The sequence below is a fragment of the Pseudomonas sp. NPDC086581 genome, from assembly GCF_044746165.1.
GTDB lineage: Bacteria > Pseudomonadota > Gammaproteobacteria > Pseudomonadales > Pseudomonadaceae > Pseudomonas.
In genome coordinates this window covers 1-55,260 of record NZ_JBIVBR010000002.1, presented here as the reverse complement: position 1 = coordinate 55,260, position 55,260 = coordinate 1, and the positions used below count along the sequence as shown (strand labels likewise).

Genomic DNA, 55,260 nt, shown 5'->3' with positions numbered 1-55,260 from the left:
GCGGCCCAGGGTGGTCTTGCCAGAGCCGGACTCGCCGACTATGCCCAAGCACTCGCCCGGACGCAGGCTGAACGAGGCGTCGGCCAAGGCGGTAACGCGGCGCCGGCGCCAGAAACCCTGGCGGCTGTCGTAGTGCTTGTGCAGGCCGCTCACTTCCAGCAAAGGCGCGGCGTCCGCCTCGAAACGGCGCGGGGCGCGTTGGCCGTGATTGAGCGCCGCCAGCAGTTGGCAAGTATAGGGATGTTGCGGGGCATCCAGTACCTGGCGCAGTGGGCCCTGCTCGACGGCGCGGCCCTTCTCCATTACCAGCACGCGGTCGGCGATGGCCTCCACCACAGCGAAGTCGTGGGTGATCAGCAGTACCGCCATGCCCTTCTCGCGACGGATGCGCCGCAACAGGTCAAGCACCTGGGCCTGGGTGCTGACGTCCAGCGCCGAGGTCGGTTCGTCGGCGATCAGCAGCGCCGGCTCCAGCGCCAGGGCGATGGCGATCACCACCCGCTGGCGCTGGCCGCCGGAGAGCTGGAAGGGATAGCTGTGATAGAGGCTTTGCGGCTCCGGCAGGCCGACGTATCCGAGCAGGTCGAGCACCCGCTCGCGGCGCTTCGCCGCTGAGGTCACCCCGTGGGCACGCAGGCTTTCATCGATCTGCCGGCCAATGCTCATAAGCGGGTTGAGCGCACTCATGGGTTCCTGGAAGATCATCGCAATGTCCTTGCCGCGCAGCTCGCGCATGCCCGCTTCACTGCGCCGGGCAAGGTCTTCGCCGCGATAACGGATGCTGCCTTCCACCGGGTTCAGGTGCGCCGGCAGCAGGCGCAGGATGGCGTTGGCGAGCATCGATTTGCCCGAGCCGGATTCGCCGACCACGCAGAGGACTTCACCGGCCCCTAGTTCGACGGACAGGCCGCTCACCGCACTGGTGCGGTCGCCGCCCGGCGGCAGGTCGATGCGCAGGTCACGCACCTCCAGCAGTTTCTCGCTCATGGGCGTCCTCCCTGGTTTCCAGGCGCCTGCACGGCTTCGCGCAGCGCCTCGCCGACACGCTGCACGGACAGCACCGTGAGCAGGATCGCCACGCCCGGCAGCAGGCTCATCGAGGGTGCTTCGCGCAGCAGGTTGCGCGAGGCGTTGATCATGTAGCCCCAGCTCATCGCCTCGGGATCGCCCAGGCCGAGGAAGGCAAGCGCGGCTTCGGTAAGGATCGCGGCGGCGAGGATGAAGGTCAGGCTGACCAGTAGCGGCGACAGCGCATTGGGCAGGATCTGCACGAAGACGATGCGTGCCGGCCGCTGGCCAAGTACCAGCGCGGCCTGGACGAATTCGCGCTGACGCAGGCTCATGAATTCGCTGCGCACCAGCCGCGCCACCGGCGGCCAGGCTACGAGCGCCAGGGCCAGTACCACCGAGCCCACCGAAGGCTCCATCAGCGCCACCAGCACCACCGCCAGAACGAGCTGCGGGATGATCTGGAAGCACTCGGCAATACGCATCAGCAGCTCGTCGATCCAGCCGCCGAAGTAGCCGGCCGTGGCGCCGACCAGCAGGGCCGGCAACAGGGTCGCCAGCGTCGCCAGCAGCCCGACGGTCAGCGAGGTGCGGGCGCCGTAGAGGAGCCCGGTGGCGATGTCGCGGCCAAGCATGTCGGTGCCCAGCCAGTGGCTGGCGTCGCTGAAGGGCGGGATCAGCGGCCGCGCCAGCATTTCCCAAGGAGAGGCCGAGCACAGCCAGGGCGCCAGGATGGCTGCCGCCGCCAGCAGGATCAGAAAACCGGCAGCGAGCAACGCCCCGGGGCGGTTAAACGCGCGGCGCAGGCTCATCGCGCCTCCCCCGCCGCGCCAATGCGCGGGTCCAGCAGGCGGCACAGCAGGTCAGTGAGGAAGTTGAACGCCACCACCAGGCAGGAGATCACCAGGAATACCCCCAGCAGCAACGCATAGTCGCGCTGGCTGAGCGCGTCGTAGAGCAGCCGGCCAATGCCCGGCCAGGCGTAGACTACCTCGATCAGCAGTGCGCCGCTGGCGAGCTGGCCCAGTTGCAGGCCGGCGAAGGTCACCACCGGCACCAGCGCATTACGCAGCACGTGGGCGAGCAGGATGCGCCCTTCGCCCAGCCCCTTGGCGCGGGCCAGGCGCACGTGTTCCTGGGGCAGGATGTCGAGCATGGCGCTGCGGGTCAGGTGCACGTACATCGCCAGCGACAGGAAGCTCAGCGACAGGCATGGCAGCAGCAGGTGGCCGAGGCGATCCGCCCACCAGTCCCAGCCGCTCAGGTCCGCGCCAACGCTCTGCATGCCGAAGGCCGGTAGCCAGCCCAGCTGCACCGAGAACAGCAGCACCAGCAACAGAGCCAGCCAGAACGGCGGCGTGGCGAACAGCACCCAGACGGCGCGGCCAATGAAGCGGTCGAGGCGGCCACTGCCCTGCTGGCTGCGTGCAGCCAACACACCAAGAGCGACGCCCAAGGTCAGTGACACGGCGAAGGCCGACCCCATCAGCAGCAACGTCGCCGGCAGACGCTCGGCGATCAGTTGCCAGACGCTTTCCTGGTTGCGGTAGGAGTAGCCCAGGTCGAGGTGGGCAATCTGCGCAAGGTAGCGCCACAGTTGCACGGGCAGCGGCAGGTCGAGGCCCATCTCGCCGCGCAGCCGGGCGATGTAGTCGGCGTCATCGCTGCCCGCCTCGCCCGCCATCAGCAGCGCGGGGTCGCCCGGTGCAAGGCGCAGCAGCAGGAAGGCGCCGACCAGCACCGCGACTATCAGGGCCAGTGCGCGCCCCAGGCGCGCACTGGCGTACAGCAGCACATTCATTGCTTGGCGGGCTCCAGGTAGACCTCGGCGTAGCTGTCGTTGAGGCTGGTGGCACTGCGGATCAGGTTGTGCACGCGCTGCTGGTAAAGGGTGGGGAAGCGCATCTCGGAGATCGGCGCGATCGGCAGGTCATCGTTGAGCTTGCGCTCCAACTCGCCATACACGGCCTGGCGCTCCGGGCCCTCCGGTGTGTTGGCTACGCGTTGCCAGAGCGCGTCTGCGGCGGCGTCGCTGTAGCCGGTGATATTGGCGAAGGGCGAGGTCTTGAGGATGTAGTCGGTGCGATAGAGGTAGGCGGTGGTCAGATAGGGATCGCCGATCTGGAAGATGAAGTTGTAGGTCAGGTCGAAATCCCAGTCGCTGGCGCGCTGGTACCAGGTGGCGGCGTCCGAGGTCGCCACCTGCACCTTGATGCCCAGCGGCTGCAACGCCTGCTTGGTGTACTCGGCCAGGCGCTCCCAGGCGCCGCCCTTCTCGCCATTGAGCAGACGCACGCGCAGCTTGCTCACGTCCACGCCGGATTCGGCGACCAGCGCCTTGGCCCTGGCCGGGTCATAGCCGTACTGCGGCAACTTCGGGTCATGGAAGGCGCCAAGGAACGGCCCGGTGGCCACGCGGCCGGTGCCGAAGAAGATGTTGTCGACGATGAACTGGCGGTTCAGCGAATAGAGGATCGCCTGGCGCACCCTGGGGTTGTCCAGGCCCGGCTTGCGGGTGTTGATCTGCAGGAAGGCCAGCCCTGGATACAGCTCGTATCCCTTCTCCGACGCCTCGACGCCCGGCAACTGAGAAAGGCGTTTGAGGTCGGCGAAATCGGCATCGCCGCTGCGCAGCACCTGCACCTCCCCGCGCTCGAAGGCAGCCGCGCGGGCTGCGGCGTCGGGAATGACGTGGTAGACGATGCCGTCCAGGTATGGCAGACCCTTGTGCCAGTAATCCGGGTTACGCGTCAGGCGGATGTAAGCGCCGCGTTTCCATTCCTGAAACACGAATGGCCCGGTGCCCACGGGCTTCAGGTTGTAGGGATTGCTGCGGTAGTCGGTACCGGCATACAGGTGTTTGGGCACGATGGGCCGCAGGCCGCTGCCCAGCGCCGAAAGCAGCGGCGAGAAGGGCTTCTTCAGCTGGAACACCACCTGGTCGGCGCCCTTGACCTGCACGCTTTGCACGTACTCTCCGAAGATGCTCGCCATGCGCTTGTCCACTTCCGGGTAGAAGTCCTGGAAGCTGAAGACCACGTCGTCGGCGCTGAAGGGCTGGCCGTCATGCCATTTCACGCCGTGCTGCAGAGCGAAGGTGTAGGTCAGGCCGTCCTGCGACACCGTCCAGCTGCGGGCCAGCACCGGCTGCGGCTTGAGGTCGGTGTCGAAGGTGATCAGCCCTTCGAGGATCTTGCCGCCGACATACTGGGTGGCGACGTGGCTGACCACCGCGTGGGACAGCGATGGCGGCTCGGGCTGCGCCACCAGGTCGAGCTGGCCGCCGCGGGTCGGTTCCGCCACGGCGGCGCCCGCCATGGCCAGCCCGGCCGCCAGCAGGCCGGCGAGCAGCCGGGCGTGTCGAGGACGTCGGGGCGCTAGGCGGAAGGTGGGACTGGACATGGAGGCTCCTGCTGGATCACGCCGCGAATCGGCTTTGCAGGGGCTTGAGCAAGCGCTGTGCCATGGCCCCGCAGCCCCGCCGCTGTGGGGTTCGCGGCGTTCGGGTGCAAGGCCGCTGGTGCAAATCACACAGTGAGGGCGGCGCATTGCCTGAAAAGCAGCACTCCCTCCGTTGCGAGTGTTCATTCGCAGCGGAAGCGCGCGACGCCGGCCCTCCATGACGGAGCTGAAGGAGCGCAGGACGGCGGTTCGCGAGCAAGCTCGCTCCTACGCAGAGCGGGCGCTGCGGCGTATTGCGGCGAACGGGCGCAGGCCTTGGGCAAACCGAGCCTGCGCGACTGGCACAGGCTTTGCGACTAGGCTGAATCTTCTACTTGGAGCAGTAACGCATGAGCCAGGACTATCTCGGCAACCCCATCGACAGCGAGCGCGAAGACACCCGCCAGGCCATCGATGACTTCACCGGCGGCGTGCTCGCCTACCAGACCCGCGCGGAAAACATCCTCGCCGGCGCCGAAGCGGACCCGGCCTCGGTGCTGGCCAACGCCTTCGCCGGCCTGCTGATGATGTTCGCCGAATCGCCGCAGGCGCCCAGCCTGGCCGCGCGTTACCTGCAGCGGGCCTGGGCAGCGGGCCCCGGAATTCCCCGCGCCGAACGCTACACCGCGCTGCTCGCCGCCTGGAGCGCCGACGACCTGCCCGAGGCGTTGCGCCTGAGCGAACTGCTGCTCGATGAGCACCCGCGCGACCTGCTGGCCGCCAAGCTCAACCAGTACTTCGAGTTCAACCGCGGCAACTCGCCGGCCATGCTGCGCATCGCCTTGAAGGCCGTGAAAGGCGCGGAGGAAGTACCCCAGGCATACGGCATGCTGGCCTTCGCCTACGAGCAGTGCCACCTACTGGAGGAAGCCGAAGCGGCAGCGCGCTATGCCCTGCACTTGCTGCCCGGCGAGCCCTGGGCGCAACACGCCCTCGCCCACGTGCTGCTGACACGCGGCCGCATCGAGGAAGGCACCCAGTTCCTCGAAGAAGCCAGCGCCGGCTGGCAGGGGCTCAACTCCTTCATGTACACCCACAACTGGTGGCACCTGGCGCTCTTCCACCTGGCGCGTGGCAATCAGCAGCGCGTGCTGGACATCTACGACCGGCACGTCTGGGGCATCTTTCCCGAGTATTCCCAGGACCAGATCGGCGCCGTCTCGCTACTGGCCCGCCTGGAGTTCGCCGGCATCGACGTCGGCCCGCGCTGGGAGGCGCTCTTGCCCTACCTGCGCGAACGCCGGGCAGATGTCGTGCAGCCGTTCCTCAGCCTGCAGTACCTTTACGGCTTGGCCCGCGCCGGTCAGGAAGAAGCCGGCGAGCTACTGGAGGCGCTGCGACAGCAGGCACGCCAGGCACCGGACTTCAGCCGCGCAGCTTGGGCAGAGGTGACCCTGCCCGCCGCCGAAGGCCTGTATGCCCACGCCCGCGGTGAATACGCGCTGGCGGCGCGACGGCTCGGACAGGCTTTGCCGCGCCTGGGCGAAATCGGCGGCAGCCATGCCCAGCGCGACCTGTTCGCACTGATCGAACTGGATGCGCAACTGCGCGCCGGGGAATGGCTGGCGGCGCAACAGGCGCTGGAACTGCGGCGCCGCTACGACGCCCAGGATGTGCCTGGCAACCGCCATCTCGAGCGGGTCTATAGCGCCCTCGGCCTCCCCCAGGAAGCCGCTCGCGCGGCCCGCCGGGTGGCGCGAACACTGTGCGAGAATCCGTACTTGCCCAGTCACTGAGCGCCCGTGGGCGCGATCACGGGCATTGCCCGTTCCTACCGGGAACGGGCCAGGTACACGCCACGGGCAATGGCCCGCGCCACGCAATCAGCAGCCGCCGAGCCGATGCGCGACAGTTCCACCTGGCGGCGCTGACCCTCCACCAGTTCGACATCACCTGATGCCATGGCGAACAGGCTATCGCCATCGAACGGCAGGTGCGCCGGGCGCACCGCGCGGGCGATGCCATCCTGGGCCATGATCGCCAGGCGCTTGCACTCGGCGGTGGTCAGCCGTGCATTGCACGCCACCACCGCCAGCGTGGTGTTGGCCCCGGCCTGCAGGCGTCCCATGGAATCCAGCCGCGACAGCTCCGGCATCGGCTCGCTGCAATCCATCCGCTGCGCCGGCGCACGCCCGCCGAACTCGCCGCCCTGCTCCCAGGGCCAGGCCCAGAACGTCTCTCCGTCAGGCATGTAGACACTGCCGATGGGATTGGCCACCACCAGCGCGCCAACCACCAGGCCATCGCCCAGGTCCAGCGAGGCCGACCCCAGACCGCCAGGCAGCACGCCGGCCATGGCACCGCGCCCGGCGCCGACCGCGCCGAGGGCGAACTCCACATCCAGGTTGGCCAGCGCTTCACGGCCCAGTTCGCGGTACGGCGGGTCGATTCCCCATACCTTGTCGCCGCCATTGGCGAGGTCGTGCAGCACGGCCGCCGGCACGATGGGAATGGCCGGTGCGCCGGCCTTCAGGTGCAGGCCGATATCGCGTGCGGACAGCTCCGCGCTCACGCCATCCGCCGCGCCCAGGCCGAACACCGAGCCACCGGAAAACACCAGCGCATGCAGCTGCCCCACCATATTCTCCGGCTCCAGCGCGGCAGACTCCCGTCCGCCCGGGCCGCCGCCGCGAATATCAACGCTGGCGGTCCACACGCCTTTCGGGCGCAGCACGGTTACGCCGGTGCGCACGCGCTCATCGGTGGCATGGCCAACCAGCAGGCCGGGGATATCGGTGATCAGGTTGCGCGGGCCGGGTCTGGGCATGCGTCTCTCCAGGCAGATAAGGGAAAGCAGCGCCGGAGCAAGGCCTGTGCCAGCGGACTGCCAGACCTCCGGGACAGCCTGTATGCCTTGTGCTGCAAATGCAGCATCGCGTCATCGTCCAATTCCGCCTCGCCCGTGGCTGGGAGAAAAGCAACAGCCTGGATCGGGGCTGCTGCAAACCCAGCAGGGAATTTTCAGCGCCCCGCGCAAGCCCATGAAAAACAAGGCCTTTGCAGACTGGCACAGCGCTTGCCTTGTCAGCGCCATGAGCTTGAGCCTGCCTTCCGACTGAACGCGACCAGTCCCTCCCAGCAACAAGCCGTTCGCCAACGCGGCCCCGATGCCGTCGACACGATAACCCGCAGCGGCCACCCAGACGGGCGCCAGCCGGGAGCAAACCTTGGAGCGTAACCATGACCGCAGTCACCCGTGCCCGGAGCGCATCGAGCGCCCGCACGCTGTTCACCCACAGCCTTCTGTTCCTCGCCATCGGCCAGGCCCTGCCGGCATTCGCCGCCGATAGCGGCGAGACCGCCGCCGACAATCGCCTGAGCACCGTGGTGGTGGTCGGCAACCGTGGCCAGGCGCGCACCCTGGCCGACAGCCCGGCGCCAGTGGACGTGATTTCCAGCAAGCAGCTGGAGGCCACCGGCCAGGGCGACCTGACCCGCGCCCTGAGCCGCGTGCTGCCCTCGCTGAACCTGCCGGCGTCGTCCGGCTTCGGCTCCACCTCGGTGGTGCGCCCGATCAGCCTGCGCGGCCTCAACGGCGACCAGGTGCTGGTGCTGGTCAACGGCAAGCGCCGGCATAACAGCGCCCTGCTCAACAACGGCACCTACCTGAACTCCGGCTCGCAGCCGGTGGACCTCGACATGATCCCCACCGCCCTGGTGGACCACGTCGAAGTGCTGCGTGACGGCGCCTCCGCGCAGTACGGCTCCGACGCCATCGGCGGGGTGATCAACGTGGTGCTCAAGCAGACCGACCACGGCGGCCGGCTGGCCACCACCTACGGGCAGAACTACGAGAATGGCGATGGCGAGACCGCCCGCCAGAGCGGCAACATCGGCTTCGAACTGGGCAACGAGGGCTTCGTCAATTTCGCCCTGGACTACAAGCACCAGAACGTCTCCGACCGCTCCGACAACGCGCCCTATACCGACTCCGCGGGCAACACCAGCCTGCAGCACACCTACTACGGCACCGGCCTGCCGAAGGTAGAGAACTTCAGCCTGGGCTACAACGCCGAGCTGCCGGTGAACGACGCGCTGACCCTGTATTCCTTCTCCACCTACACCAACCGCGAGTCGTCCAAGCCGCTGGCGTTCCATCAGCCAGCGAGCTTCAACGGCATCCCGACCCCTTACCCCGAGGGCATCGAGGACAACCTGCGGTTCATCGAGAACGACTTCCAGTTCGCCTTCGGCGGCAAGGGCGAGGCGGCCGGCTGGGACTACGACCTGTCCACCACCTACGGCCAGGACCACGCCCGTGCCACGCTGACCGACACCTACAACCTCAGCTACGGCGCGGACTCGCCGACCAACGTCGACACCGGCGTGAAGACCTTCAGTCAGTGGACCAGCAACCTCGACCTGACCCGCGCCTTCGACCTCGGCCTGGCCAAGCCCACGCAGATCTCCTGGGGCCTGGAGCATCGCTACGAGAACTACAAGATCGGCAAGGGCGAGTACGCCTCCTACGGCTACGGCGACTACCAGTACGGCGCCAACGGCGCGCTGATCGCCCCCGGCACCATCTCCGGCGCCGGCACCACGCCGGCTGACGCCGCCTCCAAGGGTCGCACCAGCTACGCCGGATACGGCGAGATCGGCCAGGACTTCACCGACAAATGGCATGTCGACCTCGCCGGGCGCTACGAGCACTACAACGACGGCTCGGGCGTGACCACCAACGGCAAGCTTTCCACGCGCTACCAGCTGACCCCGATCCTGGCTGTGCGCGGTACCGCCAGCACCGGCTTCCGCGCGCCCTCGCTGGCCCAGCAGATCTACAGCTCGACGTCGCAGAGCAGCGTCAACGGCAACCTGATCGACTACCGCAACGTCGCGGTGAATTCCGACGTGGCCAAAGCCCTGGGCGCGTCCACGCTCAAGCCGGAGAAATCCACCAACTACAGCGTCGGTCTGACTCTGCAGCCGACCCCCGCCAGCAGCCTGACCATCGACGCGTACCAGATCAAGATCCGCGACCGCATCGCACAGACCGGCTACCTGGGCGGCACCGACTACATACGCGGAATCCTCGTCGATGCCGGACTCAACCCCAATCAGTCCGTCACCTACTTCACCAACGCCCTGGACACCACCACCCGCGGCGTCGACATCGTCGGTGACTTCCGCCAGGAGCTGGGCGCCTACGGCAGCATCCGCTACAACGCCGGCTTCAACTGGAACACTACCGAGATCGACAAGATCCACGCCTCCTCCGTAGCCCAGTCCGCCCTCGGCCCGGACGGCGGCTACGACCGCCAGCGCCAGGGCAACCTCAAGCACGGCCAGCCCGAATCGCGTCTGCTGCTGGGCGCCGACTGGAGCATCGGCCAGTTCGACGTGAGCCTGAACCTGACCCGCTACGGCGAGTACACCCAGTACGGCACGGCCGAGGTCTACGACCGCACCTTCGACCCGCAGTGGATCACCGACCTCAACGTCGACTACCACCTGACCCGCAACCTGACCCTCACCGCCGGGGCGAACAACCTGTTCAACGTCTACCCCGACCGCACCAACCTGCCCAGCACCTCCGGGGCCTTCCCGTACGGCAACTTCTCGCCCTACGGCACCACCGGCGGCTACTGGTACACGGGCCTGGCCTACAACTTCTGACCTGGCGCAAGCCAGCGGGCGCCCACGCGACGCCCGCCCGAACGGGAGACAAGACATGACCCGCCGCACCGACCAGCTCAAGCTCGGCGCCTTCCTCGCCAACAGCGGCCACCACGTCGCCGCCTGGCGCCACCCCAAGGCCCAGGCCGATGCCAGCCTGGATTTCGACTACTTCAAGCAGATTGCGCAGACCGCCGAGCGCGGCCGCTTCGACGCGCTGTTCGTCGCCGACGTGGTCGCCCTCTGGGGCCATCACCTCGACGCGCTGAGCCGCACCGCGCGCGGCGAGCACTTCGAGCCGCTGACCCTGATGGCCGCGCTGGCCGCCGTCACCAGCCGCATCGGTCTGATCGCCACCGCCACCACCAGCTACAACGAGCCGTACCACATCGCCCGCAAGTTCGCCTCGCTCGACTACCTGTCCAAGGGCCGCGCCGCGTGGAACCTGGTGACCTCGGTGGTCTCCGACGAAGCCTGGAACTTCGGCCGCGAAGCCCACATTGACCACGCTGAACGCTACCGCCGCGCCGAGGAATTCCACGACGTGGTCAAGGGCCTGTGGGACAGCTGGGAAGACGACGCCTTCCTGCGCGACAAGGCCAGTGGACAGTACTTCGACCCGGCCAAGCTGCACGTGCTCGACCACAAGGGCGAGTACTTCTCGGTGCGTGGGCCGCTCAACGTGGCGCGCCCGCCGCAGGGCCACCCGGTGCTGGTGCAGGCCGGCGCCTCGGATGCCGGCAAGGCGCTGGCCGCTCGCGTGGCGGAAGTCATCTTCGCCATGGCCGAAACCATTCCCGCTGCCCAGGCCTTCTACACCGACGTGAAGCAGCGCGCCGCCGCGCTGGGCCGCGACCCGGATGGCATCAAGATCCTTCCGGGCATCACCCCCTTCATCGGCCGTACCCGTGAAGAGGCCCGCGAGCTGTTCGAGGAATTCCAGAGCCTGGTGGACCCGGTGCTCGGCCTGCGCCTGCTGGCCGACACTCTGGGCGAGGACATCGACCTCTCCGCCCATGACCTCGACGGCCCGTTGCCGGAAACCCCGGTCGGCCAGCGTGGTAGCCGCCGCGACAAGGTGCTGGAACTGGCGCGCCATGAAGGCCTGACGATTCGTCAGCTGTACCTGCGCCTGGCCGGTGGAAACCCGGTGATCGGCACCGCCGAAGACATCGCCGACACTTTCGACGCCTGGTTCCAGGCCCGCGCCTGCGATGGCTTCAACGTGTTCTTCCCGTACCTGCCCGGCGGCATCGAGGTGTTCGTCGACGAGGTGGTGCCGCTGCTGCAGGAACGGGGCCTGCTGCGCCGTGAATACGAGGGCGCGACCCTGCGCGAGAACCTCGGCCTGGCGCGCCCGGCCAACCGCATCGCCGGGAGCGCGGCATGAGGCTCGCATCCCTGCTGCTGTCCGCCGGCTTCGCCCTCGCGCAGCCGGCGTTCGCGCTGAACATCCTGCTCAGCAACGATGACGGCTACCGCCTCCCGAACATCCGCGCGCTGTATAGCGCGCTCAAGGCCGAGGGGCACACCGTGCGCATCGCCGCGCCCTACAGCGACCAGAGCGCGCGCGGCGGCGCCTTCTTCTTCGGCCGCGAAACGCAGGTGGGGCGCGACGATGACCCGGCCTATCCGGACAGCTACTACCTGACCACCACCGAAAAGGGCCAGTGCGAAAGCACTAATTGCGCGGGCCAGCAGGTGGACATCCGCATCAGCGGCACGCCGGTAATGGCGGTGCTGCTGGGGCTGGAGAAAGTGTTGCCGCATCCGGACCTGGTCATAGTCGGCCCCAACCACGGCAACAACCTCGGCGCTCTCAACAGCGCCTCGGGAACCTTCAACGCCGCCAGCGTCGCGGTGCTCTCTGGAGTGCCCGCCCTGGCCGTCAGCGCCGACCTGAAGGAACAGGACAGCGCGCGCATCGCCGCCATCGTCACCCGGCTGGTGGACGCGCTGGATAAGCACCGACAAGCCGGCGGTGCGCTGCTACCTAAAGGCGTAGGCCTCAACCTCAACCTGCCGCCGCTGGAAAAACTCCAGGGCGCGCGGCTGACCCGCATCGGCAGCTACGTGCCCTTCCACGCCCTCTACACCGAGGATCTCGGCAAGCTCGACGCGAAGCTGGCCGGCAAGCCGGGCATCGGCTTCGCCTGGTCGCCACCACCGGACGCCAGCAACGCCGAGGACGAAGCGGTGTGGGTCGCCAAGGGCTACCTCACCCTCAGCCCGTTCAACGCCCTGCCCGGCGCGCCAGCCGCGAGCGAAGGCCTCGGCGTCGCGCTGGCGCCATTGCTCGGGCAGATCGACCAGGAGCGCCAACCATGAGTCACCCCACTCGCCACCGCACCTTCCGCCTGGGCTTCCTCAACCGCGTGTACGCCCCGCAGTTCGAGCCGCGCCTGTACCAGCAGACCCTGGAGCTGTTCGAAGCCGCCGAGGAGCTGGGCTTCGACAGCGGCTGGCTGGCCCAGCACCACTTCGCCAGCGAGAACGGCCGCCTGCCCTCGCCGCTGGTGCTGCTCAGCGCGGCAGCCGAGCGCACGCGGCATATCCAGCTGGGCACCGGCATCGTCGTGCTCAACCAGGAGAACGCCCTGCGCCTGGCCGAGGACGCCTCGGTGCTCGACCTGCTCAGCCAGGGCCGCCTGCAACTGGGCCTGGGCGCCGGCTTCGACCCGGACAGCTTCGCCGCCTTCGGCCAGCGCCTGGAGGGCCGCCACACGCAGTACGACCAGCGCCTGGAGCGCTTGCGCCAGGCGCTGGCCGGCGAGCCGCTGAATGCCGAAGGGCGCGTGCTGCGCCCCGCCGCCAATGGCCTTGAACAACGCTTGTGGGAGGCGACGTCCCGCGTCGAACAGGTCGCCACGCGCGGCAACGGACTGATCCTCGCGCCCAACCCCAACGCCGGTGCCGAGCCGCGCTCGCAGGTGATCGAACGCTACCGCCAGGCGTGGAATCCCACCCACGCCGGAGCGCCCCGCGTTGCCCTGGTGCGCGCAGTCTTCCCCGGTGCCGACGCTGCCGCAGCCGGCTCGACCCTGCGCCAGGACATCCTCACCTACGTCGAGCGCCAGCGCCGAATCGGCATCGGCCACGCCGACCCGGCACAGGGCTTCGAAGCGGTGCTCGACGCCCTCGGCGTGCTGCACGGTGACCCGGCGAAGATCGCCGAACAGCTGCGCGCGGATGCACCGCTGGGTGCCAATGACCAGTTGATCGTCCAGGTGCAGACCACTTCGACCGGCTTCGGCGAAGCCTTGCGCCACCTGGAAACCGTCGCCCGCGACATCGCCCCCGCGTTGGGCTGGCAACCGCGCCAGCAGCGTGCCACCGCACAGGAGATCCCGGCATGAGCGCAGTGAAACCGCAGAAGCCGTTCAAGCTCGGCTTCCTCACCCACGCCTTCGGCAGCGACCCACGCCAGGTCTACCGCGACCTGCAGGAGCAGTTCGAGTTCGCCGAGGCGCTGGGCTTCGACGGCGGCTGGATCGCCCAGCACCACCTGAGCGGCGGCTTCGGCCAACTGCCTTCGCCGCTGCTGCTGTTCGCCAACATCGCCGCGCGCACCCGGCGCATCGAACTGGGCACGGCAGTGGTCACCCTGCCGCTGGAAGACTCGCTGCGCCTGGCTGAAGACGCCGCCGTACTCGACGCACTGTCCGCTGGCCGCCTGCAACTGGGCCTGGGCAGCGGGGGCGCCAACCTGGACATGTTCAGCGCCTTCAACCGCGACGCCCAGCGCCGCCAGGAGGACTTCCAGCGGTCCCAGCGCGCCCTGCAGGCCGCCCTGCTCGGCGCGCCGCTGCCGGGTGAGGCGCAACTGCGCCTGCATCCGCCGGCAGCCGGGCTGCGGGAACGGCTCTGGCATTCCCACGGCAGCGCGGCCGGCGCGGTGTACGCCGCCGAACAAGGCAACGGACTGTTGCTGGGCACCGCTACCCACGATCCGCTGACGGTGCAGAAGCCGCTGGCCGACGCCTACCTTAGCGCCTGGCAGGACGAAACCCGGCGGCCGCGTATCGGCGTGGTCCGCGCGGTGTTCCCGGCGCAGGACAAGAACCAGTCCCGCGCGGAGCTCGCACCGGACATCGAACTGCACGTGCCGCGGTTGATCCGCGAGGGACTGATCGACGAGGCCGCCGACCTGGAAAGCCACCTGCGACTGCTCAACGTGCACCACGGCCATCCTGAGGAAGTGATCGCCAGCGTGCGCAACGACCCGTCGCTGCTGCCCTACGCGGATTACTTCATTGCCGTGGTGCAGTCGGAAAGCTCCACCCAGGTCCAGGTACTGCGGCGCCTGGAACAGCTTGCCCGGGACATCGCCCCGGCGCTGGGCTGGACGCCCGCCGGCCAAGCGCTCGCGGTGGCCGGATGAGCCTGCGCTTCGCCTGGAAGCTCTGCGCGAGCGGTGCAAGGGGTGGGCTGGACTGGCAGGCGCAGCCGGCGGAATGGGTGCAGCTGGCCCAGGCCGTGGAATACGCAGGCTTCGACGACCTCTACCTGCCCGGAGGCCCCAGCCAGCCGGATAGCCTGATGGTCGCTGCCGCCCTGTGCGCACATACCCGACTGCTCGGTCTGACCCTGAGCCTGCCGGCGGAAGCCATGCTCCCGGCGGCACTGGCGGCTACCCTGCAAAGCCTGCAATCGCTGTCCGCCGGACGGGTACGCCTGCACCTGCCCGACAGTGATCGCGGCAGCCTGCGCCGGGCCTTCGGCGAAGTGCTCAATCGCGATCAGCGCCACGAACGCATCGACGAGTTCCTCGACATCCTGCAACGCCTGCTGCACGCCCCCGCCACACCGCTGGACCACAACGGCCGCTACTTCCACCTGGAGAACGCCGGCCTGGGCCTGCGCGACCTGCCGCCCGCGCTCCTGCTGCTGGACGAAAGCCTGGGCGCCGAACGCGTCGCCAACCGCGCCGATTTTTGCTTTGTTCCAGCCACCGACGTCGCGCAGCTGGGCCAAACCATCACGCGCCTGAACCGAGCCGCCCAGGCTGCCGGGCGCACGCTGGGCCATGTCGCCAGCTTCGGAATCATCGCCCGCGACAGCGAGGAGGAGGCCTGGGATGAGGCCGCAAGGCAGGCGCAGGCCTTCGCCGCACCGGCCAGGAGCAAGCGCCGCCGCGCCGAGGCGAGCGTGGTCGAGCTGCTCGCCGAACGCGCCGAGCACCCCGCCAGACGCCGCGAGATCCATCCGAACCTGTGGCTGCCCGCCCCCGGCGAGTCGCCCGTGCTGGTGGGCACCTACAACCAGGTCGCCAGCCGCCTGCGTGAGCTGCACGGTGCCGGCCTCGACCAGATAATCCTGCATGCGCCCAACTCGGTGCGCGAGGTCCTGCGCTTCGGCGAACGGGTCCTGCCGCTGCTGCGCCAACAAGCTGAAAAGGACACCCGGATTGGCCGCTGAACCCAAACGCCGACCCCTCGAGATCGACTGGTTCCTGCCCACCAACGGCGACGGCCACCACCTCACCAGCAGCGGCCTGCCCAAGGTCGGGCTGTTCCAGCAGGGCGAGCGCGCGCCGACCCTCGATTACCTGCGCCAGGTTGTGCGCGCGGCCGAGCAGGCGGCGTTCGACGGCATCATGGTGCCCACCGCCAGCGGCTTCGAAGACCCCTGGCTGATCGTCGCGCTGATGGTCCAGGAAGTGCGCCGACTGAAGTTCCTGCTGACCCTGCGCCCAGGTGTCGAACTGCCCGCCTACACCGCGCACAAGGCCGCCACCCTGCAACAGCTCAGCGACAACCGCCTGTTGCTGCACCTGGTCAACGGCTCCAGCCGTTTCGAACAACGCGCCCTGGGCGACTTCCTCGAACACGACGAGCGTTACGCCCGCAGTGCCGAATTTCTCGACGTATTCCGCGCCACCTGGGCCGGGCGCGAGCACCACGGGCGGCACTACCGCACCGGCAGTCCCGTGCCGATTCCCCGGGAGGCGGCGTTGCCGCCGATTTGTTTCGGCGGCGCTTCGGACGTCGCCGAGCGCATCGCCGCCAGTCACGCGCAGACCTACCTGATGTGGGGCGAACCACCGGCGATGATCCGCGAGCGCATTCTGCGCATGCGCGAACTGGCCGCCGCCCACGGCCGCGAGCTGCGCTTCGGCCTGCGCCTGCACGTGTTCGCCGCCGCCGATTCGCGGCAGGCCTGGGCGCACGTTGGGCGCCTGCTGGACGAGATTCCCCGCGACGCCATCGAGCGCGCCCAGCAGCAACTGGCGGCTTACGAATCGGTGGGGCAATCACGTCAGATCAGCCTGACTCAGGGCCGCGCGCATCGCGTGCGCGACCTGGAAGTCTCACCGAATCTGTGGGCAGGCGTCGGCCTCGTGCGCGGCGGCGCTGGCACGGCGCTGGTGGGCAGTTACGCGGAAGTCGCCGAGCGAATCGAGGAGTATCACCAACTGGGCGTGGATACCTTCATTCTCTCCGGCTACCCGCACCTGGAAGAGGCGATCCACCTCGGCGAGGAGCTGCTGCCCCTGCTGCGCCGCGACGCCGCCGCTGCCAAGGCCCGCCAGCGCAGCCGCGACTGATCAGGCCTTGGCGCGGCCCTTGAGCAGGCCGTGGTTGACCAGCAGCGTGCGCATGGCGTTGCGGCTGATGCCCAGCAGCGCCGCGGTGCGCAGCTGGTTGAAGCCGCAGTGGGCGAAGGACTCGCGGACGATCAGGTCCTCGAGATCATGCAGCAGGGTCTCCCCCGGCACTTCGAACAGGCGCTGCAACTGGTCGCGGATGATCTCCTGCGGTAATCCGGTCGGCGCTCCCGCGCCCATGCGCTGACCGGACAGCGCGGCGGAGAACTTCAGGTGCTCGGGTCGCACCGCCTTCTCCCCCGCCACCAGCAGGGCCAGGTGCACGACGTTCTCCAGCTCGCGGATGTTGCCCGGCCAGGCGTAGTCCAGCAGCGCGCTGACGGCAGCCTCGGAGAACATCGGCTCGGCGATCTTCAGGCGCTGGGCGTAGATACGGCGGAAGTGCTCTACCAGCGGCATGATGTCCAGCGGACGCTCGCGCAGCGGTAGCACGCGGGCCTGGGCGACGTTAATACGGTAGAACAGGTCGAGACGGAAATTGCCGGCATCCACTGCCTGCTCCAGGTCGACGTTGGTCGCGGTGACCAGCCGGATGTCCACCTTGATCGGCTTGCGCGAGCCGACGCGGACGATCTCCTGCTCCTGCAAGGCGCGCAGCAGTTTCACCTGCAGCGGCATCGGCAGGTCGCCTATCTCGTCGAGGAACAGGGTGCCGCCGTCGGCCTCCTCGAACCAACCGGCACGGCGTCCGGTCGCGCCGGAGAAGGCCCCGGCCTCGTGGCCGAACAGCTCACTCTCGGCGAGGTTCTCGTTGATTGCGCCGCAGTTCACCGCGACGAACGCACCCTTGCGCCCGCTGGCACTGTGGATGTAGCGCGCCACTAGCTCCTTGCCGGTGCCGGTCTCCCCATTGATCAAGACGGGCACCTCGCTGGGGCCGACGCGGTCGAGGAATTCCAGCAACTGGCGCGAGCGCGGATCGGCGAACACCAGCGCCTTGGCGCGAATGGACAGCGGCTGCTTCTCGCCCTGCGGCAAGGTCAGGACGGGAGTCGCGCCCCAGGGTGATTGGCTCATGGGTCCTGCTTGCAACCTGCCTTAGATGAAGCCGTTACTTTATCCTCTACTTCTTATAACCATAAATATCCAAATCGCATGAGTTCATAACCCGTAACGCCCGTGCCAGAGCGATTCGAGTGAATTTCCCCGTTCTCGCCTCCTGCTGGCTTGACTCCAGCTTGCCGACGGCTCTTTTATTCCATGCGATTATAAAAACCAGTGAAATTCATATTGGTATATACCAAATACTCTCCCCTTCAATACGCTCCATCGCAGTCGCCGGCCGCTGGCCGTATCGGAGAAAGGTTTCATGTTTGCCTTGCGGGTCATGCTCGAATACTTCCATCCCTGGCCCAATTCGGCCGGTTTCTACCTCGCCCGTGAACGCGGCTGGTACCGCGCCGCGGAGCTGGACGTGGAGCTGGTGGTGCACGATCCCTATCACGGCGACACCCTGGAGCACCTGGCGCGCGGTGCCGCCGCGTTCGGCGTGTTCCCCAGCAACCGTCTGCTGGTGCGCCGCGAGCTGGGCCAGCCTCTGATCGGTGTGGCCGCGATCAACCATCGCGGCCTGGAGTCGATCCAGACGCTCACCGACAGCGGCATCCGCCGCCCCCGTGATCTGCAGGGCAAGCGCCTCGCGCTGAACCCGACGCCGCGCGGCCTGGCCATGGTGCACCACCTGGTGTCCCGCGATGGCGGCGATCCGGATGCGGTGGAGCTGGTCGATGCCGGCTTCCGCGAACTGCGCCCGGAAGACCTGGCCGCCGGCCTCGCCGATGCAAGCTTCGGCGGCTACTGGGCCTGGGAAGCGCTGCTGCCCAGCCCCATCGCCGAGGAACGCCGCGTGGTGCTGCCGGTCGACGAGATCGGCGCACCGCCCTACCACAGCTACCTGCTGGGCGCTCGCGAGGACTGGCTCGACGCAAATGCGGACGTGGCGCGGCGTTTTCTCGCCGTCACCGCACGCGGCTTCCTCGCCGCCGCGGCCGAGCCGGAAGCCGCTCTGCCGGTCTACGAGCGCACCATTCCCTACTTTCCCCGCGAGATGCTGGCAGAATCCCTGCGGCGCATCGCGCCCAGCTGGCTGCATCAGGGCTGCTGGGGCGAACAGCGCGAAGAACTGCTGCAGCCCTACGCCCAGTGGCTGCATGAATATGGTGTGCTGCGCGACCCGGAAATCTGGCGCGGCGCCACCAGCAATGCCTGGCAAGTGGAGAACCCAACATGACCAAACGCCTGAGCCACGGCATGGGCCTGGAACCGGTGGAAGCCGACTGGCCGGCGCTGACCGAAGAGGAGGTCGCCGCTCTGCTGGCTGACTTCCCGCAGGGCGCGGAGGCCCGTCTGAGCTGGCACAGCCCCCGGCCATTCTCCGCCGCCGCTCTGGTGGAGAACGCCAGCGGCACGCTGTTCGTCAAGCGCCACCACCCCAGCGTACGCAACGCTGGCTGGCTGGCAGAAGAACACGCCTTCCTCGATCACCTGGCCCGACGAGGTGCACCAGTTGCCCGGGTTCTGCGCGATGACCAGGGCCGCAGCGCCATCGAACGGGACGGCTGGACCTACGAAGTCCACGAGAAGGCTGAAGGCCTGGACCTGTACCGCGACGCGCTATCCTGGACGCCCTTCCAGCACAACGCCCACGCCTTCGCCGCCGGCGCCGCGCTGGCCAAACTGCACCGCGCCGCCGAAGGCTTCGACGCCCCCTCGCGCAGCGCGGGCGTGCTGCTCAGCAACCTGAACCTGTTCGGCGCGGCGGACCCGCTCGCCGCCATCGAGGCGACCTTCCCCCAGGCGCCCGCCCTCGCCGACTATCTGCAGGCGCGCCCGTGGAAGGAAACCCTGAGCGAGCTGCACCTGCCGCTGCAGCGCACGCTGTTGCCCTACCTGCAGCGCCAGCCCGCACTGTGGACCCACAACGACTGGCACGCCTCCAACCTCCTGTGGAGCGAGAGCGGCCCGCGGGCACAGGTGGTCTCGGTGCTGGACTTCGGCCTGAGCGACCGCAGTTTCGCGCTGTTCGACCTGGCCACTGCCATCGAACGCAACCTCGTGCCCTGGCTGGAACTGGACCAGGGCCGCGCCGCCGAGGCCGATCTCGATGCCCTCGACGCACTGCTCGCTGGCTACGCGAGCGTTCGCTCGCTGAGCCGCGACGATCTGCTCGCTCTGGCGGCTCTGCTGCCACTGGTGCATGCGGATTTCGCCTTGTCCGAGGTCATCTATTTCCACGGCATTCTCGGCTCGGCCGAGAGCGCCTCGCTGGCCTACGACAACTACCTGATCGGCCACACCCGCTGGTTCCTCGGCAGCGAAGGCCAGCGCTTGCTGAACCATGTGCGCCAACTGGCGGCGAAGGTGGATTGAGATGAGCGCCCCCCTGATCAGCGCCAATGGGCTCGCCGCCTTGCTGGACGACCCACGCCTGTGCCTGCTCGACGCCAGCGTCGAACTGGCCGCCCCGCAGTTCGACGGCGACTACCGCGTGCAGAGCGGCCACACCGGTTGGCGCGCCGGGCACATTCGCGGCGCGCGGCATGCCGACCTGCTGGGCGATCTGGCGGATGCCAGCGCGCCCTTCAGCTTCGCCCTGCCGAAGGCACAAGCGGCACTGGATGCATTGCAGAAGCTGGGCATCCATGACGATGCGCTGATCGTGATCTACGACCGCAGCGACGGCTTCTGGGCCGCGCGTCTGTGGTGGATGCTGCGCAGCCTGGGCATCGATGCGGCGGTACTCGATGGTGGCCTGCGTGCCTGGATCGCCGCCGGTCATTCACTCGACGAAGGCGCGCCGCCCGCGATCAGCAGCGCGGCTCTGTCGGCCCCGGCGCAGTATCGCGACGGCTTCTGGATCGACCGTCACGACGTCGAGAAGGTCGTGGCCGGCAAAGCGGACGGCACGCTGGTCTGCGCCCTGTCCGCCGCCTTGTTCGACGGCAGCGCCGTCACCCGTTACGCACGTCGCGGGCACATCCCCGGCAGCAGCAACCTGCCGGCGCGCAGCCTGTTTGACGACGACGGCTGCTACCGGCGTGGCGCGGCGCTGGACGAAGCCCTCGCCGGGCTGCGCCAGGCCGAACCGCCCTTGCTGCTGTACTGCGGCGGCGGCATCTCCGCCGCCGCCCTCGCCCTGGCGCTGACAATGGCCGGGGAAACACGGGTCGCGATCTACGACGGCTCGCTGCAGGAGTGGGCCGCAGAGCCTTCGCTGCCATTGACCACCGGAGCAGCTCCGGTCTGACAGCCCGCCCGCGGGCAATCACGTCTTACATCCACGGCCATCCGTTTCGCGCGGGAGGGGCTATGCCCCGCACATTCCCGGCGCACGCCCCGGCAATATTCAGGAGCGTTCCATGCAGTACCTGCCGCGCCAAGCGCGCACGCGATTTCCCCTCAGCCTGTTGACCCTGGCCGTGCTGCTGGCCAGCGGCCCCGGTCACGCCGAGGAAGCCACCACCCTGGATACCGTCACGGTGATCGGCCAGGACACAGGAAGCTACGCCAGCGACCGCGCCTCGGTCGGCGGCTTCGGCGAGGCGCCGCTGCTGGACACGCCCGCCTCCATCTCGGTGTTCAACCAGGCGCTGCTCAAGGATCAGCAGGCGCGCCTGCTCAGCGACGTGCTGAAGAACGACGCCTCCACCGGCGAGGCCTACGCGCCGGTGGGCTACTACGAGAACTTCGAGATCCGCGGCTACTCGCTCAACGCAGCCAGCAGCTACAAGATCAACGGCCGCACCATCACCGGCGAGCAGAACGTGGCGCTGGAGAACAAGGAACAGGTCGAGGTGCTCAAGGGGCTGTCCGGCCTGCAGAGCGGCGTGTCCGAACCCGGCGGGGTGATCAACTACGTCACCAAGCGGCCCCAGGACGTGCGCTCGGTGACCCTGGGCACCGACGATGAAAGCGGTCGCTACCTGGCCACCGACGTCGGCGCCTGGCTCGACTCCGAGCAAACCGTCGGCGTGCGGGTGAACCTCGCCCATGAGGACCTGCGCTCCTACATCGACCATACCGATGGCAAGCGTGACTTCGCTTCCCTGGCGCTGGACTGGAACCTCTCGCCCAACGCCCTCTGGCAGTTCGACGCCGAATACCAGAACCGCCGCCAGCCCTCGGCGCCGGGCTACCAACTGCTTGGCGGCAGCGAACTGCCCCACGGCATCGACCCGCACGACCGCCTCGGCTACCAGAGCTGGGCCGACCCGGTGCGCATCGAATCGCTCAATCTCAATACGCGCTTCGAGTACCGCTTCGACGACGCCTGGACCGGCACCCTCAGCGCCTCGCGCAGCAAGGTGGTGATCGCCGACTACAGCGCCTTCCCCTGGGGCTGCTACGGCGCCGCCAGTTGCGCCGGCTCGGCCGTACCGAACTACTTCAGCCCCGAAGGCGACTACGACCTCTACGACTTCCGCAGCCCGGACGACACCCGCCGCAACGACGAACTGGAAGCCGCGCTGCACGGCCAGTTCGCCACTGGCTGGCTGCGCCACGAGCTGACCGTCGGCACCTCGGCCTTCCGCCGCGTGCTGGACAGCCGCCCCGAACTCAACGAATGGGTCGGCACCGGCAACATCTACACCGGCATCGGCCCCGTGGAGCCCTTCGACGGCGAGCCCGGTCACAGCTACCGTCACCTCGACAGCCGCCAGTACGGCCTGTTCGCCAGCGACCGCATCAGCCTGAGCGAACAGTGGCAGCTGGTGCTCGGCGGCCGCCAGGTGCGCCTGGACGAACGCACTTTCGACAGCGACGGCGACACCACCCGCCATACCCAGCGCTCGGAGTTCCTGCCCAATGGCGCGCTGATCTTCAAGCCGCGCGCGGACATCTCGATCTACGGCAGCTACAGCAAGGGCCTGTCGCTGGGCGGCGAGGCGCCCTGGTTCGCCAGCAACGCCGGCGATACCCTGGCGCCCACTTCCTCGCGCCAGATCGAATTCGGCATCAAGCAGGAGCTGCCCGGCTTCGACTGGAGCGCCGCGCTGTTCCAGATCCACCAGGCCTACCAGTTCGCCCGGCCCAACGGCGACGGCACCTTCACCTACGTGCAGCAGGGCCAGCAGAAGAACAGCGGGCTGGAGTTGTCCGCCAGTGGCCGGGTAACCTCCGCGCTGCAATTGAGCGGCAGCGTCGCGGCCATCCGCTCGCGGGTGGTGGGCAGCGACACGGACGACTACGAAGGCCACCAGGCAATCAACGTCCCGCGCCTGCGCGCCAGCCTGCAGGCCGACTACGCGCTGGCCGCAGTGCCGGGACTGTCGCTACTTGGCGCGGCGCGCTACAGCGGCGCCAAGTACGCCGACCGCGACGGCGCGGTGGAGGTCGGCGGCTACACCGTCTACGACGCCGGCGCACGCTTCAGCACACGGATCGGGAACTACCCGACCACGCTGCGGCTGAGTGTCGACAACCTGTTCGACAAGCGCTATTGGCGCGATGTCGGTGAATATTTCGGCGACGGCTACCTGTTCCAGGGTGCGCCGCGCACGGCTCGCCTGACGGCGAGCGTCAACTTCTGAGGTAAGCGCGTATGTCTACTCTGGAAATCATCGCGGTGATCGTCAACGTGCTCGGCGTCTGGCTCACCGCCCGGCGCATCCGCTGGTGCTGGCCGGTGAACGTGGTGGCGGTGCTGCTCTACGCGTGGATATTCTTCAGCGTGAAGCTCTATTCCGACATGCTCCTGCAACTGGTCTTCGTGGTGCTGCAGTTCTACGGCTGGTGGCAATGGAGCCAGGGCGGCAGCGACCACGGCAAGGTGCGCGTCGAACGCCTGCCCTCCTCCACCGCCATTTCCAGTTGCCTGGCCGGCGCAGTCGGCGCCTTGGCCCTGGGCTGGGCGATGCACACCCACACCGACGCGGCCCTGCCCTGGCTGGACGCCGCGCTCACCGCCTTCAGCCTGGTGGCGAGCTTCTGGGCCGCACGCAAGTACGTCGCCAGCTGGTGGCTGTGGATCATCCTCGACGTGGTCTACACCGGGGTGTTCCTCTACAAGTCGCTGTACCTCACCGCCGGGCTCTACGCCGGCTTCGTGGTGCTGGCGATCTACGGCCTGCTGGCGTGGCGGCGTGAGCTGCATGACGAACCTCCGGCACTCGCGGCCGGCCATTCCTGAGGATCGCCATGCTCTACCAGGCCATCCCGCCGCACTACGCCCGCATCCGCGACCAGCTGGCCGCGGACATCGCCCAGGGCCGCTTTCTCGCCGGCCAGAAACTGCCCCCCGAACGTGACCTCGCCGAGCGCTTCGAGTGTACCCGCGTGACCTTGCGCCAGGCCCTGCAGCAACTGGAAACCGAGGGGCTGATCTACCGCGAGAACCGCCGCGGCTGGTACCTCAGCCCGCCGCGCATCGACTACGACCCGACACGGCTGGTCAGCTTCATGGACTACGTGCGCCTGCAGGGCCGCGAGCCCCTCACCGAGTGCCTGAGCGCCGAACGCCGCCGCGCCGGCGCCTGGCTGGCGGCGCGGATGAACCTGCCATCACCGGACGAACCCGTCTTCCGCCTGCACCGCCGCCGGCTGATCGACGGCCGCCCGGTGCTGGTGGAGATCAACACCCTGCTCGCCAGCTGGTGCCCGGACCTGCTCGACGCGCGCCTGGATCGCTCACTGACGACCGTGCTGCGCGAACGCTTCGGCAAGGTGCAGACGCGCTGCACGCTCAACCTGCGCCTGGGCACGGTCAACGACGACCATGCCGAGTTGCTGCAACTGGCCTCTGGCGCCAGCAACCTGGTGCTGGAGCGGCTGAACTACGTCGAGGATGGCTTGCTGGTGGAGTTCGACCAGGAATTCTGGCGGCCGGATGCGGTGTCCGTGGCCGTGCAGGCGGACTTCCCGTCACGGCTGATGTAGCAGGCTGGACGTTTCTGCTTCTGACGGAATACCGGCAGATTTGAAAGCGCGCAGTTCTATCCAGGCGCACGCCCTCTTGCGAGCGCAGCGTGCCTGAAGATTTTCGGCCGGTCGCGTCGAGTCGATGGCAGGTGAGGTCGCCGGCCAGACTTCGAATACTGGAAATGCTGCCCCTGACCCGACGGGGCACACCACTTTGCTGCTTTGTCGCGCTGGCAATCCAGGCGTGATCCAGGCAACCCCACCGTCGGCTGGACAGTCAGCGGCGTGTCGCCCTGCAGTTCACTGCGTCTAGCGGATGAAGATCTGGCCGCGCCTGGTCACAGCGAGGCTGTGCTCGCCCTTGCGGAAGCGACCCCGCACTCAGTTGCTCGCTACGTCCGGCTGCCAGACCGGCACCGCGCGGGCGTCCACCGGCTTGGGCAGCAGGCCCTCGGCGAAGAACGCGTCGGCGATGCGCTGTTGCTCGTCGAGGCCGTCGGCGCGCACCGGTTGCACGTCGTAGCTGCGGCGGGCGTTGGCCTGCTCAACAGTGGCGACATCCAGGTTGCCCCACAGCGGGCCGAGCACCTTGGCGGCATCAGTCGGGTGTTCCTTCACCCAGCGGCCGGTTTTCTGCAATTCGGCGAAGACCTGCTTGAGCACTTCCGGGTGCGCTTTGGCATAGGCGGTGGAAGCCAGATAGTAGCGCTGGTAGCTGGCCAGGCCCTTGCCATCCGCGAGTACGCGGGCGTTCTGCTGGCGCTGGGCGCTGGCGACGTACGGGTCCCAGGTCACCCAGGCATCGACTTTGTGGTTCTCGAAGGCGGCGCGGCCGTCGGCGGGAGTCAGGTACGCCGGCTGGATATCGGAGAATTTCAGCCCGGCCTTCTGCAGCGCAGCGATCAGCAGGTAGTGGCTGCCAGCCGCCTTGGTCACCGCCACGCGCTTGCCCTTGAGGTCGGCCAGCGACTTCAGCGGCGAGTCCTGCGGGACGAGGATCGATTGCGCGGTAGGCGACGGGGTTTCGCGGGCGAAGTAGGTCAGCTGCGCGCCGGCGGCCTGGGCGAACACCGGGACGGTATCGGCGACGTCGGCGGACAGGTCGACGTTGCCGACGTTGAGCGATTCGAGCAGCGGCAGGCCGCTGGGGAACTCATGCCAGGTGACCTTGATGCCCTGCTTGCCCAGCTCTCGCTCCAGGCTGCCCTGCGCCTTGACGATGGTGAGCAGCGTGGAAGACTTCTGGAAGCCGATGCGCAGGGTCTCTTCGGCGTGCGCGGTCAGGGCACCGAACAGGACGGCGGAGGCGCTCAGGCCTATGGCTAAACGGCGCAGGAAAAGCGGGCGGGACATGGATACGGCTCCTCGGAAACGGCGTGGCCGCTCGCTGAGCGAGGGCGGACCACAGGACAGGTCGGATAAGACGGGATGACTCCGGTGGTCCGGTCGCTCGAGATTACAGATATAAAAAACAACGAATAAAGAATTTCTGGTTCTTAACTAATGCCGGCGCCGGCACTGCCTGGCCAATACGCAACCCGCGCCAAACGGGACATGGCCCCCTGCACGCGGGTCGCTTTTGGGTGGTGAGCTCGTTGCTCAGTGGAAGGAGCCGGCGAACGAGGCGTCGATCACGCTGGAGGTGTCGAAGGCCTTGGGCAGTGCCCCGGTCTGCAGGAGGAAATCGGCGGTACCCTGGTAATCGGCAGCCGCCTGCTGGTCAACCGGACCGACGCTCATCGCCGCCTGACCGATCCAGTGGCGCGAGACGGACTGGTCGAGGTTGGCCTTCTTCGCCCAGATGTCGGCGTATTGCTCCTTGTGCGCCTCGACCCAGGCACGGGCCTTCTGCAGGCGAGCGAGGAAGTCGGCGATCTGCGCACGCTTGGGCTCGATGGAGTCGGCGTTGGCAGCGATGCTCGACAGCCCCGGCATCAGGTTACGAGCGGTGAGGATCGGGCGCGCGCCGGAGAACACGATCTGCTGCGAGATGTACGGCTCCCACACCGGGAAGGCGTCGATGCTGCCACGCGGCAACGCGGCGGCGGCGTCGATCGGCATCAGCTTGACGAACTCCACGTAGTCACTGGGCAGGCCGGCCTTTTCCAGCGCGCGCAGGGTCAGTTGCTGGCTCCAGGCGCCGGGCCAGTAGGCGACCTTCTTGCCCTTGAGGTCGGCGATGGTCTTCACCGGCGAGTCCTTGGGCACCAGCAGCGCGATGGTGTCGGGGTTCTGCCGGGAGATGCCGATCAGCTTCACCGGCGCGCCCTTGGCGGCGAGGAAGATGAAGCCCGAGTCGCCGAGGAAGCCAAGGTCCAGCGCACCGGCCTGCAGGCCTTCGGCAACCGGCGCGGCGGACTGGAAGTGCTTCCAGTCGACGGTATAGGGCGCACCTTCCAGCACCCCGGAAGCCTCCATCGAGGCGCGCACGTTGTAGTAGTTCTGGTCGCCTACCCGCAGGGTCGGCAGCTCCGCCGCATGGGCCAGCGGTGCCCCCAGGATCAGCGCGGCAAATGTGGCACGCAGACGTTGCTTCAGGTTCATCGAAAAGCTCCTCAGCCGGCGCGCCGCAGTTGCGGCAGGCGGGCGATCTGTTCATGGATGGCGGGAATCAGGCCCTGGCCGTAGCGCACGGCATCGCCGAGCGGGTCGAAGCCACGGATCAGGAAGGTGGAAACGCCCAGGCGGTAGTACTCGCCCAGCGCAGCGGCAACCTGCTCGGGCGTGCCGACCAGGGCAGTGGAGTTCCAGCGCGCGCCGGTCAGGCGGGCCATACCGGTCCACAGGCGGGTGTCGAGCACGTCGCCCTGCTGAGCAGCGGCCAGCAGGCGCTGGGAGCCAACGTTTTCAGGCTGGTGGTCGTTGAGCGGCAGGCCCAGGCGCGTGCGGTTCTCGCGCACTTGGTCGAGGATCTCGGCGGCACGCTTCCAGGCTGCTTCTTCGGTGTCCGCGACTATCGGGCGGAAGGACACCGAGAAGCGCGGGTCGCGTCCCTGCCCCTGGGCGGCGGCGCGCACGCGGCGAATGTGCCCGTCCACGGCCGCCAGCGGCTCGCCCCAGAGCATGTAGGTGTCGGCATGCCGGGCGGCGACTTCGATGGCGGCGTCCGAGGAGCCACTGAAATAGATCGGGATGTGTGGCGACTGGCGCGGACGCACCGCCGGCGAGGCGCCCTGGAAGCGATAGAACTCGCCGCTGAAATCCACTGGAGTGTCGGCAGTCCAGATCTCCCGCAGGGCCTGCAGGTATTCGTCGGTGCGGGCGTAGCGGCGATCGTGATCGAGGTAGTCACCGTCGCGCGCCAGGTCTTCATCGTTGCCGCCACTGACCACGTTGAGGGCTAGGCGGCCATCGCTGAACTGGTCGAGGGTGGCGAGTTGGCGGGCCGCCAGCGGCGGCGCGATCACACCCGGCCGGTAGGCCAGCAGGATGCCCAGCCGGCGAGTAGCGGCGGCAACGAAGGAGCTGACCACCGCACCCTCGGCGGCATTGCTGAAATAGCCGACCAGCACGCGGTCGAAACCGGCGTCCTCATGGGCCTGGGCGAAACGCCGGACGAATCCGGCATCCACCGCCTCCCCCAACGGCTGATCCACCTCGGAACTCGGGGTGGCGGTGATCATGCCGAGAATTTCCACGCTCACTGTGTTGCCCTCGCCTGGGCCGCGGTATAGCACCGGCGGCTTCCGTTATAAGAAAAACGCCTTGTTTGGCGCTGTTCTTAGAAGCTATAGGCAAGTTCGTCATGATGGAAATTCATTTTTGTCATATCCTAATATGCTATTTGCGCATATTTTGCCGTGACCAACTTGCGCGCCGAGCTTTTCGCTGTTTGTAGGAGCGAGCTTGCTTGCGAACGGGACCGCGACGGCACCATCCGGGTGAACCAGCGAGCGAAGGGGTTCGCGAGCAAAGCTCGCTCCTACGGGCCCATCCGCGGCGTCACCTGACCGCAGACCGTAGGGCGCATAACGCCCCCAGCGTTATCCGCCGCGAGGTGATGGGCGGATTCAGGCCGCAGCGATATCCAGCCCCCGGGCCACCGCCGCGCCGAACAGCTGCGCTGGCGTTTCCAGGTTACCCAGCAGGCGTGGGCGCACCAGCCAGAGCTGGATCATCGGTTGGAAGTCCTCCAGTTGCAGCACCCGCAACTGCTCGCGATAGCGGCTGCGCTCCAGGGCTGGCGCGGGCACCAGGCCCAGGCCGCGGCCCTCCGCCACCAGTCCGAGTTGCAGCTCGCTGCCGAAGGTTTCCAGGTTCAGTTGCAGCCCCAGGCCCTGATCGGCCAGGGCGCGCTGCAGGCCGGCGCGAAAGCCGCAACCGTCCGGGTTGAGCACCCAGCCGTGCTGGTAGCAATCGAGCAGGCGACTGGCCTGCACATCGCTGTCCTTCGCTGCCACCACACGGAGTTCGACGCGCCCCAGCGGCGTGGCGCCGAGGTCATCGGGGAACACCTTGCTCGGCGGGAACAGCACCACCGCCGCGTCCAGCTCGGCATTCTCCAACCGCGCCAACAGGTGGCTGCCCCAGCCGCTGCTGACCTGCGCGCGCAGCTCCGGATACTCGCCGGCCAGGCGGCGCAGGGCACCGAGCAGCACCACTTCGCCGATGCTCTGCGGCACGCCCAGGCGCAGCACGCCGCTGGGGGCACTATCGCTGGCCACCAGCTCGCGCAGGCCGTCCACCTCACGCAGCACCCGCAGGCACTGCTCGAACACCCGGCGCCCCGCAGCAGTGGGCTTGAGCGGCTTAGTGTTGCGGTCGAGCAGCTCCACCGCGAGAGACTCCTCCAGGCTCTGCACCCGGCGAGTAATTGCCGACTGTGTCAAACCCAGGCTTTCGGCGGCTTGGCTGAGGGAGGCGTTGCGGATCACGGCGACGAAGGCGTCGATGTCATCGATTTTCATGAAACGGGCACCAATTGCATTTCTCGCATATTAGCTTAGATTCAAAATGCATTTCAGGAATAAAAAACCGTTTGATACCGTAGCGCCAAACCCGATCGGAGTGAATCTTTTCGCATGTCAGCCCCTCTGCGCCTCGACCGCCTGCGCCAGTTCATCGGCGACCTCGCGGCCCTCATCGATAGCCAACCCGAAGAAGCCGCGCTGCTCGCCCAGGCGACCCCGCTGCTGGCCGACCTGGTGCGCCACGACGACTGGCTGCCCGAGTACTACGCCCGCCCCGATCCACAGCGCTACCAGCAATACCTGCTGCACGCCGACTCACGGCAGCGCTTCTCGGTCGTGAGCTTCGTCTGGGGGCCGGGCCAGCGCACGCCGGTACACGACCACCGCGTCTGGGGCCTGATCGGCATGTTGCGCGGCGCCGAGTATTCGCAGCCCTTCGCCTTCGCCGCCGACGGCAGCCTGCGGGAGGCCGGCGAGGCGCATCGCCTGGAGCCGGGTGAAGTGGAAGCGGTGTCGCCGCGCATCGGCGATATCCACCAGGTGAGCAATGCCTTCAGCGACCGCGCCTCCATCAGCATCCACGTCTACGGCGCCAACATTGGCGCGGTGCGACGGGCCGTATTCAGCGCCGACGGTGAAGAGAAACCCTTCATCTCCGGCTATTCCAACAGCCAGTTGCCCAATATCTGGGACCTGTCGAAAGAGAACCCCGCATGAGTCAGATCACCCGCCGCTCCTTCCACGACATTCGCTCCGCCCTCCTCGCCCGCCAGGAGCTGGCGCTGCTGGATGTGCGCGAGGAAGACCCGTTCGCCCAGGAGCACCCGCTGTTCGCCGCCAACATCCCGCTGTCCAAGCTGGAGCTGGAGGTCTACGCCCGCGTGCCGCGCCGCGACACGCCGATCACCGTCTATGACGATGGCGAGGGCCTGGCCGAGGTCGCCGCGCAACGCCTGCTCGACCTGGGCTACAGCGACGTCGCCCTGCTCAAGGGCGGCCTCGCCGGCTGGCGCGCTGCCGGCGGCGAGCTGTTCAAGGACGTCAACGTGCCGAGCAAATCCTTCGGCGAGCTGGTGGAAGCCGAGCGCCACACCCCGTCGCTCGCGGCGGAGGAAGTGAAAGCGCTGCTCGACCAGCAGGCTGACGTGGTGGTGCTGGACGCCCGCCGCTTCGACGAATACCAGACCATGAGCATCCCTGGCGGCATCAGCGTGCCCGGCGCCGAACTGGTGTTGCGCGTCGCCGAGCTGGCGCCGGACCCGGCGACCCGCGTCATCGTCAACTGCGCAGGACGTACTCGCAGCATCATCGGCACCCAGTCGTTGGTGAATGCCGGCATCCCCAACCCGGTCTCGGCGCTGCGCAACGGCACCATCGGCTGGACCCTCGCCGGGCAGCAGCTGGAGCACGGCCAGGCGCGACGCTTCGCCGAGGTTTCCGCCGCCACCCGCCAGTCCGCCGCCCAGCGCGCCCGCGCCGTGGCTGATCGTGCGCAAGTCGCACGCATCGACCTCGCCGGCCTGCGCCAGTGGCAGGCCGACGCCGTCCGCACCACCTACCTGTTCGACGTGCGCACCCCGGAAGAGTACGAAGCCGGCCACCTGCCGGGTTCGCGCTCCACGCCGGGCGGCCAGTTGGTGCAGGAAACCGACCATGTCGCCAGCGTTCGTGGCGCGCGCCTGGTGCTGGTGGACGACGATGGCGTGCGCGCCAACATGAGCGCCTCCTGGCTCGCCCAGATGGGCTGGCAGGTGGCGGTGCTCGATGGCGTGGGCGCTGTCGAGTTCAGCGAGCAAGGCGCCTGGAGCGCTCCGCTGCCGGCGAAGCCGCAGACCGAGACCATCACCCCGCAGACCCTGGCCGACTGGTTGCGAGCGCCGGGCACTGCCGTTCTCGACTTCACCGCCAGCGCCAACTATGTGAAGCGCCACATCCCCGGCGCCGCCTGGGCGCTGCGCAGCCAGTTGCGGCAGGCACTGGCCGCGCTGGGTGACGCTGACCGCTACGTGCTCACCTGCGGCACCAGCCTGCTGGCAGGCTTTGCCGTGCCGGACGTGGCGGCCCTGACCGACAAGCCGGTGTTCCTGCTCGAGGGCGGCACCAGCGCCTGGGTCGCCGCCGGCCAGCCGACCGAGGAAGGCGAAAGCCTGCTGGCGGCGCCGCGCATCGATCGCTACCGCCGCCCCTACGAAGGCACCGACAACCCGCGCGAGGCCATGCAGGGCTACCTCGACTGGGAATTCGGCCTCGTGGAGCAACTGGGCCGTGACGGCACCCACGGCTTCTTCGTGATCTGATACACGAGTGCTCGCCCGCCCTTCCGAGGGCGGGCGCCAGCCGCCAGTGTTGCTGCCAGCCTGCACCGAACACCGTTTACACAGGAAAATTCTGGAGTAGAGTACTCAACAAATCAGGTTGCGAGCTCTACGCAATGAAATGGCATCTCCTGGTGCTGGGACTGCCCACCGCGAACGCGACCGAGCGCATGCGAGCCTGGCGCGCGCTCAAGTCCTGCGGCGCGGCGGTATTGCGCGATGGCGTCTATCTCCTGCCGGAACGTGGCGAAGGCCGGGTGGTTCTGGAGGAGATCGAACGGGACGTGCTTGCAATCAATGGTACGGCGTACCTGTTCTCGATCGATGAGCCCATTGAGCGATTCGCCCCGCTGTTCGACCGGAGCGAGGACTACAGCAAGCTGCGAGAGGACATCGCCAGTTGCACGGACGATCTGAGCGGCGAGAACGCCCTGCAAACGGCAAGGCAGGTCCGCAAGCTGCGCAAGGCGTTCAGCCAGCTGGCCGCCATCGACTTCTTTTCCGCAGACGCCCGCCAGGTGACCGAATCGGCCCTCCAGGCCGCGGAATCCGCCATCAGCCGCGCCCTCTCGGCGGATGAGCCCAGCAGCCAGGACGAGCCCATCACGACGCTGGACCCGCAGGCGTTTCAAGGGCGCCGCTGGGCTACTCGGAAACGTCCTTGGGTCGACCGCCTCGCCAGCGCCTGGCTGATTCGCCGGTTCATCGATCCGGCGGCAGAGATTCTCTGGCTGGAGAGCCCGCAAGACTGTCCGGAAGACGCTCTGGGCTTCGACTTCGACGGAGCGACCTTCAGCCATGTCGGCGCGCGCGTCACATTCGAAACCCTGCTGGCCAGCTTCCAGCTCGACAACCCACCCCTCCATCGCATCGGCGCCGTGGTGCATTACCTCGACATCGGCGGAAGCCAGCCCGTCGAGGCCTCAGGTATCGAGCGCGTTCTTGCCGGGCTGCGGGAAAGCATCACGGATGACGACCTGTTGCTTCAGGCAGCCAGCGGTATTTTCAATGGCCTCTTCAGCGCTTTCGCGAGCGACGAGAAAAACAATGACTGAATCCAGCGTGCCTGTTGCTGAAAAGGTGAGCGCCACTGGCGAACCCGTCAGCCTCTTCGAAGCCTTCCTGTTCTGGTTGAAGCTCGGCTTCATCAGTTTCGGCGGGCCCGCCGGGCAGATATCCATCATGCACCAGGAGTTGGTTGAGCGCCGTCGTTGGATCAGCGAGGGGCGCTTTCTCCATGCGCTGAACTACTGCATGTTGTTGCCCGGCCCGGAAGCACAGCAGCTGGCAACGTACATCGGCTGGCTCATGCACCGGACCTGGGGAGGAGTGATTGCCGGCGTGCTCTTCGTGCTCCCATCGCTGTTCATTCTGATTGCTCTGTCGTGGATCTATGTCGCCTTCGGTGAAGTCCCCGTGGTGGCTGGAATCTTCTATGGCATCAAGCCCGCGGTGACGGCGATCGTCGTTCACGCCGCGCACCGCATCGGCTCGCGCGCGCTGAAGAATGGCTGGCTCTGGGCGGTTGCCGCGGCCTCTTTCGTTGCTATCTTCGCGCTCAATGTCCCGTTCCCGATCATCGTGCTGGCGGCGGCGATACTGGGGTATGTCGGCGGCCGAGTCCTGCCCGGCAAGTTCGTCATTGGCGGTGGACATGGCGCTGCCAAGGCCAGCTACGGCCCGGCACTGATCGACGATGACACGCCGACTCCCGAGCACGCCCAGTTCCACTGGGGGCACCTGTTGCGCCTGTTGTTCATCGGGGCGGCACTCTGGCTGTTGCCCATGGCGCTGCTGACAACGACTTTCGAATGGGCCGGCACATTGACCCAGATGGGATGGTTTTTCACCAAGGCAGCCCTGATGACCTTTGGCGGCGCCTACGCGGTGCTGCCCTACGTCTATCAGGGCGCTGTCGGTCACTACGGCTGGCTGACGCCGACGCAGATGATCGACGGGCTGGCCCTTGGGGAAACCACGCCGGGGCCGCTGATCATGGTGGTCGCGTTCGTGGGGTTCGTAGGCGGCTACGTGCACCCGATGTTCGGTGCCGATCACCCGTTCCTCGCCGGCGCGGTAGCCGCGAGCCTGGTGACCTGGTTTACCTTCCTGCCATCCTTCCTGTTCATCCTGGCAGGCGGCCCGCTCGTGGAGTCGACCCACAACGAGCTGAAGTTCACCGCCCCTCTCACGGGCATCACCGCAGCTGTCGTGGGCGTAATCCTGAACCTGGCGATGTTCTTCGGCTATCACGTCCTCTGGCCGAAAGGATTTGGTGGTGCGTTCGACTGGCCGTCCGCGGTGATCGCCATCGCAGCAGCGGTGGCACTGTTCCGCTTCAAGCGCGGTGTCATTCAGGTGCTGCTGGCTTGTGCCGTCGCAGGGCTCGTCGTCCATCTCCTGCGAGGTTGATGTCCAGTGGGGGCCAAATCGCCTCAACAGTTTGTCACCAGGAGAGCCTCGCCGAGAGCCGGCAGTCGGGCGCAGTAGTCCTTATCCGTGCTGTACTCGCCAATCACCCTGGCCGCGAAGGCGGCCGCCCCCCATTTTACCGGCGTGAAAAACCGCCCCCGCCTGCAATGCGCGGGTGTCTTTTGAGGGATAATTGCCGCTCAACTCCATCGCCGAAGGCTTGATGGATTCGCTTGATGGCGCGCAAGGCCGAGACTTTGATTGCTCACAGGGCTGGAGCGCTGTTGATAAGGAAATATCTTGCGAATTTCTTCCCTATGGAAAAGCGATGCCTCTTCGGTTACCGCAGTGAAGCGCGATATCCACCTGGTCTTTCTGTTGCTGTTGATCATCGGCTGCTCGCTCGCGTCGCTGACGCTTTGGAAAGTAATGGCCTCCCGCAAGCAGGTGCTGGAAGACATCGATACCCATAGCCTCAACCTGACGCAGGCGCTGTCGACCTATTCCGAAGGCATCGTCCGGCAAAGCTCGCTGATCCTGCTCGGCCTGGTCGAGAGGCTCGAAACCGAAGGCAGCGGACCCGCGCAGATGGAGAGGCTGCAGCAACTGGTCAGCCGCCAACAGTCACTGATGTCTCAGATGAGTGGAGTGACGGTCTACGACAGGGATGGCCGCTGGTTGATGTCATCGAACAGGCCGATTCCCGCCGGGGCGAACAGCAGTGACAGAGCTTATTTCATCCATCACCGCGACGATCCCTCTCGCGAGCCCTTCATTGGCTTACCGATTCGCAGCCGCTCGAACCAGGAATGGGTGATCACCATCAGCCGCCGTTTCGATAGCCCAAGCGGAGAATTCGCTGGCGTCGTCGCAGTGACCCTGGGGATCGAGAACTTCCTGCGACTCTTCGGCCAGCTCGATATCGGTCGGGAAGGCGCTATCGGCCTGTCCTATACCGACGGTTCGTTGCTGGTGCGCTACCCCTTCCGGGAACAGGACATGGGGCGCAACTTTTCCAAATCCCCGATCTATGCCAAGTATCTGGTCGATCGCTCGGTAGGCACCGCGTCGTTTACCTCCAGCCTGGACGGCGTGGAGCGTCTCTATGCTTTCCGCAAAAGCGACAAGCTACCGCTGGTGACGACGGTCGCGCTGGGCAAGAACGAGGCGCTCGCGGCCTGGCGGTTCGAAGCCTTGCTGTCGCTGCTGGTGGTGTCCGGCCTGCTGATGCTCACCGGGTTCGTCGGGTGGATGCTGATTCGCGACATTCGTCGGCGGGAGGCGGTCGAAAGCCAGTTGCGCGTGGCACAACAGCAGTTGCTCGACAGCAACCAGCGGCTCGCGCACCTGGCGCTGAACGATCCGCTGACAAGCCTCGCCAACCGTCGCTGTTTCAACGAGACGCTGGAGGTGGAAGTCCGCAGGGCACAACGCGAAAAAACCTCGCTCGCGCTGCTGATGGTCGATATCGACCACTTCAAGCTGTTCAATGACACCTACGGCCACCCTGCCGGAGACGCCTGCCTGCAGGAGGTCGGCAAGCTGCTCGCGAGCTGTGTGCGCCGCCCTACTGACCTGGTCGCGCGATATGGCGGTGAGGAGATGGCTGTAGTGCTCCCTCTCACCGATCAAGCCGGTGCGGCAGTGGTGGCGCAGATGATGATCGACCGATTGGACGAGAAAGCCATCACCCATTGTTCCAGCCCGTTCGGACGGGTCACCGTGAGCATTGGCATTGCCTCTGCGTCGGGAGCAGAACTGGATGGCTGGCAATCGTTGCTCGACAGCGCCGATGCCGCGCTCTACTCCGCCAAGAGACTGGGCCGCAATCGTCTTCAGGCGGCTTGAGGAACAGTGGCTCCGCCCACGGTTCGCGCCACGTAAAGTCGAGGGCGTTTCCCCGGCCCCGGCAATCAACGCCACGCCAGTACGGTCTCTCGCCTCAGCGACAGCTCGCGAACCGGCAAAGCAGGGGCTGTCGCCTCGCTACCGGCCATTCAGGCTTTTCCGACTGCGAGTGAAGGTGGTATTGATGCCGTCTGATTATCAATCTCCCGGTGAACCCAATGAGCATCAATTTCGATCTGGACGACCTCCAGGCATTCCGGGCAATCGTGGAAAACGGCAGTTTTCGTAAGGCTGCCGAGGCGGTCAAGATTACCCAGCCTGCGCTGAGCCGGCGTATTGAGAAGCTGGAGTCAGCCTTGAACGTACGACTGTTCGAGAGGACGACCCGGAAGGTAAGCCTGACAGCCGTGGGACGAGCCTTCGTTCCGGAAGTGGAGCGCGTACTCGACCAACTGGACACTGCGTTGATGAGCATTGCCGATGTCGCCTCCAGCAGGATGGAGCGCGTCACCATCGCCTGCGTGCCATCGGCCGCGTACTACTTCATGCCCAACGTGATCAGCGAATTCCATCGCCTGTATCCACGCATCAAGATCATGCTTGTGGACTCCAGCGCGCATGAAGTGAACGTTGCCGTAGCCAGTGGAGAAGCCGATTTCGGGGTCACCTTCAGCGGAAACCTGAGCCCGGAAATGACCTTCGATCTGTTGCTCGAAGAGCGCTATGTCATGGCCTGCAGACGCGACCACCCACTGGCGGATCGAACCTCGGTAACCTGGTCCGAGATGTACGAGCACGACTACATCTCGCTGGACAAGTCATCCGGCAACCGACTGATCCTGAGCCAGGCGCTGAAGCGCGTAGTCCCGTCCAGACACAGCATCTGCGAGACGCGACACGTCACTACCGCGATCGGGCTGGTGGAAGCAGGCGTGGGAGTGGCTGCCGTGCCGTCCATTGCCATGCCCCGCACCAGTCACCCCCTACTAAAGGCCGTTCCCCTGGAGGAGCCGGCGGTGGTGCGCAACGTCGGCCTGATCAAGCGCAGCGGGCGAACGCTGACGCCTGCTGCGCTTGAGCTGGAAAGGCTGGTCAGAAGTACCCCGGTAAAATTACTTGGGGATTGAGTCCAGCCCCGTGGATTGCACCACCGGCTGCGCTGTCGTGGACGCGAGATAGGACAGCAGTTCCTTCGCCTGCCGCAGGTGTTTCGCATTGCGCGGAATGCCGGCGGAGTAGCGGGTCACCGATTGCAGGCTTTCGGGAATCTTGCCGACCAGGGTCACCCCGGGAACCGGCAGCAACTCGGCGACCTGCTGGAAACCAATCTCGTACTGCCCCGAGGCGACGACCGAGGCAACCGGTATGCGCTCGATCATCCTGGCCTTAGAGCCGACCTGCTGCTCCACCCCCAGTCGGTTGAACAGCTTGTTCTGGATGTAGACGCCGCTGGCGCTGTCCGAGTAGGCAATCGAGCCGGCGTCCAGCAAGGTTTTCCTGAAGGCCTCCTCCGTATCGATCTGCGGTTTGGCAGCGCCCTGCTTGACCACCATGCCGATGCGCGAATCCGCCAGATCCACCTTGGACGCCGGATCCACCACGCCCTGCTTGATCAGTTCATCCAGTGCGTAGCCGACCATGATCACCACATCGGCATTCTCCCCCCGCGCCAGGCGGTTGGGGATGGCTTCAGGGGCCTTGCCCATGGAGGGGCCGAGAATGGTCTGGACGGTGTCGCCGCTGGCCTGCGCAAACTTCGGGCTCAGCCGCTGGAAGGCCGCGGTGAAGCCGCCGGAGGTCATGACGTTCAGCTGCTCTGCATGGACAGTGGTGGCCAGTGTGCAAAGGCCGACTGCCAGGACGGCAAGGTGCTTTTGGAGCGCTTTCATTGAAGAGATTCCTCGTTCAGGCAGGAATGGGGGTACGCGAGGACTTTCCGCGGTAGAGCACCAGGGTCGAGCAAAGCGCACAGACTGCGGCGAATGTCATCCAATAGCCTGGCGCGCCTTTATCGCCGCTCAGATGAATGAGCCAGGTGGAGATGGCTGGGGTGAATCCGCCGAATACGGCTGTCGCCAGGCTATAGGCAAGGGAGAAACCGGCGACGCGGACTTCCACCGGCATGATTTCGGTGAGGGCCGGGATCATCGCCCCGTTGTAAAGGCCATAGATGAACGAAAGCCAGAGCAATACCTGCAGCATGTGCCCGAAACTCGGGGCCTGGGCCAGGAAGGACAATGCGGGATAAGCGGTGAAGATGGCCAGTAAGGTCATCGCAACGAGCATCGGTTTGCGCCCGAATCTATCGCTCAGGTGCCCGCCAATGGGCAGCCAGATGAAGTTCGAGATGCCGACCAGCAGCGTCACGAGCAAGGCGTCGGTGGTGCTGAGGTTCAGGACTGTCTTGCCGAAGGTCGGCGCATACACGGTGATCAGATAGAACGCCGTGGTCGTCATCGCCACCATCAGCAGGCCGGCCAGGACGACGCGCCAGTTCTCCCCCAGCGTGGCGAACACCTGCTTCATGGTCGGGCGCTGTGAACGCCGGGCGAACTCCTCGGTTTCCTCCAGGCTACGACGAAGCACGAAGATGAACGGCACGATCAGGCAGCCGATCGCAAAGGGAATCCGCCAGCCCCAATCCGCAATCATCGTCGGGGACATCTGTTGGTTGAGCCCGTAACCCAGGGCTGCCGCAACGACAATTGCCACCTGCTGGCTTGCCGACTGCCAACTGGTATAGAAGCCCTTGCGCCCGGCAGTCGCCATTTCCGCCAGGTAGACCGAGACGCCTCCCAGCTCGGCGCCGGCGGAAAAGCCTTGCAGCAGGCGTCCCACCAGTACGAGCAGAGGGGCCCAGGCACCAATGCTGGAATAGCCCGGCACCAGGACGATCAGCAAGGTGCCGCTGGCCATGATCGACAGCGTGACGATCAACCCCTTCCGGCGGCCCACATCATCGATGTAGGCCCCGAGAATCACCGCTCCCAGCGGGCGCATCAGGAAGCCCGCGCCGAAGACCGCGAAGGTCATCATCAGCGAGGCAAATTCGTTGGATGCGGGGAAGAAAACGGCCGCGATCTGGGTGGCATAAAAGCCAAAGAGAAAGAAATCGAACTGTTCGAGGAAGTTGCCCGAGGTGACGCGGAACACGGCACCCGCCTCGGAGCGGGCGGATTGCGCACCTGGGTTGGAGGAGGCATGCATAGGGAGTTCTCCAGCGATCTTATTTAGGCTTGTTGGCGCTTAAGGTCGCTGGATTCTGCTCGACACACTTTGAAACGATAAGTGCTATGTTTGCATCCATTGATGCATGAAATTTATCAATCAACCGAAAGGCTCGTTTTCGCTCGGATGAGCCATGATCAGCGTGGCCTGGCGGTTATGTGCGGCCGGCAAGCTGAACGAACTGGCCCGCCGCGGGCACGCTCGCGGATCAGAACACCGACCAGCCGATCCGTGAGCTGAGCAACTCCAGCGCCGCCATCCCGGCATAGGAGTTACCCGCTGCATTCAACTCCGGTGACCACACGCAGACGGTGAACTGCCCCGGCACGATCGCCACGATCCCACCGCCAACGCCACTCTTGCCCGGCAGCCCGACGCGGTAGGCGAAGTTCCCCGCTTCGTCATACAGCCCGCTGGTGGCCATGATCGAGTTCACCTGCTGGGTCTGGCGCCGGGTCAGGATCTGCTCCCCGCTGTGCTTGCAGAACCCATCGTTGGCCAGGAAGCAGAAGGCGCGCGCCAGATCCAGGCAGTTCATCTGCAAGGCGCAGTAGCTGAAATAACTGCGCAGCACCGTCTCGACCTCGTTATTGAAGTTGCCGAAGGACTGCATCAGGTAAGCCATGGCTGCGTTGCGCGCGCGGAACTGGTACTCCGAGTCGGCCACACGGGCGTCCATCGATACGTGGGGATTGCCCGACAGGCGTCGCACGAAGTCGCGCATCGACAGGATGGGGGCGGCGAAGCGCGATTGGTTGATATCGCAGATCACCAACGCCCCCGCATTGATGAACGGGTTGCGCGGGCGCCCGCGCTCGAACTCCAGCTGCACCAGTGAATTGAACGGCTGGCCCGAGGGCTCGTGGCCCAACCGCTCCCAGATCGCTTCACCGGAGTGGCCAATCGCCTGAACCAGGCTGAAAACCTTGGAAATGCTCTGCACCGAAAACGGTACCAACGCATCGCCCGCGCAGTGATAGCTGCCATCGTTGCCATAGACCGCGATGCCTAACTGCTGCGCCGGCACATCGGCGAGCGCGGGAATGTAATCCGCCACTTTGCCCTTGCCAATCAAGGGACGTACTTCTTCGAGAATCTCGTTCAACAGCGTTTGCATGGATGGCCCCGTTATCAGACCCCAGAGGACAGCGCGGGGCAGCATTCTTGACGCAGGTGGCGCCGAAGAAATCACACTGGCGCAAACCCAATGGCGCCCGCTCAGGGATTGCCCAGCATGTCGCTGGCCAATTCTGCCAGCGCGCGCAGGCGGTCCAGGCGCCGCATGTCCTGGTGGTAGCCCATCCAGATATCACGCGATGGCGGTGCTTCGCTGAGTTCAATACGAATGAGGGCCGGCACTTGGTCGCCCAGCGAGCGCGGCAGGACCGCCACCCCCAGGCCCTGCGCGCACATCCGCGCCTGCACGGTGCGGCTGCTGCTGGTGAACACCGTGGGCGCGGCAGGCAGCATGCGCTGGAGCCACAACACGTCGGGGTAATAGGCCTGCGCGGTATTCATCAGGATCAACTTGCAGCCCGCGCCATCCGGGCCGGGCTCGAAGGGCACGGCGGCGCTGGTGTACAGGCCGTAGGGCATCGTCATCAACCGGCGCTGCACGATGTCCGGCTGGTCGAAAGGGATGATGCGAAAGGCAATGTCCGCTTCGCGACGGGAGAGGTCCGATAGCCGTTGTCCCGCCATCACCTCGGGCACCACGGCGGGGTAGCGGCGCACCAGTTCGCTCAGCACCGGCGCCAGCACGTAGCCGGCAAACCAGTCGGCGGAGGAAATACGCAGGATGCCTTCGGGCTGCTCACTGCCATCGATACGCCGGGCAATGGCCAGGGCGCTGCTTTCCATTTCCTCGGCAAGATTCAGGGTGCCCTCGCCCATCGCGGTCGGCACCAGGCCTTCGCTGGTGCGCCGGAAGAAAGCCTGGCCGCTGGCCTGCTCCAGCGCCTGCAGGCGCCTGCCCACGGTGGGATGGCTGACACCCAGGTGTCTGGCCGCAGCCCCCAGAGAGCCGGCACGGGCTATCGCCAGGAAAAACCGCAAGTCGTCCCATTCCACCCCGCCACCCCCTTACAAAAATGAACGTGCAATGTGCAGCAATGGCAGTCCCGCCAACGCCTTCCGGCTTTCAAACTACGCCTACGTCCAGCCTGGCAGCATTGCCAGGCCAATTCGACGCCGTTCAATAGTGTACGTAGCGCTGCGCTGGCCCGGCCAGGGACTATTCGACCTGGCGGCCAGGCGTCGTTTCCGGAGGTGTTGCCATGACTCTTTCCATCCCTGCCTCAGCCACCGCCACACCCTCCCGGCGCTGGCTGGCCTTCGCGGTGCTGCTGGCCGGTGCATTCCTGCCCCCACTGGATTTCTTCATCGTCAATGTGGCCCTGCCGTCCATTGCCCAGGGGCTGAGGGCGACGCCGACACAGATTGAGTGGGTGATCTCGGCCTATGCGGCCACCTACGCGGTTTTTCTGATTACCGGTGGGCGCCTGGGCGACCTGTTTGGCCGGCGCCGGGTGTTTCTGGCGGGCATGGCAGGCTTCGGGATGGCGTCGCTGATCTGTGGGCTGGCGCCTTCGCCGTCGGTGCTGATTGTCGGCCGGGTGCTGCAGGGGCTGAGCGCCGCCGCCATGGCGCCGCAGGGGTTGGCATCCATCCATGCCCTGTTTCCCGAGCAGGAGCGCTCGCGGGCGTTGGCGGTCTATGGTGCGGCACTTGGGTTTGCCACCGTGGCCGCTCAGGTCCTTGGCGGCGTGCTGATTGCAGCCGACGTGTTCGGGCTGCAGTGGCGGGCGATCTTTCTGATCAATCTGCCCATCGTGGCCGCCGTATTCCTCTTCGGCATGCCCTTTTTGCCTGACACCCGCAGCGCCACCCCGGCATCGCTGGATCGTCCCGGCGTGCTGCTCTGCGCCCTGACGCTGGCGCTGCTGGTGGTACCGCTGGTGCAGGGCCGCGAGCTGGGCTGGCCGTGGTGGCTGTGCCTGATGCTGTTGAGCGCGTCCCTGGTTACCTTGGGTTTCTGGCGTCATGAGGCAGCCCTCGAGCGACGCGGCGGCACACCGCTGCTCAGCCCCCAGTTGGTGCGGTCGCCGCGCCTGCTGGCAGGTCTGCTCAGCGCGCTGTTTTTCTACGTGGTGTCGGCGTTCTTTCTGACCTTTTCGGTGTACCTGCAGGACGCCCTTGGCGCTTCGCCCGTGGTCACCGGCCTGATGTTCGTGCCCTTTGGGGTTGGCTTTCTGGTCGGTCCGCTGACCACCCCGATTGCCATACGCTATTTCGGCCGTTGGGTACCAACCCTGGGAATGCTGCTCGAGGCGCTGGGATGCCTGATCCTGGCCGTCACAGTAGGTTTTTCTGCGGCGAGCGAGCGGCCCGCCCTGGTGCCGCTGATCACGGGAGTCGGGCTGCTGGGTTTTGGTCAGGGCAGGGCATTGCCGACCCTGATTCGAAGCGTGATCGACCGCGCGCCCTCCGGCGGCTCCGGGATGGTTTCCGGCCTGGTCAATTCGGCATTGCAGATCAGCGCCGCTCTCGGCGTAGCGGTGTTCGGCGGCCTGTTCTATGCTGTCAGCGCACCCACCCACAGCCCGGCCACGCTTGGCCGAGGCTTTATCGCCGCGCTGCTGGGCATCGCCCTGAGCCTTGGCCTGTCCGCGCTGCTTGCGCTTTATGCTTCGGCGCCGCGCCCAGACAGCCCCAAATCCCCGTAAGCAGGATCAACGGGCATCGGCTTTGCCTTCGCCCAGGCTTGCCTCTGGCAGGGCTTGAATCCGCAACGATTTTTGGTAGATTTTTCCTGTCGTGCGGCTTGGAGAGCAGCAGCCGCACGCCCCAAGGCCGTATCGACAGATACGGCCTTTCTTGCTTCTTGAGTGCTCAGACGTCTCTGCGGAGGTCATCATGAACACCAACCCCCTCCCCTCGCTGGTCTGCCGCATCAACCAGAACATCAATGCCACCAGCGCCGCCATCCGCGAGCTCGCCGACTGGGCGGACGCCAGCGGCGCATCGGACACCTCGCAAGCTGTCCGGCATCATCTGCTGGTTCTCGAAGCGAACAACGAACTCATCGGCGAAGCCCTGGCAGAACTGATTGCGCGGCAAGCCGGCAGCTAGGCCCAGTCAGCGCGCCGGGTTGCCCTGCTCTTTCCTGCGAGAACGAACCCGCCACATGCTCGACCAGACACCGTCGCGCCGCAGCAGAGCATGGACCAGCGCCGCGGCGGCATGCAGGAGGATCAGGGCAAAGAGACCGTAGGCGATCCAGGCGTGAACACAACGCAGGATGCCGTAGAGGTCCGGATTGGCACCGACCAGCGCCGGTACAAGCCAGTGCGCGAAGCGCAGCGGAAAGTCCGCGGCGCCCTGCATGGCCCAGCCAACCAGGATCTGCCCGAGCAACAGGGCATACAGCGCGAAATGCACCGCGCATGCCAGGCGCCGTTGCCAGGGCGTCACCGAAGCCGGCAGCGCGGGGCGCGCCGTGACAGCGCGAACCAGCAGGCGCACCAGCAGAAGCACCAGCAAGGCCAGCCCCAACTGCTTGTGCCAGGCGACCAGCTGCGGCTGGCTGCCACCGACGCTGGCGACCATGGTGACGCCAACGAACAGCGTGGCGATCACCAGCACGGCCATCAGACCATGTAGCAGGCGGAGCAGCGGATGGAAGGACTCGACAGGCGCGTTCACGGTTGTGCTCCCTGGTGCTGGCTGGACGGCTGGCCTTCGAGAGTCCGCCGCCGGTAGGACTGCGCGTAGGCCGAAGATCGGGCGCGCAGGATGGCATCGCCACTGGGTTCGACGCCTTGGGGCAGGACCAGCGGATCGAAGTTGAAGCCGTAGCAGTCTCCCTCCAGCTGCGCGCGAGCCTGCTCCACCACCAGGGTACCGGCCTCGATCTGCCTGCGCTCGGCCGGCCAGGAATGGGTCGGGTCATCCACATCATCGTCGGCACCTGCGAAGACGAAGCGCCACGTCCAGCGCAACGGCCCCGATTGCAGGCGCAGCAACAGGTCCTGCTGCAGTGCATCGTCGGCTACGCCCGCAGCGCCCAGCGGTGTGGCGGCCAGCTGCGGCACCATCGACCAGCGCACGGCCTGGCGCTGGCCCTTTGCATCGACCAGCAGGAAGGCATTGATGCTGTTGTAAGCCGTGCTGGCGAAACTGTCGCTCGGCCGGTAGGACGCCGCCCAGGCGCGGAACTCGTCGCTTTCGGGGTGTGCGTCGAAGAAGGCCTTGACGCGCGCGGGGTCGCTCTTGCCGGTCGCCGGGTCCGGGCGCATCGCCCCCAACTGCTCGTAGAAGTCCTCCGGCGTCCGCACGGGGAGCACCGGTGGGTTATTCATCGCCATGCGCCACTGCTGCCCGTCCGGCTGACGCACCAGCAGCGCCATGCTGCGCACCGGCACGCTGGTATCCGCGGCGTGGGGGTTGCCCGCGCCTACCGACAGACGCCCGAGCACCTGCACCCGTCCCGGCTGCAGCAATGACACCCGGGAGAGCGGAGCCAGGGCGCCGTTCATCTCCAGGTAACCACTGAAGCAAATGCCCCGCGGATGGGCGCGACGGTATCCCGGATAGACGCCGGCGTTGGCCTCCAGGCGATCGATCAACTGGGCGCTGGTGAGCGGATGGGCGCCGAGCCAGCCGGCGCTCCAGGCGAACAGGCCGGTGGCACCGCAGAGTACGCCGGCTATGGCGACGCCGCGCAGCAAGCGTTGGTTTCGAGTCAGATCAGGGTCGTTTGGCATGGTCTCGTCATCGGCGGGCCAAGGGCATCGCTGCAGTGGCGACAGAACGCGATCATTATCTATACAAATAACAAAGCATGCACACAATTTAATGCAACAGTTGTATGCAGCGATGTGATCATCACCGACTTGATCCCGGTGGACCGGACCGCTCTCCGACGCCAAGACCCACCCCCATTTATCCGCTGGATCCGATAAGCGATGCGTCGCCCTGCTTTCCGGCCATTCATCCGATATCTGTACATTAATTTATTTTTGTATAAGTATCAGGATAGGTATCTGGAGCTCGATTCATGCGCGCAACCACCACTTTCTGCCCGCTCTCCCTGAGCATCGTCATGCTCTGCGGCCTCTGGGCGCAGCCGAGCTGCGCGGACTGGCGGGGGGAGATTCCCGGCGCCACGCAGGTCGGCCAGGGCCAGTTCAGCTGGTTCGGTTTCGTTGTCTACGAGGCAAACCTGTGGAGCGCAGCACGCACACCTGACTGGGCGCATGCCTTCGCCCTGGAACTGGTCTATCGCCGCGAGCTGTCCCGGGACACCCTGGTACAGGCCAGCCTTGACGAGATGCGCCGCCAGGGCAGCGTCGACGAAACCCTGCTGGCTTCCTGGGCCGGTGAGATGCGCCGGGCCTTCGTCGATGTCAAGGCTGGGCAACGAATCACCGGCGTCTACCTGCCCGACGAGGGCTGCCGCTTCTATGTCGACGGCAAGCCGAGCCACGTGGTCGCTGATACCCGCTTCGCCCGGGCGTTCTTTTCCATCTGGCTGGACCCGCGCACGCGCAATCCAGAGCTGCGCCGGGATCTGCTGGGCCTGAACGGAGACCCGCAATGAAGTTGACCCTGCGCCTGTTCCAACTCGCCCTCTGCCTGCTGCTGGGCAGCTGCGGCAATGTCGGCGTCGAGCACTACGCCCATGAGCGTCCCACCCTGGACCTGCCCGCATTCTTCGCCGGGCCGGTGAAAGCCTGGGGCATCTTCCAGAAGCCCTCCGGTGAAGTGGTCAAGCGCTTCGAGGTGGACATCACCAGCCGCCGCGAAGGTGAACGGCTGATCCTTGACGAGCGCTTCCGCTATAGCGATGGCACTCGCCAGCAACGTATCTGGACCCTGACGCCGGACGGCGCCAACCGCTGGCGCGGGCGTGCTGCCGACGTGGTCGGCGAAGCCTTGGGAGAGATAGCCGGCAACGCACTGCGCTGGCGCTACGACCTGAATCTGGACGTGGACGGAAGCACCTGGAAAGTCAGCTTCGACGACTGGATGTACCTGATGGACGACGACACGCTGATCAACCGGTCGAGCATGCGCAAATTCGGCGTCGAGCTGGGCCAGGTGACCTTGTTCTTCCGCCGCGAGGGCGCCGGGAATCCCGGCAGGAGCTGAGCAAGGCGCCCACCTCATTTATCAGCCGCGCTGCCGGCCAGGAGCTAACCATGACACTGCAAGACCTCGCCCATGCCGTAGCCGCCGGGCGTATCCAGGGTTTCGAGGTGATTTCCCTGGAGGGCGGCTTCTACGTCCTGCAGGCTCGCCTGGCCGAGGGCTTGCGGCCGATTCGCGATGAAAGCGGGCAGGTCCTGCACCTGCGCTCCACCACCCAGGTGCGCGAGGCGCTGGGCGAATGGGCCTCGCTGCCGTGCGAACTGGTCCAGCACTGCGCCCATGACGAAATCTGCGCCTCGCATCCGACGGCGGTCGAGCCGCTGCGCGTGCCGCTTTCCCTGGAGCCCCGCGCATGACGTACAAGCCGCGCCGGCTGGGTCTGCTGCTGGGAGACCAGCTCAGCTTCGAGCTGTCCCTGTTCGACGCGCTGGACCCTGAGCGGGACGCTATCCTGATGGCCGAGGTGGACCAGGAAGCCCGCTACGTGCCTCATCATCCGCAGAAGATCGTGCTCATCTTCAGCGCCATGCGCCACTTCGCCCAGGCGCTGCGAGAACGGGGCTGGCGGGTGATCTACACGACGCTGGACGATCCCGCTAACAGTGGCAACATCGTCGGCGAAGTCGAACGCTGGCACGTCACTCTGGGTTATCCCGAGGTTCATTTCACCGAATGCGGCGAATGGCGTCTGGAGCAGGCGCTGCGCAGCGGCAAGGTGTCGCTGACCTGGCATGAAGATCACCGTTTTCTCTGCAGTCGCGATGAGTTCGCGCGCTGGGCAGGAGCGCGCAGGCAGTTGCGCATGGAGCACTTCTACCGCGTGATGCGCCAGCGCACCGGGCTGCTGATGGAACCCGATGGCCGTCCCGTCGGCGGCACCTGGAACCTCGACTCGGACAATCGCAAGCCGCTGCCGCGCGGGCTGCACGGCCCCTTCCCCGCCCGCTTCGAGCAGGACGGTATCACCCGCGACGTCATGCAACTGGTCGGCAAGCGTTTTGACGATCACTACGGTCGTCTGGAGGGATTCGACTACCCGGTGACCCACATTCAGGCCCAGGAACTCTGGCAACACTTCCTGGAGTTCTCCCTGCCAGCGTTCGGCGATTACCAGGACGCCATGGCCGAGGGCGAACCCTTCCTGTTCCATGCCCGCATCAGCGCCGCGCTGAACATCGGCCTGCTGGACGTGCGCCAGCTGGCCAGCGACGTGGAGCAGGCCTATCGCCGGGGACTCGCGCCGCTGAACGCCGCCGAAGGCTTCATCCGTCAATTGATCGGCTGGCGGGAATACGTGCGCGGCATTTACTGGCTGCGCATGCCCGAATACGCGCAGCTCAACGCGCTGGGCAATCGCCGGCCGTTGCCGGAGTTCTACTGGACCGGCCGGACCGACATGCGCTGCATGGCCCAGGCCATCGGCCAGACACTGGAATTCGGCTACGCGCACCACATCCAGCGGCTGATGGTCACCGGCAACTTCGCCCTGCTGGCGGGCATCGCTCCGCCGGCCATCTGCGACTGGTACCTGGCCGTGTACCTGGATGCCTTCGAGTGGGTGGAGCTGCCCAACACGCTGGGCATGGTGATGCACGCCGATGGCGGCTACCTGGGCTCCAAGCCCTACTGCGCGAGCGGGCGCTATATCCAGCGCATGTCCGACCACTGCGGGGCCTGCCGCTACCGGGTCGACCAGGCGACCGGGGAGGATGCCTGCCCCTTCAATGCGCTGTACTGGCACTTCCTCATGCGGCACCGCGAGCGGCTCGGCGCTAATCCGCGATTGGCCATGGCGTATCGCAACCTGCAACGCATGGACGAGCAGCGCAGCCTCGCCCTGTGGCAGCGCGGCGAGGCTTTGCTGGCGCGGCTGGATGCGGGACAAGCGCTGTGAAAAAAACGCACCTGCCGGAGAAGACCTGCCTGGTCTGCGGCCGTCCGTTCAGCTGGCGGCGGCGTTGGGCGCGCTGCTGGGATGAGGTGCGCTACTGCTCGCAGCGCTGCCGCCGCTCACCGGCCAAGCGCGAGGCGCAGCATCAGCGGTAGCCAGGCCGTCCAAAGCAGTGCCAGTGCCAGCGCCGTGAAACCCAAGCCCAACGGAAGATCGACTCCAGCCAGCGGAGCGCCGGCGCAATAGGCCAGCGGGCCACCCAAGGCGCCCACGCAGGCACCCCGCCACATCGGTCGCGCGGCCCAGGCAAGGCTGTGCCGCAACCCGCTGGCAAAGACCAGCCACAGCAGGGCGAGCCAGCCCGGCAGGAGCTCACCCTCGAAATTAAACAGCCCAAGCCAGCCCAGGAGGGTGTCCAGCAGACAACCGGACAGGCCAACAGTGAGTATCGCCTGCCCCTCCTCTTTCGTTTGCCGGCAAAAGCTGAGGTGCAGCAATAACCCGACCGCCACCGCGGCCAGCAAAGCCTGATGCCGCGCACCGAGCACACAACCCCACCATCCCAGTTGCAGCCAGACCGCGTTTACCAGCAGCGGCAGTCGGCGGTCCATCAGGCGTCCAGCTGATCCGCCAGACTCGACCTGCGCGCCGCGGGCCCAGCCCAGAGCAGATGCGCCACACCGATGGCGCGCTCCTCGAAGCCGCCCTGGCAATAGCACAGGTAGAACTCCCACAGGCGCTGGAAGCTTTCGTCATAGCCCAGCTCCAGCAGAGAGGCGCGCGATTGCCGCAGGTTGTCACGCCAATGCCCCAGGGTGCGCGCATAGTCCCCGGCGAAATCTTCCAGGTGGACGAGATTGAGCTCCGTGTGCTCGGTGGCGGTCTGCAGCAGTTTGGTGATCGAAGGCAGCGCGCCGCCTGGGAAGATGTAGCGCTGGATGAAGTCCACGGAACGCCGCGCCTGCTCGTAGCGTTGGTCGCGGATGGTGATGGCCTGCAGCAGCATCAGGCCGTCATCCTTCAGCAAGGCCGCGCAACGGCGAAAATACTCGGGCAGGTAGCGATGGCCGACCGCTTCTATCATCTCGATGGACACCAGCTTGTCGTAGCGCCCGCGTAGTTCGCGGTAATCCTCCAGCAGCAGGGTCACTCGATCCTGCAGGCCGAACTCGCGGATGCGGAATTGGGCGCAGGCGTACTGCTCCTTCGACAACGTGGTGGTGGTCACGCGGCAACCGTAGTGGGTGGCGGCATAGAGCGCGAGGCTGCCCCAGCCGGTGCCGATCTCCAGCAGGTGATCCTGCGGCTGCAGTTCCAGCTTGCGGCAGATGACGTCGAGCTTGTTCAGCTGTGCCTGCTCCAGGCTCTGCGAAGGGTTCTGGAACATGGCGGAGGAATACATCAGCGTCGGATCGAGCAGGCGCTCGAACAGGTCGTTGCCCAGGTCGTAATGGGCGCTGATGTTGCGCTGCGAACCGCTGCGGCTGTTGCGGTTGAGCCAGTGCAGCACGCGCAGCGCGGGCCTGGCCAAGAGTGCCAGGCCGCCTTCCATGGCATCGAGCACCGACAGGTTGGCGACGAACAGGCGGGTTACCGCCGCGAGATCCGGGCTGCTCCAGTAGCCATGGATGTAGGCCTCCCCGGCGCCGATCGAACCGTTGCAGGCAACCATGCCCCAGACCGCATCGTCGTGCACGTCGATCACCGCGCGCAGGGGGCTGAGCGGGTCGCCGAAATCCAGCTGGCTCTCGCCACGGCGCACCTGAAGCCAGCCGTACCGCAGCTGGCGCAGGCGGGCGATCACCGCGTGACGGAACAGGTTGCCGATCCGCGGCGCGGCGGTGCCGGCCTTATCAGCGCTCAGGGTGGGTTCTGACATGATCGGGCTCCTCGACGGCGCAATGACCGACCGCCAGGTGATGTTCGCTGGCCTGGTGGTCGTGAACGGGGACGCGTTTGAACAGCAGGCGCAGGGCCTGCCAGTAGATGGCCGCAACGGTGCGCAGGCTCATCCAGGGAAACGCCAGCAGGTGCCGGCGCAGGGATGTGCCGTCCAGCGCCTCGCGCTGCAGATCGAGGTGGGCGAGGAACACCAGACGGTCGTCACGCCAGTTCTCCATGTGCACATGCACGCGGGCCGGATCGATGAGAAAACGCATGCGGTATTCCATCTCCCTGGGCAGAAATGGCGACACATGGAAGGCCTTGGCGACCGCGAGCTCCTGGGGCGCACCGGGCTTTATCGGCAGCACGTAATGGAAGCGCTCGCGCCAGGGCGTGTTGCGCACCTCGCAAAGAATCGCGGCCAGCCGGCCGTCATGGTCGTGGCAAAAATAGAAACTGACCGGGTTGAACCACAGGCCCCAGCTGCGCAGCTGGGTGAGCAGAAGAATCGGGCCGGCGGGCGACTCGCCCAGGGCTTCGCGCAGCAGGCAGCGCACCGCTTCGTCCAGTGGCATCCCCCGCCCCGTCCAGGCGGGCAGATAATCGCTCTGCCGCCAGCTCAGCGGGGCGAAGCGCCAGGCGTGCAGCAGCGGCGAAAGCCGCATCAAGGACGGCTGTTCGGCCAGGTCCAGCAGAACCATGCCGACCGGATATCGGAAGGCATGCACCTTTGGCAGCAGGCGCCGGTGCATCACCCAGCCACGGCACAGGCTGCTCTTCATAGCCGCTCCCCGAAATGCCCGGCGACTTCCAGGGCGCTGACCACGCCGTCCTCGTGGAAGCCATTGCCCCAGTAGGCTCCGCAGAAATAACTATGCTGCCGCCCCTGCAACAGGCCGCGCCTGGCCTGCGCCGCGATGCCGGCAAGGCTGAACTGCGGGTGGGCGTAGACGAAGCGCGCCAGCACCTTGGCCGGATCGATCTGCTCTGTCTGGTTGAGGCTCACGCAGAAGGTGACCGGCGCCTCGATCCCCTGCAGCAGGTTCATGTCGTAGGTGAGCGCGGCGGGTGCCTGCGGCGGGCCGCCGAGCCGATAGTTCCAGCTCGCCCAGGCGCGTCGGCGGCTCGGCAGCAGGCGGGTGTCGGTGTGCAGGATGACTTCGTTGCTGGCATAGCGCAGCGCGCCGAGCACCGCCTGCTCCTCTGCGCTGGGGGCATCGAGCAGGGCCAGGGCCTGGTCGCTGTGGCAGGCGAAAACGACCTTGTCGAAGCGCTCGCTTCCCGCGGCGCTGAATACCTCCACACCCTGCCCATCCCGCCTGACGCGGTGCACCGGGCAGTTCAGGCGGATTCGCTCGCGATAGCCCGCTGTCAAGGGCGCCACATAGCTGCGCGAGCCGCCCTCCACTACCCGCCATTGCGGCCGCTCATTCACCGAGAGCAGCCCATGGTTGACGAAGAAGCGAACAAAGAACTGCAGCGGGAAATCCAGCATGCGGGCGCGCGACATCGACCAGATCGCCGAGCCCATGGGCACGATGTAATGCTCGGCGAAGCGCTCACCGTATCCGCCGGCACGCAGGTAGTCGCCCAGCGTCAGCGTCGGCGGAATACGCTGCTCAGCGAGGTCTTCGAGCGCTTCGCGATTGAAGCGCAGGATGTCGCGCAGCATCCCCCAGAAGCCGGGCGAAAGCAGATTGCGCCGCTGGGCGAACAGGGTATTGAGGTTATGGCCGTTGTATTCCAGCCCACTGGCCGGATCGTGTACCGAGAAGCTCATCTCAGTAGGCCGGGTGGCGACGCCCAGACGTGTCAGCAGTTGGATGAAGCGCGGGTAGGTCCAGTCATTGAAAACGATGAAGCCGGTATCAATAGCGTAACGCTTGCCCTGCCAGTCGACATCCACGGTATGGGTGTGGCCACCAATCCAATCGCTGGCCTCGAAGACGGTGAGCTCGTGCTGGCGGGTCAGCAGGTGGGCGCAGGTCAGACCGGAAATGCCGCTGCCGATGATCGCAATGCGCATGGCTCAGGCCTCCGCGGCGCGGCGCGCCAGGCGGCGACCGAGTCCAAGGCGCCAACCGGCGGGCAAGCTCCCCAGCAGCCGCAGCATCAGGATGAAAGGTCGGGGAAAGGCGATCTCCAGCGGCCGGGCGTCAAGACGCTGGACGATGTGCCGGGCTGCTCGCTCTACCGGCCAAACCATTGGCATGGGGAAATCGTTGCGCCGGGTCAGTGGTGTATCCACGAAACCAGGGCTCACCAGCGTCGTGTCGATACCCTCGCCTGCCAGGTCGATACGCAGCGATTCAAGCAGGTAACGCAGCCCCGCCTTGGATGCTCCGTAAGCGCCGGCGCGGGGCAACGCCAGCCAGGACACTGAGCTGCCGACCACCACCAGATGCGGGCGTCCCCCCTGGCGCAGCAGCGGTAGGCATGCCTGGATGCAATGCGCGGTACCCAGCAGGTTGGTTTTCACCACCCGCTCCACCAGTGTCGCATCGAATTGTCCGGGTTCCAGGTACTCGCAAGTTCCAGCATTCAGCACGACACGATCCAGTGCGCCCCAGGCCTGCTGGATGCGTCGCGCGATGAGGTCAACCTGCCTGGCGTCCGAGATATCGCCAGGAACCACCAGCACCCGCTCACCGTAACGCTCGGCCAGGGACTGCAACGCTGACGCCTGACGCGCCGTCACTGCCAGGCTATGGCCGTCATCGAGCAGTTGCTCGGCCAGGGCGGCGCCAATGCCGCTGCTGGCGCCCGTCAGCCAGATGCGGCTCATGCCAGCCTCCGCTTCAGCCAGCCGATGACGCCGCCCATGACGGGCAAGTGCTCATAGAGCAGCGCGCCCGCATCGAAGTAGTCCCGGTGAAACTCGACGCGCTCGCCCCAGCGAAGATGGCTGCACCCATCCACGGCAATAAGCGCGCCGCCGGCCAGGCGCGGGTGGCGGTAAAGCAGGGTCCAGCGCAGGTAGCCCTGCCCCGGGGCGACCTCGTCGAATCCGTGGAAGTCGTAGCGCAGCCCCTGCACATTGGCGTAGAGCGACGCGAAGTAGCGGCGCAAGTCGGCGAGGCCGTCCACCCGGTGCAACGGATCCTGGAAACGCACGGCTGGGCTGTACAACTCGTCCAGGCGATGGAGACTCGCAGCGTCGAGCTCGGCGAAACGCCTGGCGAAGGATTGCAGAAACGAAGACATGGCAGGCTCCGAAAAATACTGTACAGCCAAATATTTCTGTACAGATATAAGCGAAGCCTACGGCATTAATTGTACAAATCAAGTCGCCTTGTACAATTTTTAGTGCAGGTCATTGGTTACGGTTCAGCGCGCCGAGTTGCTCCTTGAGCGCCTCAACCTCCGCCTCCAGTTCGCGCACGCGCTCCTGAGCCGCGACTTCGCGGCTGACATCGCGCTGGATGCCGATGAAGTACGTGAGCTGGTCCGCTTCGTTACGTACCGGCGTGATTGACAGCTCGTTCCAGAAAGGCGTGCCGTCCTTGCGGAAGTTGTGCAGCACCTGGCGACAGGGTTGCCCGCTGCGGATCGCCTCGCGCACGGCCGCCAAACCCGCCTGCTGCCGCTCGCTGCCCTGCAGGAAACGGCAGTCCTGATAGAGGATGTCATCTACGGCGAAGCCGGTCAGGCGTTCGAACGCTGCGTTGGCATAGATCAGGATGCTGTCCTCCCCCTCCTGCTCGGCCACCACGATGCCGTCGTTGGAAGCTTCGACCATCAATTGCAGGAGCTTGGCGTTGATCATGGGTTTTCCCTTCGGTTCGCTGCGATCCGCCTAGGGTAGTCGGGTGGCCGGGTACTGCCTAGCTGGGCCACAAACCTTGCGACTGGTTTACAATCCGTGTTCCCTTGCCGCCTGGCCGCGCTATGAACGACCTGTCCGATACCGCCCCCAGCGACCTCCTGCCCATGCGCGAGATCGTGCGCCTCACTGGCGTCAATCCGGTGACCCTGCGAGCGTGGGAGCGCCGCTACGGCCTGGTCAGCCCGCTGCGCACCGATGGCGGCCATCGGCTGTACACCCCCCGGGATCTGCAGACCATCCAGGACATCCTGCTATGGACCGGTCGTGGCATGCCGGTGGGCAAGATCGGCGAGTTGCTTGCCCAACGCCAGCGGCAGGAATCGGCCCAGCCCGACGATGAGCGCTTGCAGTGGCGTGAAGCTTTTTCCAGGGCCGCTGCGGCATTCGACCAGAGCGAACTCGACCGCCTCTACGGTCAGGCCTACAGCATCTTTCCCAGCGCCACACTGCTGGAGGACATCCTCCTGCCGCTGTGGCGTTCCCTGCTGACGCTCAACGGCTATGGCGCCCGCAGCCAGTGGGGCTTTCTTGACGCCTTCCTGCGCGCCCGAGTGCTGCTGCGCCTGCAAATGAGCCGTGCGCTTGGCGCCGGGGTGCTGCTGGCCGATGCTGCCGGTACCACGCGGGAATTCGAATTGCTGGCCACAGGCCTGCTGCTGGGCGGCGACGATCTGCGCGTCCAAGTTCTGCCGGGCGCGCCACTGGACGAGCTGCCGCTGGTTGGCGCGGCGATGCGCCCGGCTGCACTCGTACTGGTCGCCCACGTGGACTTGTCGGCGGATGCGATCAAACGTCTGGATCGACTGCAGATGGCGATCGAATGTCCGCTGGCCTTGATCGGCGAAGCGGCCGAGAGGATCGCCAGCGCCTCTTCGGGGGTGCCCATGGTGGCCCTGGGAAGCAGTCCGGCCCTCGGCGCACGGAGGCTGCGATTGATGCTAAGCGGTGCCTTGGAGCTTTAATCGCCCGCCGCTCGAGTCGCCAAAATCCGTACGACTCAAATAGCTAGTACAGTATATTCGCTGCACACGTCCCGCGTTAAATCTTGATGGCCGGCAGGGTCAACTCGCGGTAGCCAAAGACCCGCGGATTTCGGGTCAAGATAAATGATTCCCTGGAGGGGGAATCCATGTGCGGACAATCGTACTCATGAAAAAGCCCCGGTAAATGCCGGGGCTTTTTCATTCAGGGCGGGCCGTCAGGGATTGGCGATTTCACCGCGCTGCCACTGCTCCTCGCGGCTGGCCAGGCCCTGGCCGATGTCG

At 66.3% G+C, this 55,260-nt stretch carries 51 protein-coding genes (1 of these 51 only partly in view); 28 read left to right on the top strand and 23 right to left on the bottom strand.

The window, feature by feature from the left end; all coding sequences use genetic code 11:
• The 4 genes in view from ACIPK7_RS04445 to ACIPK7_RS04430 are tightly spaced (each overlapping or abutting the next) and all read right to left on the bottom strand, a layout consistent with a single transcriptional unit that may run on beyond the window.
• On the bottom strand, positions 1-987 hold the 5' portion of the coding sequence (locus tag ACIPK7_RS04445) for an ABC transporter ATP-binding protein (protein WP_401085735.1). The gene continues 624 nt to the left of window position 1, outside the view; 987 of the gene's 1,611 nt are visible here — the first part of the coding sequence; it begins with the start codon at positions 985-987; its stop codon lies beyond the left edge, outside the window.
• The gene (locus tag ACIPK7_RS04440; protein ID WP_401085732.1) at positions 984-1,820 is read right to left on the bottom strand and encodes an ABC transporter permease; all 837 of its coding nucleotides are present in this window, start codon (positions 1,818-1,820) and stop codon (positions 984-986) included. The genes ACIPK7_RS04445 and ACIPK7_RS04440 overlap by 4 nt, the downstream gene beginning before the upstream one ends.
• Positions 1,817-2,809, bottom strand: a complete 993-nt coding sequence (locus tag ACIPK7_RS04435; RefSeq protein WP_401085729.1) for an ABC transporter permease — start codon at positions 2,807-2,809, stop codon at positions 1,817-1,819. The genes ACIPK7_RS04440 and ACIPK7_RS04435 overlap by 4 nt, the downstream gene beginning before the upstream one ends.
• On the bottom strand, positions 2,806-4,326 hold the full coding sequence (locus ACIPK7_RS04430; RefSeq protein ID WP_401086887.1) for an ABC transporter substrate-binding protein: 1,521 nt from the start codon (positions 4,324-4,326) through the stop codon (positions 2,806-2,808). The genes ACIPK7_RS04435 and ACIPK7_RS04430 overlap by 4 nt, the downstream gene beginning before the upstream one ends.
• 473 nt (positions 4,327-4,799) lie before the next feature.
• On the opposite strand from ACIPK7_RS04430, the gene ACIPK7_RS04425 reads away from it, so the two are divergent.
• Positions 4,800-6,185, top strand: a complete 1,386-nt coding sequence (locus ACIPK7_RS04425; protein WP_401085726.1) for a tetratricopeptide repeat protein — start codon at positions 4,800-4,802, stop codon at positions 6,183-6,185.
• Between the two features lie 35 nt (positions 6,186-6,220).
• Here the strand turns inward: ACIPK7_RS04425 and ACIPK7_RS04420 are convergent, their stop codons facing one another.
• Positions 6,221-7,216: a P1 family peptidase gene (locus tag ACIPK7_RS04420; RefSeq protein WP_401085724.1), complete on the bottom strand. Its 996-nt coding sequence runs from the start codon at positions 7,214-7,216 to the stop codon at positions 6,221-6,223.
• 413 nt (positions 7,217-7,629) lie between these two features.
• Here ACIPK7_RS04420 and ACIPK7_RS04415 point away from each other — a divergent pair, with 413 nt between their 5' ends.
• From ACIPK7_RS04415 to ACIPK7_RS04385, 7 genes are read left to right on the top strand one after another with little or no spacing between them, the layout of a single operon-like run.
• Positions 7,630-10,065, top strand: coding sequence for a TonB-dependent receptor plug domain-containing protein (locus tag ACIPK7_RS04415; protein WP_401085721.1), 2,436 nt, complete (start codon positions 7,630-7,632; stop codon positions 10,063-10,065).
• Positions 10,066-10,120: 55 nt separating this feature from the next.
• Positions 10,121-11,455, top strand: coding sequence for an LLM class flavin-dependent oxidoreductase (locus ACIPK7_RS04410; RefSeq protein WP_401085718.1), 1,335 nt, complete (start codon positions 10,121-10,123; stop codon positions 11,453-11,455).
• Positions 11,452-12,393, top strand: coding sequence for a 5'/3'-nucleotidase SurE (locus ACIPK7_RS04405; protein ID WP_401085716.1), 942 nt, complete (start codon positions 11,452-11,454; stop codon positions 12,391-12,393). Before ACIPK7_RS04410 ends, ACIPK7_RS04405 begins: the two co-directional genes overlap by 4 nt.
• Positions 12,390-13,421, top strand: coding sequence for an LLM class flavin-dependent oxidoreductase (locus ACIPK7_RS04400; RefSeq protein ID WP_401085713.1), 1,032 nt, complete (start codon positions 12,390-12,392; stop codon positions 13,419-13,421). The genes ACIPK7_RS04405 and ACIPK7_RS04400 overlap by 4 nt, the downstream gene beginning before the upstream one ends.
• Positions 13,418-14,446 (top strand): LLM class flavin-dependent oxidoreductase, encoded by a 1,029-nt coding sequence (locus tag ACIPK7_RS04395; protein ID WP_192431423.1) that lies wholly within the window; start codon positions 13,418-13,420, stop codon positions 14,444-14,446. The genes ACIPK7_RS04400 and ACIPK7_RS04395 overlap by 4 nt, the downstream gene beginning before the upstream one ends.
• On the top strand, positions 14,443-15,483 hold the full coding sequence (locus ACIPK7_RS04390) for an LLM class flavin-dependent oxidoreductase (protein WP_192431424.1): 1,041 nt from the start codon (positions 14,443-14,445) through the stop codon (positions 15,481-15,483). The genes ACIPK7_RS04395 and ACIPK7_RS04390 overlap by 4 nt, the downstream gene beginning before the upstream one ends.
• The gene (locus ACIPK7_RS04385; protein WP_225614715.1) at positions 15,473-16,612 is read left to right on the top strand and encodes an LLM class flavin-dependent oxidoreductase; all 1,140 of its coding nucleotides are present in this window, start codon (positions 15,473-15,475) and stop codon (positions 16,610-16,612) included. Before ACIPK7_RS04390 ends, ACIPK7_RS04385 begins: the two co-directional genes overlap by 11 nt.
• On the opposite strand, the gene ACIPK7_RS04380 is transcribed toward ACIPK7_RS04385, so the two are convergent.
• A complete protein-coding gene (locus ACIPK7_RS04380; RefSeq protein WP_401085709.1) occupies positions 16,613-17,689 on the bottom strand; it encodes a sigma-54 interaction domain-containing protein in 1,077 nt (358 codons plus the stop codon).
• A gap of 292 nt (positions 17,690-17,981) precedes the next feature.
• Between ACIPK7_RS04380 and ACIPK7_RS04375 the strand changes: the two genes are divergently transcribed.
• The 6 genes from ACIPK7_RS04375 (at position 17,982) to ACIPK7_RS04350 (ending at position 24,547) form a co-directional block, all read left to right on the top strand.
• The gene (locus tag ACIPK7_RS04375) at positions 17,982-18,902 is read left to right on the top strand and encodes an ABC transporter substrate-binding protein (protein ID WP_401085706.1); all 921 of its coding nucleotides are present in this window, start codon (positions 17,982-17,984) and stop codon (positions 18,900-18,902) included.
• A complete protein-coding gene (locus ACIPK7_RS04370; RefSeq protein WP_401085703.1) occupies positions 18,899-20,041 on the top strand; it encodes a phosphotransferase enzyme family protein in 1,143 nt (380 codons plus the stop codon). The genes ACIPK7_RS04375 and ACIPK7_RS04370 overlap by 4 nt, the downstream gene beginning before the upstream one ends.
• Before the next feature lies 1 nt (position 20,042).
• Positions 20,043-20,918, top strand: a complete 876-nt coding sequence (locus ACIPK7_RS04365; protein ID WP_401085700.1) for a sulfurtransferase — start codon at positions 20,043-20,045, stop codon at positions 20,916-20,918.
• A 112-nt stretch (positions 20,919-21,030) separates the two neighbouring features.
• Positions 21,031-23,202, top strand: a complete 2,172-nt coding sequence (locus tag ACIPK7_RS04360; protein ID WP_401085697.1) for a TonB-dependent siderophore receptor — start codon at positions 21,031-21,033, stop codon at positions 23,200-23,202.
• An 11-nt stretch (positions 23,203-23,213) separates the two neighbouring features.
• On the top strand, positions 23,214-23,801 hold the full coding sequence (gene pnuC / locus ACIPK7_RS04355; protein ID WP_192431431.1) for a nicotinamide riboside transporter PnuC: 588 nt from the start codon (positions 23,214-23,216) through the stop codon (positions 23,799-23,801).
• Between the two features lie 8 nt (positions 23,802-23,809).
• Positions 23,810-24,547 (top strand): UTRA domain-containing protein, encoded by a 738-nt coding sequence (locus ACIPK7_RS04350; protein ID WP_192431432.1) that lies wholly within the window; start codon positions 23,810-23,812, stop codon positions 24,545-24,547.
• Positions 24,548-24,910: 363 nt separating this feature from the next.
• On the opposite strand, the gene ACIPK7_RS04345 is transcribed toward ACIPK7_RS04350, so the two are convergent.
• From ACIPK7_RS04345 to ACIPK7_RS04330, 4 genes are all read right to left on the bottom strand, one after another.
• Entirely contained in the window at positions 24,911-25,882 is a 972-nt protein-coding gene (locus tag ACIPK7_RS04345) for an aliphatic sulfonate ABC transporter substrate-binding protein (protein WP_192431433.1), read from the bottom strand.
• A gap of 246 nt (positions 25,883-26,128) precedes the next feature.
• Positions 26,129-27,073, bottom strand: coding sequence for an ABC transporter substrate-binding protein (locus tag ACIPK7_RS04340; protein ID WP_192431434.1), 945 nt, complete (start codon positions 27,071-27,073; stop codon positions 26,129-26,131).
• Positions 27,074-27,084: 11 nt separating this feature from the next.
• Positions 27,085-28,152, bottom strand: coding sequence for an LLM class flavin-dependent oxidoreductase (locus ACIPK7_RS04335; RefSeq protein WP_401085692.1), 1,068 nt, complete (start codon positions 28,150-28,152; stop codon positions 27,085-27,087).
• A gap of 387 nt (positions 28,153-28,539) precedes the next feature.
• A complete protein-coding gene (locus tag ACIPK7_RS04330; RefSeq protein WP_192431436.1) occupies positions 28,540-29,436 on the bottom strand; it encodes a LysR family transcriptional regulator in 897 nt (298 codons plus the stop codon).
• A 114-nt stretch (positions 29,437-29,550) separates the two neighbouring features.
• On the opposite strand from ACIPK7_RS04330, the gene ACIPK7_RS04325 reads away from it, so the two are divergent.
• From ACIPK7_RS04325 to ACIPK7_RS04300, 6 genes are all read left to right on the top strand, one after another.
• A complete protein-coding gene (locus tag ACIPK7_RS04325; protein ID WP_192431437.1) occupies positions 29,551-30,156 on the top strand; it encodes a 3-mercaptopropionate dioxygenase in 606 nt (201 codons plus the stop codon).
• Positions 30,153-31,736 carry a rhodanese-related sulfurtransferase gene (locus ACIPK7_RS04320; RefSeq protein WP_401085687.1) on the top strand — a complete coding sequence of 528 codons (1,584 nt, stop codon included), beginning with the start codon at positions 30,153-30,155 and terminating at the stop codon, positions 31,734-31,736. The genes ACIPK7_RS04325 and ACIPK7_RS04320 overlap by 4 nt, the downstream gene beginning before the upstream one ends.
• 134 nt (positions 31,737-31,870) lie before the next feature.
• Positions 31,871-32,809: a chromate resistance protein ChrB domain-containing protein gene (locus tag ACIPK7_RS04315; RefSeq protein ID WP_401085684.1), complete on the top strand. Its 939-nt coding sequence runs from the start codon at positions 31,871-31,873 to the stop codon at positions 32,807-32,809.
• Positions 32,802-34,166, top strand: a complete 1,365-nt coding sequence (gene chrA / locus ACIPK7_RS04310) for a chromate efflux transporter (RefSeq protein WP_401085681.1) — start codon at positions 32,802-32,804, stop codon at positions 34,164-34,166. The genes ACIPK7_RS04315 and chrA overlap by 8 nt, the downstream gene beginning before the upstream one ends.
• A gap of 348 nt (positions 34,167-34,514) precedes the next feature.
• A complete protein-coding gene (locus tag ACIPK7_RS04305) occupies positions 34,515-36,014 on the top strand; it encodes a diguanylate cyclase (protein WP_401086885.1) in 1,500 nt (499 codons plus the stop codon).
• A gap of 218 nt (positions 36,015-36,232) precedes the next feature.
• A complete protein-coding gene (locus ACIPK7_RS04300) occupies positions 36,233-37,141 on the top strand; it encodes a LysR family transcriptional regulator (protein WP_401085678.1) in 909 nt (302 codons plus the stop codon).
• On the opposite strand, the gene ACIPK7_RS04295 is transcribed toward ACIPK7_RS04300, so the two are convergent.
• The 4 genes from ACIPK7_RS04295 to ACIPK7_RS04280 all read right to left on the bottom strand — a co-directional run bounded on the left by ACIPK7_RS04295 (position 37,127) and on the right by ACIPK7_RS04280 (position 41,312).
• A complete protein-coding gene (locus ACIPK7_RS04295; RefSeq protein WP_401085675.1) occupies positions 37,127-37,903 on the bottom strand; it encodes a substrate-binding domain-containing protein in 777 nt (258 codons plus the stop codon). The two genes, ACIPK7_RS04300 and ACIPK7_RS04295, sit on opposite strands and share 15 nt — an antisense overlap.
• Before the next feature lie 16 nt (positions 37,904-37,919).
• Positions 37,920-39,221, bottom strand: a complete 1,302-nt coding sequence (locus ACIPK7_RS04290; protein ID WP_401085673.1) for an MFS transporter — start codon at positions 39,219-39,221, stop codon at positions 37,920-37,922.
• Between the two features lie 229 nt (positions 39,222-39,450).
• Positions 39,451-40,359: a glutaminase B gene (gene glsB, locus ACIPK7_RS04285; protein WP_192431444.1), complete on the bottom strand. Its 909-nt coding sequence runs from the start codon at positions 40,357-40,359 to the stop codon at positions 39,451-39,453.
• Between the two features lie 101 nt (positions 40,360-40,460).
• Complete coding sequence (locus ACIPK7_RS04280; protein WP_401085670.1) at positions 40,461-41,312, bottom strand: LysR family transcriptional regulator; 852 nt, start codon at positions 41,310-41,312, stop codon at positions 40,461-40,463.
• 206 nt (positions 41,313-41,518) lie between these two features.
• Between ACIPK7_RS04280 and ACIPK7_RS04275 the strand changes: the two genes are divergently transcribed.
• Both ACIPK7_RS04275 and ACIPK7_RS04270 read left to right on the top strand, forming a co-directional pair.
• Positions 41,519-42,967 carry an MFS transporter gene (locus ACIPK7_RS04275; protein WP_401085667.1) on the top strand — a complete coding sequence of 483 codons (1,449 nt, stop codon included), beginning with the start codon at positions 41,519-41,521 and terminating at the stop codon, positions 42,965-42,967.
• 190 nt (positions 42,968-43,157) lie between these two features.
• Positions 43,158-43,373, top strand: coding sequence for a hypothetical protein (locus tag ACIPK7_RS04270; RefSeq protein ID WP_192431447.1), 216 nt, complete (start codon positions 43,158-43,160; stop codon positions 43,371-43,373).
• A gap of 6 nt (positions 43,374-43,379) precedes the next feature.
• On the opposite strand, the gene ACIPK7_RS04265 is transcribed toward ACIPK7_RS04270, so the two are convergent.
• Together ACIPK7_RS04265 and ACIPK7_RS04260 are read right to left on the bottom strand one after the other, a co-directional pair.
• Positions 43,380-43,946 (bottom strand): cytochrome b, encoded by a 567-nt coding sequence (locus ACIPK7_RS04265; protein ID WP_192431448.1) that lies wholly within the window; start codon positions 43,944-43,946, stop codon positions 43,380-43,382.
• Entirely contained in the window at positions 43,943-45,007 is a 1,065-nt protein-coding gene (locus tag ACIPK7_RS04260) for a catalase family peroxidase (RefSeq protein WP_401085662.1), read from the bottom strand. The genes ACIPK7_RS04265 and ACIPK7_RS04260 overlap by 4 nt, the downstream gene beginning before the upstream one ends.
• 293 nt (positions 45,008-45,300) lie before the next feature.
• Here ACIPK7_RS04260 and ACIPK7_RS04255 point away from each other — a divergent pair, with 293 nt between their 5' ends.
• From ACIPK7_RS04255 to ACIPK7_RS04235, 5 genes are read left to right on the top strand one after another with little or no spacing between them, the layout of a single operon-like run.
• A complete protein-coding gene (locus ACIPK7_RS04255) occupies positions 45,301-45,843 on the top strand; it encodes a chalcone isomerase family protein (protein WP_401085660.1) in 543 nt (180 codons plus the stop codon).
• Positions 45,840-46,394 carry a DUF3833 domain-containing protein gene (locus ACIPK7_RS04250; RefSeq protein WP_401085657.1) on the top strand — a complete coding sequence of 185 codons (555 nt, stop codon included), beginning with the start codon at positions 45,840-45,842 and terminating at the stop codon, positions 46,392-46,394. The genes ACIPK7_RS04255 and ACIPK7_RS04250 overlap by 4 nt, the downstream gene beginning before the upstream one ends.
• A gap of 50 nt (positions 46,395-46,444) precedes the next feature.
• On the top strand, positions 46,445-46,750 hold the full coding sequence (locus tag ACIPK7_RS04245; RefSeq protein WP_192431452.1) for a DUF6482 family protein: 306 nt from the start codon (positions 46,445-46,447) through the stop codon (positions 46,748-46,750).
• Positions 46,747-48,288 carry a cryptochrome/photolyase family protein gene (locus ACIPK7_RS04240; RefSeq protein ID WP_401085654.1) on the top strand — a complete coding sequence of 514 codons (1,542 nt, stop codon included), beginning with the start codon at positions 46,747-46,749 and terminating at the stop codon, positions 48,286-48,288. Before ACIPK7_RS04245 ends, ACIPK7_RS04240 begins: the two co-directional genes overlap by 4 nt.
• Entirely contained in the window at positions 48,285-48,440 is a 156-nt protein-coding gene (locus ACIPK7_RS04235) for a DUF2256 domain-containing protein (protein ID WP_192431454.1), read from the top strand. Before ACIPK7_RS04240 ends, ACIPK7_RS04235 begins: the two co-directional genes overlap by 4 nt.
• On the opposite strand, the gene ACIPK7_RS04230 is transcribed toward ACIPK7_RS04235, so the two are convergent.
• From ACIPK7_RS04230 to ACIPK7_RS04200, 7 genes are all read right to left on the bottom strand, one after another.
• Complete coding sequence (locus ACIPK7_RS04230; RefSeq protein ID WP_401085651.1) at positions 48,405-48,896, bottom strand: DUF2878 domain-containing protein; 492 nt, start codon at positions 48,894-48,896, stop codon at positions 48,405-48,407. The genes ACIPK7_RS04235 and ACIPK7_RS04230 overlap by 36 nt on opposite strands.
• On the bottom strand, positions 48,896-50,164 hold the full coding sequence (locus ACIPK7_RS04225; RefSeq protein ID WP_401085648.1) for a class I SAM-dependent methyltransferase: 1,269 nt from the start codon (positions 50,162-50,164) through the stop codon (positions 48,896-48,898). The genes ACIPK7_RS04230 and ACIPK7_RS04225 overlap by 1 nt, the downstream gene beginning before the upstream one ends.
• Positions 50,139-50,951 (bottom strand): DUF1365 domain-containing protein, encoded by an 813-nt coding sequence (locus tag ACIPK7_RS04220; protein ID WP_401085645.1) that lies wholly within the window; start codon positions 50,949-50,951, stop codon positions 50,139-50,141. The genes ACIPK7_RS04225 and ACIPK7_RS04220 overlap by 26 nt, the downstream gene beginning before the upstream one ends.
• Positions 50,948-52,195 carry an NAD(P)/FAD-dependent oxidoreductase gene (locus ACIPK7_RS04215; protein WP_401085642.1) on the bottom strand — a complete coding sequence of 416 codons (1,248 nt, stop codon included), beginning with the start codon at positions 52,193-52,195 and terminating at the stop codon, positions 50,948-50,950. The genes ACIPK7_RS04220 and ACIPK7_RS04215 overlap by 4 nt, the downstream gene beginning before the upstream one ends.
• A 3-nt stretch (positions 52,196-52,198) precedes the next feature.
• Positions 52,199-52,954 carry an SDR family oxidoreductase gene (locus tag ACIPK7_RS04210; RefSeq protein WP_192431459.1) on the bottom strand — a complete coding sequence of 252 codons (756 nt, stop codon included), beginning with the start codon at positions 52,952-52,954 and terminating at the stop codon, positions 52,199-52,201.
• Positions 52,951-53,373 (bottom strand): nuclear transport factor 2 family protein, encoded by a 423-nt coding sequence (locus tag ACIPK7_RS04205; protein WP_192431460.1) that lies wholly within the window; start codon positions 53,371-53,373, stop codon positions 52,951-52,953. Before ACIPK7_RS04205 ends, ACIPK7_RS04210 begins: the two co-directional genes overlap by 4 nt.
• A gap of 109 nt (positions 53,374-53,482) precedes the next feature.
• Entirely contained in the window at positions 53,483-53,935 is a 453-nt protein-coding gene (locus ACIPK7_RS04200) for a PAS domain-containing protein (protein ID WP_401085638.1), read from the bottom strand.
• A gap of 122 nt (positions 53,936-54,057) precedes the next feature.
• Between ACIPK7_RS04200 and ACIPK7_RS04195 the strand changes: the two genes are divergently transcribed.
• Positions 54,058-54,957: a MerR family transcriptional regulator gene (locus ACIPK7_RS04195; RefSeq protein WP_192431462.1), complete on the top strand. Its 900-nt coding sequence runs from the start codon at positions 54,058-54,060 to the stop codon at positions 54,955-54,957.
• The last annotated feature ends 303 nt before the right edge of the window (positions 54,958-55,260 follow it).

What these genes read in the sequence shown, in the direction of transcription:
- ACIPK7_RS04440 (WP_401085732.1), bottom strand. Translation starts at nt 1,820, where the DNA reads ATGAGCCTGCGCCGCGCGTTTAACCGCCCCGGGGCGTTGCTCGCTGCC.
- ACIPK7_RS04435 (WP_401085729.1), bottom strand. Translation starts at nt 2,809, where the DNA reads ATGAATGTGCTGCTGTACGCCAGTGCGCGCCTGGGGCGCGCACTGGCC.
- ACIPK7_RS04430 (WP_401086887.1), bottom strand. Translation starts at nt 4,326, where the DNA reads ATGGCGGGCGCCGCCGTGGCGGAACCGACCCGCGGCGGCCAGCTCGAC.
- ACIPK7_RS04425 (WP_401085726.1), top strand. Translation starts at nt 4,800, where the DNA reads ATGAGCCAGGACTATCTCGGCAACCCCATCGACAGCGAGCGCGAAGAC.
- ACIPK7_RS04420 (WP_401085724.1), bottom strand. Translation starts at nt 7,216, where the DNA reads ATGCCCAGACCCGGCCCGCGCAACCTGATCACCGATATCCCCGGCCTG.
- ACIPK7_RS04415 (WP_401085721.1), top strand. Translation starts at nt 7,630, where the DNA reads ATGACCGCAGTCACCCGTGCCCGGAGCGCATCGAGCGCCCGCACGCTG.
- ACIPK7_RS04410 (WP_401085718.1), top strand. Translation starts at nt 10,121, where the DNA reads ATGACCCGCCGCACCGACCAGCTCAAGCTCGGCGCCTTCCTCGCCAAC.
- ACIPK7_RS04405 (WP_401085716.1), top strand. Translation starts at nt 11,452, where the DNA reads ATGAGGCTCGCATCCCTGCTGCTGTCCGCCGGCTTCGCCCTCGCGCAG.
- ACIPK7_RS04400 (WP_401085713.1), top strand. Translation starts at nt 12,390, where the DNA reads ATGAGTCACCCCACTCGCCACCGCACCTTCCGCCTGGGCTTCCTCAAC.
- ACIPK7_RS04395 (WP_192431423.1), top strand. Translation starts at nt 13,418, where the DNA reads ATGAGCGCAGTGAAACCGCAGAAGCCGTTCAAGCTCGGCTTCCTCACC.
- ACIPK7_RS04390 (WP_192431424.1), top strand. Translation starts at nt 14,443, where the DNA reads ATGAGCCTGCGCTTCGCCTGGAAGCTCTGCGCGAGCGGTGCAAGGGGT.
- ACIPK7_RS04380 (WP_401085709.1), bottom strand. Translation starts at nt 17,689, where the DNA reads ATGAGCCAATCACCCTGGGGCGCGACTCCCGTCCTGACCTTGCCGCAG.
- ACIPK7_RS04375 (WP_401085706.1), top strand. Translation starts at nt 17,982, where the DNA reads ATGTTTGCCTTGCGGGTCATGCTCGAATACTTCCATCCCTGGCCCAAT.
- ACIPK7_RS04370 (WP_401085703.1), top strand. Translation starts at nt 18,899, where the DNA reads ATGACCAAACGCCTGAGCCACGGCATGGGCCTGGAACCGGTGGAAGCC.
- ACIPK7_RS04365 (WP_401085700.1), top strand. Translation starts at nt 20,043, where the DNA reads ATGAGCGCCCCCCTGATCAGCGCCAATGGGCTCGCCGCCTTGCTGGAC.
- ACIPK7_RS04360 (WP_401085697.1), top strand. Translation starts at nt 21,031, where the DNA reads ATGCAGTACCTGCCGCGCCAAGCGCGCACGCGATTTCCCCTCAGCCTG.
- pnuC (WP_192431431.1), top strand. Translation starts at nt 23,214, where the DNA reads ATGTCTACTCTGGAAATCATCGCGGTGATCGTCAACGTGCTCGGCGTC.
- ACIPK7_RS04350 (WP_192431432.1), top strand. Translation starts at nt 23,810, where the DNA reads ATGCTCTACCAGGCCATCCCGCCGCACTACGCCCGCATCCGCGACCAG.
- ACIPK7_RS04345 (WP_192431433.1), bottom strand. Translation starts at nt 25,882, where the DNA reads ATGTCCCGCCCGCTTTTCCTGCGCCGTTTAGCCATAGGCCTGAGCGCC.
- ACIPK7_RS04340 (WP_192431434.1), bottom strand. Translation starts at nt 27,073, where the DNA reads ATGAACCTGAAGCAACGTCTGCGTGCCACATTTGCCGCGCTGATCCTG.
- ACIPK7_RS04335 (WP_401085692.1), bottom strand. Translation starts at nt 28,152, where the DNA reads ATGATCACCGCCACCCCGAGTTCCGAGGTGGATCAGCCGTTGGGGGAG.
- ACIPK7_RS04330 (WP_192431436.1), bottom strand. Translation starts at nt 29,436, where the DNA reads ATGAAAATCGATGACATCGACGCCTTCGTCGCCGTGATCCGCAACGCC.
- ACIPK7_RS04325 (WP_192431437.1), top strand. Translation starts at nt 29,551, where the DNA reads ATGTCAGCCCCTCTGCGCCTCGACCGCCTGCGCCAGTTCATCGGCGAC.
- ACIPK7_RS04320 (WP_401085687.1), top strand. Translation starts at nt 30,153, where the DNA reads ATGAGTCAGATCACCCGCCGCTCCTTCCACGACATTCGCTCCGCCCTC.
- ACIPK7_RS04315 (WP_401085684.1), top strand. Translation starts at nt 31,871, where the DNA reads ATGAAATGGCATCTCCTGGTGCTGGGACTGCCCACCGCGAACGCGACC.
- chrA (WP_401085681.1), top strand. Translation starts at nt 32,802, where the DNA reads ATGACTGAATCCAGCGTGCCTGTTGCTGAAAAGGTGAGCGCCACTGGC.
- ACIPK7_RS04300 (WP_401085678.1), top strand. Translation starts at nt 36,233, where the DNA reads ATGAGCATCAATTTCGATCTGGACGACCTCCAGGCATTCCGGGCAATC.
- ACIPK7_RS04295 (WP_401085675.1), bottom strand. Translation starts at nt 37,903, where the DNA reads ATGAAAGCGCTCCAAAAGCACCTTGCCGTCCTGGCAGTCGGCCTTTGC.
- ACIPK7_RS04290 (WP_401085673.1), bottom strand. Translation starts at nt 39,221, where the DNA reads ATGCATGCCTCCTCCAACCCAGGTGCGCAATCCGCCCGCTCCGAGGCG.
- glsB (WP_192431444.1), bottom strand. Translation starts at nt 40,359, where the DNA reads ATGCAAACGCTGTTGAACGAGATTCTCGAAGAAGTACGTCCCTTGATT.
- ACIPK7_RS04275 (WP_401085667.1), top strand. Translation starts at nt 41,519, where the DNA reads ATGACTCTTTCCATCCCTGCCTCAGCCACCGCCACACCCTCCCGGCGC.
- ACIPK7_RS04270 (WP_192431447.1), top strand. Translation starts at nt 43,158, where the DNA reads ATGAACACCAACCCCCTCCCCTCGCTGGTCTGCCGCATCAACCAGAAC.
- ACIPK7_RS04260 (WP_401085662.1), bottom strand. Translation starts at nt 45,007, where the DNA reads ATGCCAAACGACCCTGATCTGACTCGAAACCAACGCTTGCTGCGCGGC.
- ACIPK7_RS04255 (WP_401085660.1), top strand. Translation starts at nt 45,301, where the DNA reads ATGCGCGCAACCACCACTTTCTGCCCGCTCTCCCTGAGCATCGTCATG.
- ACIPK7_RS04250 (WP_401085657.1), top strand. Translation starts at nt 45,840, where the DNA reads ATGAAGTTGACCCTGCGCCTGTTCCAACTCGCCCTCTGCCTGCTGCTG.
- ACIPK7_RS04245 (WP_192431452.1), top strand. Translation starts at nt 46,445, where the DNA reads ATGACACTGCAAGACCTCGCCCATGCCGTAGCCGCCGGGCGTATCCAG.
- ACIPK7_RS04240 (WP_401085654.1), top strand. Translation starts at nt 46,747, where the DNA reads ATGACGTACAAGCCGCGCCGGCTGGGTCTGCTGCTGGGAGACCAGCTC.
- ACIPK7_RS04230 (WP_401085651.1), bottom strand. Translation starts at nt 48,896, where the DNA reads ATGGACCGCCGACTGCCGCTGCTGGTAAACGCGGTCTGGCTGCAACTG.
- ACIPK7_RS04225 (WP_401085648.1), bottom strand. Translation starts at nt 50,164, where the DNA reads ATGTCAGAACCCACCCTGAGCGCTGATAAGGCCGGCACCGCCGCGCCG.
- ACIPK7_RS04220 (WP_401085645.1), bottom strand. Translation starts at nt 50,951, where the DNA reads ATGAAGAGCAGCCTGTGCCGTGGCTGGGTGATGCACCGGCGCCTGCTG.
- ACIPK7_RS04215 (WP_401085642.1), bottom strand. Translation starts at nt 52,195, where the DNA reads ATGCGCATTGCGATCATCGGCAGCGGCATTTCCGGTCTGACCTGCGCC.
- ACIPK7_RS04210 (WP_192431459.1), bottom strand. Translation starts at nt 52,954, where the DNA reads ATGAGCCGCATCTGGCTGACGGGCGCCAGCAGCGGCATTGGCGCCGCC.
- ACIPK7_RS04205 (WP_192431460.1), bottom strand. Translation starts at nt 53,373, where the DNA reads ATGTCTTCGTTTCTGCAATCCTTCGCCAGGCGTTTCGCCGAGCTCGAC.
- ACIPK7_RS04200 (WP_401085638.1), bottom strand. Translation starts at nt 53,935, where the DNA reads ATGATCAACGCCAAGCTCCTGCAATTGATGGTCGAAGCTTCCAACGAC.
- ACIPK7_RS04195 (WP_192431462.1), top strand. Translation starts at nt 54,058, where the DNA reads ATGAACGACCTGTCCGATACCGCCCCCAGCGACCTCCTGCCCATGCGC.